A 57,101-nucleotide genomic window follows, 5' to 3' on the forward strand; every position below is an offset into this window, starting at 1 on the left:
AAAATCGTGGCTCCAGCCGTTTTCCGTCCTATCCGGACAGCGCAAAAGTGGTGTTTGCGGGTTGAAACTCGGCGAATGAGGATCATTTGCCCCCTTACGCGGATCAAATCGCCCGGAACCTAAAGCAGCTCTTTCGTGTTCTCGTTCGTGTAGAGGAAAAGGAGAAAGACATGGCTGCCACCACCGACGACATCAGAGCGTCCGTCAGCAAGGACATCGCGGCACTTCAGCAAGAGGTATCCCGCCTGCAGAAAATGATCTCGGCGCAGGGTGCGGAAGCCTATTACGAGGTGCGCGACCGTGCCGGCAGGGTCTATGAAGACGCCCTCCCCCGCGCAAAGGGCGCCGTTGCCCAGATCCGGGCCGAAGGTGTGGCCGCCGCAGGCGCCGCCCGCGAGCATCCGGCGGCGACGACGACCGCGCTGGCGCTCGCCGGTGCCGTCGGCTTTCTAGCCGGCTATCTCCTGAGCGGCAGCCAGCAGCCGCCACACCACTGGTGGCGCTGATACCGCGCCAGCGCAGAACCTGCGCCTTTATCCGGGCCGCATTGATCTGAAGGTCAATGCGGCTCGTAATACTTTGGTCTTAGAAAAACCAAGTTTCGTCGTTACTACCGCGGCTAAAATAGAGGGAGGACTATTGATGGAGAGCAAGAGAGCACATTTTATAGTCGAAGTCAGCGTTGATGGCGTCAACGGCCGCAAGGCCGTCGGCATCATGAATATGCGGCAAGCCCTTGAACTGCCCGAACTGCCTCGCCTGTCCTACACGCATCCCGACCCGATCAAAGCAGCGGCGGGTGTCGTTATCAGCCGGCAGGAACTCGCCGGCTTCATGGCCTGCCACTGAGGTCTTTCTCACTTCTCCCCCAAAGACGAAATGGATGGCGCCTGCAGCGCCATCTTTTCTTTGGGCCTCTCGACACTTTAAACTTCTTATCGTTCCTTGTTGTCCCCGCGTTTTCTTCGCGCCTTGCTGGCTTCGTAAACCCGTTCGTGTCAGAACCTGATCAACGGAACTGACGGGAAGAAACGGAGTGAGGCAGCGGCGCTCACCTCAAAAGTCGCGCGAACGCGCAAGACCGAACGGCGAGGAGCCCGGCAAGCGGGTGACCTTGCCGCGCGCGCTTTCCAAGCTTGGCCACTGCTCGCGGACGCAGGCTGAACGGCTGATCCTGGATGGCCGCGTATCGGTCGATGGACGTAAAGTCACCGACATCTCCGCCTGGGTCGACCTGGCATCGGCGAAGATCCGGGTCGACGGAACCGATGTGGTCGCCGAAGCGAAGATCTATCTGATGTTGAACAAGCCGCGTGGACTGGTAACGACGCGCGACGATCCCGAGGGCCGGCCGACCGTCTATGACTGCCTCAAGGATTTCGAAGCTCCGCATCTCTCGCCCGTCGGCAGGTTGGACAAGGCGAGCGAAGGCTTGCTGCTCTTTACCAACGATACGGTCTTCGCCCAGACGCTGCTCGATCCCCTCACCCACATCACGAAGACCTACCATGTCCAGGTCAACCGGATCATGGACAGCGAAATGCTGGCTGCGATGACTTATGGCGTCCGCCACGACGGCGAAGTTTTGAAGGCAACGTCCGCGACGCTGTTGAGGAGCGGCGACAAGAACGCCTGGATCGAGGTCGAACTCGATGAGGGCCGCAACCGCCAGATCCGCCGCATGCTGGAAGCCCTGGATGTCGAATGCCTTCGCCTCGTGCGGGTTGCGATTGGAGGTTTAGCGCTCGGCGAGTTGCCGAGGGGTGCAGTGCGCGTGTTGACGGATGCAGAACTGAAAGAGCTGCGCAAGCGCGCAGGCATGGAAATGGCAAGACGGAATTGAGTGCATGACGGAATTGGCGGCGCACGAGTTTTGGCAGAAGATCCACAGCCCGGGCACCTTCAGGAGCGACGGCGATTTCTCCACATCCTATATCGCCGAGCTTGAAGACGGGCGCCAGCTTCGATTGCCGGTACGCGTGCTGGCAGACGGCCAACATGCGCTGGCCTCCCTGATCATCAATCAGGCAAGCTTCGAAATTCTCGATGTACTGGCGCAATCGCTTGCCGAGAAGCTCAAGTCTTTTGAGGTCGACGTTGTTGCCGGCCTACCGACACTTGGTCTGACGCTCGCAGCGGCCGTGGCTCAGAGGTTGGGGCATACGCGATATGCGCCGCTCGGGACCTCTCGGAAGTTCTGGTACCGCGATGACCTGTCGGTGGCGCTCTCGTCGATTACCACCCCCACCCAACAGAAGCGTCTTTATATAGATCCGCGTATGCTGCCGCTGCTGGAGGGGCGACGTGTGGCGCTGGTCGATGACGTCATCTCCAGCGGAACCTCGATCGTTTCGGGCCTGCGGCTTCTTGCCGGGTGCGGGGTCGAGCCTGTTGCGATCGGTGCGGCGATGCTACAGTCACGCCGCTGGTGCGAGACCCTCGATGCTGCCGGTTCGCAATGGCGGGAAAGAACAGTTGGTGTGCTCTCCACCCCGATGCTGGAGATCACCGAGACCGGCACCTGGCGCCGGCCTGCTGTCTGAGCGCATCATCAGCGTGGAGCGCGGAATGCGATATTTCGCTCTGTACAGCGCAGGCCGAACCGCTACATTCTCGCCGTGGATTGAGGTTCGGGGCAAACCATGACGTTCGATCAAGCATCCTTGCTGATCCTCCTGCTCGCGATGCTCGTTCTGTTTTCGTTGGAGCGCTTCCGCATCGAGGTGGTCGCGATTTCAGGCCTGCTCGCCGGTTATGCTCTCCATCTTTATTCCGCAGAGCAGGTTTTCTCCGGCTTTGCCAGTCCAGTGGTCGTCACCGTCGTCGAGATCCTGCTCATCGTGCAGGTCCTTGCGCGGGCGCAACTTTTCGGTCAGCTCGCGGATTTTTTCGTACGGGCCAGATTTTCAAATACTGCGGTCATCGCCACCTTGTCGGCAGCGGCCGGCTTCATCTCCATCTTCATGAATGACATCGGCGCCTTTTCGATCGCCCTACCGGCAACGCTGCGCGTGAGTGCCGCGCTCGCGATACCAAAACGGCAATTGATCATGCCCATCTCCTTTGCTGCCCTCTTGGGTGGGATCGTATCGCTGATCGGCACGCCCGCGAACATGCTTGTCAGCAATGCCTGGAAGGAGGCAAGCGGCACCGGCTTTCGCCTTTTCGATTTTGCCTATGTCGGCCTTCCGGTCGCCACCGTCGGCATCGTGCTGACGGCATGGTTCGCACCGCGCCTGTTTCCGAACGAAATCGACGAGGCGCTTTCGGCAGAACTTGCCTCGCCGCCGAGACGCAGGATCACGGAACGACGTATCCCTGCGGGCTCCTCGCTGATCGGTGCGCGCCTCTCGGATCTGCCCGATCGGTTCTCGCTGCAGCCGCATACGCTCGTTCGCAATGACAAGTTCGTGTTCGGTATGCCGGAGAAATTGGTCGTCGAGGCGGGCGACCTGCTGTTAGCCGAAGCGGACGATACGGTGTTTGATGGGCTTCAAACGTCCGGAACGCTGCTTCCGCAGCGACGTCCGAGGGCAGCCATGGCCGATCTCGACTCCGTCGAGGCGGTCGTGATGCCGGAGAGCACGCTGGTCGGCTCGCGACTGCATTCTCTGGAGGTATTCAGCAGCCGCGACGTCACGGTTTCTGCCCTCTCGATGCGCTCACCGCGGATCGAGGGGCGCTTTGCCGATCTGCAGTTGTCGATCGGCGACATTCTGGTGTTGGAGGGCGAGCAAAAGGCGATCGCCGAAGCGCTCGAGGAGTGCGAGTGTCTCCCGCTGGCGTCGCAACCGCCGTCCCGAATGTCGGTATCGTCCTGGCAGCCCTTTGCCATTTTCGCCGCAGGCGTCGCGGCGACGGCCTTCGAACTCGTCACGCCTGATCTTGCGTTTGCGGGCGTCGTGCTTGCCCTGGCACTCCTTAATTACCTGAACATTCGCCAGGCGATGGCCGACCTCAACTGGCCAATTATCATCATGCTTGGCGCGATGATCCCGATAGGTTCCGCCGTCGCTACAACCGGCACCGCCCAAGTCATCGCGGCGGCGCTCGGTTCCATGGTGTCGCTGGCCGAACCGACCACGGGGGTGGCGCTCGTTCTCTTTCTGTCAATGCTCCTGACGCCCTTTGTCAACAACGCGACCGTCGCGATCGTCATGAGCCCCATCGCCGTCGCCTTCGCAGCAACCGGGCATCAGTCTCCATCCGCCTATCTGATTGCCGTCGCCGCAGGCGCCTCGCTGGATTTTCTGACGCCGTTCGGCCACCATAACAATACGCTGGCGATGGGCGTCGGGAGCTACCGCTTCAGCGACTTCCTGAAGGCCGGCGCACCGCTGACGGTGGTGAGCTATGGTCTTACACTACTTCTCATCTATCTCTTCTGGCTTTAGTAGCGGGTTTGCTTGACATCCCCGGCGATGGAACTAGAGCAGGGGAAAGTTCACGATCAATGCAGAAGGATGGTCGAGCCCGTGCGAATCCTCTCCGAAGCCCATTTCCCAGAGCTCCCCAATTACTATCGCGGTAAGGTTCGCGAGAATTACGACCTTCCGGACGGGCGGCGCATCATCATCAGCACCGACAGACTGAGCGCCTTCGACCGCATTCTTACCTGCATTCCCTACAAGGGTCAGGTGCTGACGCAGACGGCTCGCTACTGGTTCGAGGCGACGAAGGACATCTGCCCCAATCACATTCTCGACTATCCGGATCCGAACGTTGTCATCGGCAAGCGTCTCGATATCCTGCCGGTCGAAATCGTCGTCCGCAGCTATCTCGCCGGCACGACGGGGACATCGATCCTCACTCTTTATAAGAAGGGCGAGCGCGAGATGTACGGCATGCGACTGCCGGACGGCATGCGCGACAATCAGAAGCTTCCGACGCCGGTTATCACGCCGACGAGCAAGGAATTCGATGGTGGCCACGACGAACCGCTGACGCCGGCAGAGATCGTCGAGCGAAGACTCTTGACCAAGGAGCAATGGGATACGCTGTCGCGTTACGCGCTGGCTCTCTTCGAGCGCGGCCAGGAACTTGCGGCCAAGCGGGGACTCATCCTCGTCGACACCAAATACGAGTTCGGCACGGACGAGAGTGGCAACATCATTCTCGCGGATGAAATTCATACACCAGACAGCAGCCGCTACTGGCACGCCGACAGCTATCAGGCAAGCTTCGAGGCAGGAACGCGCCCGACAAGCTTCGACAAGGACTTTGTTCGCGCCTGGGTTGCGGAGCGCTGCGACCCCTACAAGGACGAGATCCCGGAGATCCCGGTCGAGCTGATCCAGCAGACCTCCGACGTCTACATCAAGGCCTACGAAAGCATCACGGCGCAACGCTTTGTTCCCGACAACAGCGGCGCAACCCCGGTCGAGCGCATCCGTAAAAATCTGTCAGCCTACTTCTCTTAATGTCGCCGGGCAGGAAGCCTGCAACATGGGCTTGCAGGCTTTCAGTCGTCGGCGCTAGCATCTGCAAAACTGGGTGCCGACCTCGAGCCGGCGGGGGAATGGATGGCACGCAGGCCAAGACGCAAGGCCGAAGAGACCCGTGAAGACATTCTGTCTATGGCAGAATTGTTGTTCCGCCAACGCGGTTTCGTCGCCGTTTCCATCGCCGACATTGCCGCCTCGCTCGGTATGTCGCCGGCCAACGTCTTCAAGCATTTCCGTTCCAAAACCGCGCTTGTCGACGCCATTGCGGAACGCCACCTCGGCGACGTCGCAGATCGCTTTGCCACCTTTGACGACGAACTGCCGCCAAACGAGCAGCTGCTGCGCTTTGTGTTGCGCCTGCTCGACAGCCATCTGCAGGACATCCAGCAGAACCCATATATCTTCGAAATGGTCCTGATGACGGTGCAAGCCAAACTCGAGGCCGGCAATCGATATAGAGAGCGCATCGTTCAGAAGCTCGACGAAATCATACGGGACGGTATCGCCAAGGGACGCTATCATTGCAGCAGCCCGGAAGATGCCGCCAACACCGTCGCCGATGTCCTGGCGAGCGTCCTGCACCCGGTTCTGATCGCCCGTGATGATAAGGACACACTTGTCCACCGCGCAAGGCAGATCGTCATTTTCGTAGATGCCGCACTGCAAAATTGCGCTTGCTAAGTGACGATTCATAACTTACGTCACTTCGTAAAGTCTTTCTTAAATTCGGATCAGTGGCATTCGATTCTGGATCGATGATCGGCCTTCATCGTTGATGAAGGTCATTGGTTCGGACGCCACCGCACAAGGAATTCATTATGATACGGCGCATTTTCCTCGTTTCGTCCGCACTTGCTATCGGCGGCTTGCTCGTCGCATGCAGCGATAGCGGTAACAAGCAGGGCGCAGCCGGCACCGCTGGCGCAGCCGCTCAACAGGCCGCCCCGGTTGGCGTCATATCCCTGGCGAAGGGCACCTTCCCCGTCACCACGATCCTGCCCGGCCGCGCCGAAGCTTCGCAGATCGCCGACATTCGCCCACAGGTTAGCGGCATCATTCGCGAGATCCCCTTCAAGGAAGGTGGCGAAGTCAAGAAGGGCGACGTTCTTTATCAGATCGAAGACGCGCCTTATCTGGCAACTGCTGCGCAGGCGCGCGCCGCCATTGCCAAGGCAGAAGCAAGCGTTCCAAGCGCGCAAAGCAATTTCGATCGTTATCAGCGCCTTGTCGGTTCCGGCGCAACGCAGATCGAGCTTGAGACGGCGCGCACCAATCTTCTGCAGGCGCAGGCCGAGGTCGAATCCGCAAAGGCGGCCCTGACCGCCGCCGAAATCGATGTCGACCACACGAAGATCACTGCGCCCTTCGACGGCGTGATCGACCAGACGGCATACAATGTCGGCAACGTCGTCGCGGCCAACCAGACGACGGCGCTCACCACCGTGCGCCAGCTCGATCCCGTCTATATCCTCCTGACGGAATCGAGCACCAACTTGCTGCGGCTTCGCGACGCGATCCGCCGTGGCGAAGTCAAGGGCAATGCCGGCAACGCCGCCTTTCGCCTGATCCTGGAAAACGGCAAGGAATATGATCAGAAGGGCACCCTCGACATGTCGAAGTCCGTCGTCAGCGAGACGACCGGCACCTTCATCATCCGCGTCCGCTTTCCGAATCCTGATCACGTCATCCTGCCCGGCATGTATGTCCGCGCCACGCTAGAACTCGGTGCAGAGGTCGGCTATGCGCTGCCGCAGCTTGCCACCAGCCGGAATGCAAATGGTGAGTTGACCGCGCAGTTCGTCTCGGCCGACGGCAAGGTCGAAACCCGCATCTTCGAGAATGCATCGCCCTCCAACAATGCTTGGCTCGTTGCCGAGGATATCAAGGACGGCGACCAGTTGATCGTCAGCGGCCTGCAGTCGATTGCGGCAGGCATGCCCGTCAAGCCAATGCCGATGAAAATCAATGAAAAGGGCATCGTTGTGCCCGCTGATCAGGCCGCATCCGGTGAAGCGCAAAAGCCCGCCGCGAAGTAATCGCGACGAACCGTGATCAGAGCCGCACAGGAACAGTAAGCCAATGGCCAAGTTTTTCATCCGACGCCCGATCTTTGCTTGGGTCATCGCGATCACGATCATGCTCGCGGGCTTGCTCGCAATCTTCACGTTGTCGATTTCGCAATATCCTGACATCGCACCGACCACGGTGCGCATCAATGCGACCTATCGCGGCGCGAGCGCCGAAACCGTCGAAAAATCGGTGACGACCATCATCGAAGATGGCATGACCGGCCTCGACGACCTGACCTATATGACGTCGACCTCGTCGACCGGGTCTGCCAGCATTTCGCTGACGTTTGGCACCAGCGTCGACCCCGACATCGCGCAGGTGCAGGTCCAGAACAAGCTCCAGCTGGTCCAGTCCAAGCTGCCCGGTGACGTCATCGACGCCGGCATCAGCGTCACCCGCTCGACCTCGAGCATTCTGCTCGTCGGTTCGCTGGTTTCGACCGACGGCAAGCGCAACTCGGTTGACCTCGGCAACATCATGTCGACGTCCATTGAAGATCAGATGCAGCGCCTGGAAGGCGTCGGCAGCATCAATATCTTCGGCTCCGGCTACGCCATGCGCGTCTGGCTCGATCCCTACAAGCTGTTGAAATACCAGCTGACGACCGGCGACGTTACATCCGCAATCGAGGCGCAGAACACTCAGGTTTCGGTCGGCTCGCTCGGCGCCCAGCCGGCCGTCGACGGCCAGCAGCTCAACGTCACTATCACCGCGCAGAGCCAGTTGACCACCGTTTCCGACTTCGAGCACATCATCCTGAAGGTCGAGAAGGACGGCTCCACCGTCCGCCTCAGCGACGTCGCGCGCATCGAGATCGGCCAGGAAAGCTACGGCGGCTCGTCGCGCTACAACAGCCAGCCGTCAAGCGGCTTTGCCGTCAACCTCGCCATCGGCGCCAACGCAATCGATACAGCCGCCCGCGTCCGCTCTGCCCTCGACACCATCAGTCGTGGCCTGCCTGAGGGCGTGGAGATCACCTATCCCTACGACACGACGCCGTTCGTCGAGCTGTCGATCGAAAAGGTCGTTCACACGCTGATCGAAGCCATTGTCCTCGTCTTCATTGTTCTGCTGGTCTTCCTGCAGAACCTCCGGGCAACGCTCATTCCGACGATTGCCGTGCCGGTGGTTCTGCTCGGCACTTTCGGCATCCTCGCGCTAGCCGGGTATTCGATCAACACACTGACGATGTTTGCCATGGTGCTCGCAATCGGTCTTCTCGTCGACGATGCGATCGTGGTCGTCGAAAACGTCGAGCGCATCATGACGGAAGAGAAGCTCTCACCGCTCGAAGCGACCGAGAAGTCGATGGGCGAAATCACCGGCGCAATCGTCGGCATTGCACTCGTGCTGACCGCCGTTTTCATCCCGATGGCGTTCTTCGGCGGCTCGACCGGCATCATCTACCGCCAGTTCTCCGTGACGATCGTGTCTGCGATGCTGCTCTCGGCCGTGGTTGCGATCGTGCTGACCCCCGCGCTCTGCGCGACCATGCTGAAGCCCGTTGCCGAACACCGGAAGCACCGGATCGGCGATTGGTTCAACCGCAACTTCACGCGTTCCACCAACGGCTATGTCAGAACCATCGGCTACCTGCTCAAACGGCCGATCCGCGTCATGCTCGTCTTTCTTCTCATCGGCGTCGGTTGCGCTTATCTGTTCAACCGCCTGCCGAGCTCCTTCCTGCCGCAGGAAGATCAGGGCGTTCTGCTGACCATCGTCACCACGCCTCCCGGGTCGACCACACAGCAGACCCAGGCCGTCGTCGAGAAGGTGGAGAAATACTACCGCGAGAACGAGAAGGATGCCGTCGATTCCGTCTTTGGTGCCCTTGGCTTCGGCTTCAACGGCTCCGGTCAGAACAGCGCGATCGTCTTCACGAAACTCAAGGACTTCTCGCTCCGCACGGCCCCCAACCTGCATGCGCAAGCCGTCGTAACGCGCGCCCTTAAAACCTTCTTCACCTTCCGTGAAGCGCAAGTTTTCGCGTTGTTGCCACCGGCCATCCAGGGTCTCGGCGTCTCGAGCGGCTTCTCCATGTATCTCGTCGATACTGGCGGTCATGGCACCGACGCTCTGGACGCTGCCTCGAAGCGCTTGATTCAGGCTGCAAACTCCAGCGGCAAGGTCGTGGCGCTGCGCAGCAATAACAAGGACGTCGAGCCGCAGATGAAGATTGTCATCGACCAGGAGAAGATCGGCGCGATGGGCGTCGATATCGCCGCGGTCAACTCGATGCTCTCGGTCATCTTTACAGGCCGCGACGTCAACGACTTCACGTTAAACGGCGAGATCAAGCCGGTCTATGTGCAGGGCGATGCCCCCTTCCGCATGCAGCCGAACGATCTGGACCATTGGTACGCGCGCAACGCGAGCGGCGAGATGGTTCCGTTCTCGGCCTTCACCCGCACTGAATGGGTCAAGGGCGCCCCGACCCTGGCGCGCTTCAACGCGGTGAGCGCCATCCCGCTCGAGGGTGCATCGGCGCCGGGCGTGAGCTCCGGCGACGCCATGAACGAAATGGAAGCTTTGACGGCACAGCTTGGTGGCGGCTACACCGTGGCCTGGCAGGGTATCTCTTATCAGGAGCGCTTGTCCGGTTCGCAGGCACCGATGCTCTATGCGATCTCCGTGCTTGTCGTCTTCCTCTGCCTGGCGGCGCTTTACGAAAGCTGGTCGATCCCGTTCTCGGTCATCATGGCCGTGCCGGTCGGCGTACTCGGCGCCCTTGCCGCAGCAACGCTCTTTGGTCAGGCAAACGACGTCTACTTCAAGGTCGGCTTGCTGACGACCATAGGTCTGGCGGCGAAGAACGCGATCCTGATCGTGGAGTTTGCAAAGGACCGGATGGAAACAGGAATGGGACTGCTCGAGGCGACCCTCGAGGCAGCGCGCTTGCGCCTGCGCCCGATTATTATGACCTCGCTTGCCTTCATTCTGGGTGTCGTGCCGCTGGCGATTGCAACCGGGGCGGGCTCCGCGGCGCAGAACGCAATTGGCATCGGCGTGCTCGGCGGCATGCTGGCAGCAACCGCGCTCGGCATCTTCTTCGTCCCCTCATTCTTCGTTGTCATCCGCCGGATCTTCTCGCGGACGCAAAAAAATGAAGCGTGAGTGTGATATAAATGCACTGTGAGAAGATGAGACTCGTTGATACATTGCCGCCAACTGCTTCGGGATGGTGTTTCTCGTATGAGCGAAGCGCGGCCGATAGCGAAGCATGAAGGCTTCTGACAAGAATAGATTTGGTCGAGTTACAGGAAGATTTTTAATGGCATCTTTTCGCTTCGCCTCTCCGGCGCTTCTGCTTTTGCTCGCGGGCTGTGTGAGCGGCCCGGACCATGTTCCCCCGGAGATGCCGCTTCCGGCGAAGTTCAGCGAGGGCGGCGCCAAGAACATCGGCGACGTGTCGACGGCGGCCTGGTGGACGGCCTATCGCGACACCCGGCTGAACGGTCTGGTGGTTGACGGGCTGAACGAGAACCTTACGGTTCAGCAGGCGCTGGAGCGCATCAATGCGGCTGCCGGCGGCGTCACCGTTGCCGGGGCCGGCTCGCTGCCGAGCCTGTTGGTCGGCGCCAGCCACACCACCAGCGGCAGCATGGGCGAGCGCCGCACGGCGAGCGGCGCCACCAACATCAGCGGCGGCGAAGCCAACGTCTCCTGGCTGCTCGACCTGTTCGGCCAGTACCGGCGCTCGAAGGAAAGCGCCCAGGCGAGCCTCGATGCCGCCTATTCCAGCGCCGACGTCGCCAAGCTCACCTATCTGCAGGACCTGGTGAACTCCTACATCGACCTGCGCTTCTTCCAGGAGCGCCTGGCGCTGTCGCGCGCCAACCTGAAGTCGCGCAAGGAAACCTACCAGCTGACCCAGTTCCAGCTCGAAGCCGGTGCCGCCTCGCGCCTCGACGTCGTCCAGGCCGAAGGTCTGGTGCAGTCGACGCAGGCCGAAATCCCCGGGCTGGAGACCAATATCCGCGTCGCCGCCCACCACATTGCCACGCTGCTCGGCCAGCCGGCCGGCTCGCTGCTCGGCGAGCTGTTGAAGGCCGCGCCGCAGCCGATCTTCCGCGGCGGCATCGCCTCCGGCATCCCGGCCGACCTGATCCGCAACCGGCCCGACATTCGCGTTGCCGAGCGCAATCTGGCGGCGGCTACCGCCAATATCGGCGTCGCCATCTCGCAGCTCTACCCGACGATCACCCTGTCGGGCTCGATCTCGCCGACCTATGTCAAGCCGGCCGGCTTCTCCGGCGGCAGCCTGACCACCTGGTCGTTCGGCCCGACCCTGACGCTGCCGATCTTCGACGGCGGTCAACTGCGCGCCAATGTCGACATCGCCAAGTCCGATGCCAAGACGCAGTATCTGGCCTGGAAGCAGACGGTGCTGACTGCTGTCGAAGAGGTCGAGAACGCCCTGTCGGCGGTGCGCCGCGACGCCCAGACGGTGGAAGCGCTGCGCGCCCAGGTCAAGACGACCCAGGAAACCCTGGAACTGTCGACCGCCAGCTACAAGGACGGCGCCTCCTCGCTGCTCGACGTGCTCGATGCGCAGCGCCAGGTATCGCTGGCCCAGGCGAGCCTGGCCGCCTCCATCCAGCAGATGGCCAAGGACTATGTCTCCCTCAACGTCGCCATCGGCGGCGGCTACAATCCGGGCGCACCCAGAACCACCGCGCCGCCAAAGGCAAGCTGAGCAACAGCAGACAAAAAGCCCGCTTCGGCGGGCTTTTTTATTGCCGCCATCCGCATCCCAATGCAGGATAAAGCAGGGCGGCGGCGATTTTGGATTCGACAATACCCATGGCCTGATGTACGCAATGATTAAACGATTAATCTACGCATGTCGGAAACCATGCCTCCAACGCGACCTGGACCGAACCTGAGCAGGATTGCAACGTCGCTTGGTGTCTCCGTCGCGACGGTTTCCAATGCGCTCTCCGGCAAGGGCCGTGTTTCCGAACAACTGGCAGAGAGGATCAAGGAACATGCCGCCGAACTCGGCTATGTTCCGAGCCAGGCTGGACGGGCGCTTCGCACCGGCCGCAGCGGCGTCATCGGCCTTGTTTTGCCTGACATCGCCAACCCGCTTTTCCCCAAGCTTGCGCAGGCCATCGAATTCGCCGCCAGCGCCGCCGGCTACGGCGTGCTTATCGCCGACTCCCGGGGAGACGTCGCTACCCAGACCGAGGCGATCAACCGGCTGATCGAGCGCGGCGTCGAGGGCCTGGTGATCGTGCCCCGCCGGGCGACCCGAATTTCTGCTGCAGCCTGTCCGGTCGCCGTCATCGATACGGGCTCCACGCCTGGCAACACCGTCGCCGCCGATCACATGCAAGGCGGCTGGGCGATCGCCAACCATTTGGCCGAGCTCGGACACCGGCGTGTCCTCATCATCGGCAACAATCCTGGTTCGAACGTCCAGAACGACCGTGCAGGCGGTGTCCGTTCCGGTCTGCGTCCGGGGATGAGTTCGGCAACTCTCTGGATCGAGACGCTCGAACGGCAAGGCGGCAGCGGATGCAGCCTCGGCCTCGCTGAAAAGGTGCGCGAGGGCTATACGGCATTTGCTGCGCTCTCGGACCTGCAGGCGCTGCGAGCTCTCACCGAGTTGCAGCGCGACGGCATCGACGTGCCCAGCATGGCAAGCGTTACCGGCTTCGACGACCTCATCTGGTCGCCAGTCATTACCCCATCCCTGACGACCGTGGCGATGGACATGCACACCATTGCGGAAATCGCCATCTCGTCCTTGCTGCAAACGATAAAGACGCGCGGCAGCCGCGAAGGCGTGCTTGTGACGTCCGAAACCGACCGCGTTCCGATGCAACTGATTGTTCGCCAATCCTCCGGGCCGGCGGACCCGACAAGAATATCCTGACAGACGGAGAACAGCTGACATGAAGACTGCCCTCATCGCTTCCGCCGCGCTACTGGCGCTGTCGCCCCTCGCCGCGAAAGCGCAGGAAAAGACGCTGACGATTTCCGTCTATGCCTTTGCTCAGGACGATTTCAAGACGATCGTCTACGATCCCTTCGAGCAGAAGTGCAGCTGCAAGATCGTGGTCGAGACCGGCAACAGTGTCGAGCGTCTCGCCAAGATGGAAGCCAATAAGGCGAACCCCGCTATCGACATGGCAGTCGTCTCCATGGCCGATGCCCTGTCGGCCACGCGCAAGGATCTGATCGACAAGGTCGATACCTCGAAGCTCTCCAATTTCGGCAAACTCTATGATCTCGCCAAGGATCCAAACGGCGACGGCATGAGCGTCGGCTACACCTTCTATGCCACTTCGATCGCCTACCGCTCCGACAAGATGAAGGTCGAGTCCTGGGCAGACTTGCTGAAGCCGGAATATGTCGGCCACGTCGCCTTCCCGAACGTCACCACCAACCAGGGGCCACCGGCGCTCTACATGCTCGGTCAGGCGCTCGGCAACGACAGCCCGGACCTGAAGGCGCCGATTGCGGCGCTGGGCGAGAAGAAGGACGAGATCGTCACCTTCTATGAAAAATCCTCGCAACTCGTGCAGCTTATGCAGCAGGAGGAAATCTGGGCGGCGCCGATCGGTCGCTTCTCCTGGGCAGGCTTTACCAAGCTCGATGTTCCCGTTGCATGGGCAACCCCCAAGGAAGGCCAGACCGGCGGCATGAACGTCATGGTCGTTACCAAGGGTTCCAAGAACCGCGATCTGGCGCTCCAGTTCATGGATTTCTGGCTCTCCACTGAGATCCAGACGAAGCTCGCCGAAAAGCTGGTCGACAGCCCGGCCAACAAAGACGTCAAGCTCTCCGAGGAAGCCGCCAACAACCTGACCTATGGCGAAGACACCACCAAGAGCCTGAAGCTAATCCCCTCTGCAGCTGCACTCGATAACCGTGCCGGCTGGCTGAAGGAATGGAACGAGAAGGTCGGTCAGTAACTCTCCAGGCCGGCTCTGGCCCTTGCCCGAGCCGGCTCTTCATCCGTCGAAAGTCACTTCATGTTTCAAAACCGCGCAGAAGCCCTGGCGCTTGCCCTGCCCGCAGCAGTTTTTGCCGCGCTGGTCTTCCTGCTGCCCGTCGTCGTGCTGCTCTCCGAGGGCTTCCGCATCGACGGCAGCTGGACGCTCGGCGCCTATACCGGCTTCTTTTCGGAGTCCCTGAACCGCACCGTCTTCCTGCGCACGTTTCGGCTCGGGCTTGAGGTGACCGCGCTCTCAGCCGTGATCGGCTATGCGGCGGCCTTTGCCATCGTCAACCTGCCGCCCAAGGGCAAGGGCAGGATGATCGGCCTCGTCACCTTACCGCTGATGATCTCGCCGGTCGCCCGCACCTATGCCTGGATCGTCATTCTCGGCCGCACCGGCATCGTCAACGAGACCATCACCGGCCTGGGTCTGAGCGACACGCCTCTGCGCCTGCTGTTCACAGAAACGGCCGTTTTCATCGGCCTGTTGCAGCTTTTCCTGCCGCTGATGATCCTGTCGCTGATCAGCGCGCTTGAAAACATGCCGAAGGATGCCATCCCCGCCGCCCGCGTGCTAGGCGCCAACTGGTTTCAGGTCTTCTGGAAGGTGATCCTGCCGCTTACCCGGGAGGGCCTCGTCGTCGGCGGTACGCTCGTCTTCACCGGGTCGCTGACAGCCTACATCACCCCCGCCGTCCTCGGCGGCTCGAAGGTGCTCATGCTGGAAACGCTGCTCTATCAGCAGGTGTCCGTTGCCAACAATTTCGTCGCAGCCAGTGTCATCGCCTTCATGCTGATCGTCATGAGCTTTGCCGCCAACATCCTACTCAAGCGCCTTGCCACGGCGAGGAACAAGCGATGACCGCCCGCGTTCTCTCTCCGGTCGTTCTCGGTCTGCTGCTGATCTTCCTGATCGGCCCGTTCCTGATCATCATTGCCGCATCGCTCTCGGCCGGCGACACCCTGGCCTTCCCGCCACAGGGCCTTTCCCTGAAATGGGCCACCAAGGTCTTCACCATCGACAGCTTCCGCGAAAGCTTCGCCATGTCGATGTTCCTTGCCATCGTTGGCACGCTTTCGGCGCTCATTCTCGGCATCCCGGCTGCCTACGCGCTCTCGCGCTACAAGCTGCCCTTCGGAGAGACGGTGCGCACCATCGTCTCGCTGCCGATCATCGTTCCAGGCATCGTCGTTGGTCTGGCGTTGCTGCGCTATCTCGTCGTGCCCTTCGGCTTCAACATCACGCTCGCATTGTTCATGGCGCATACAGCGCTTGTTCTGCCCTATGCCGTGCGTGTTGTTTCCGCCAGCCTAAACAACCTGCGCTCGGATATGGAAGAGGCGGCCGTCCTGCTCGGCTCCTCGCGCGTTGGCGCCTTCTTCCGCGTCGTGATGCCCAATATCCGCGGCGGCATCCTGGCCGCCTTCATTCTCGGCTTCGTGACGAGTTTCAACCAGGTTCCCGTTTCGCTCTTCCTGTCCGGCCCGGGCGTGCGCACCTTGCCGATCGACATGCTGGGCTACATGGAAACCACCTACGATCCGTCGATTGCTGCGCTCTCCTCGCTGCTCGCCTTCCTCTCCATCGGCATCGTCTTCCTTGCCGAACGCTTCCTGGGGTTCTCTCGCTATGTCTGACCGTTATCTTCAACTCGACAAGCTGACGCTTGCCTACGGCGACACGGTCGCAGTGAAGGATCTCGATCTCGCGATCGCCAAGGGCGAACTCGTCGCCCTCCTCGGCCCGTCGGGCTGCGGTAAGACGACCACGATGCGATCGATCGCCGGCTTGCTCGGACCGGCCTCCGGCCGCATCACACTCGACGGCGACGACATCACACGCGTTTCGGCCAACAAGCGCAACGTCGGCCTCGTTTTCCAGTCCTACGCCCTCTTTCCGCATCTGACGGTCTACGAGAACGTCGCCTTCGGCCTGCGCCTGAAAGGCATCGGCGGCAAGGATCTCGACGCCAAGGTCAGCGCCGGCATCAGGTCCGTCGACCTTTCCAAGTTCGTCGATCGCAAGCCTGCGGAGCTGTCGGGCGGCCAACAGCAGCGCGTGGCGCTCGCCCGCTCCATGGTGATGGAGCCGAAGGTGCTGCTGCTCGACGAGCCGCTTTCCAACCTCGATGCGCGCCTGCGCCTGGAAATGCGCGCCGAACTCCAGCGCGTCCAGAAGGAAACAGGCGTCACCATGATCTTCGTCACCCACGATCAGATCGAGGCGCTGGCGCTTGCCGACCGGATCGTGGTGATGCTGAACGGCGGCATCGAGCAGATCGGCACGCCTGAGGAAATCTACAACAAGCCGGTCTCGGCCTTCGTCGCCGATTTCGTCGGCTTCGAAAACGTCTTTGCGTTGGAGAATGGGAAGCTTGCGACATCCAACAGCCTCGTCGACCTTTCAGGTCCAGCGCCGCAGGCCGCAAAGGGCCTGGCCTGGCGTCCGCGCATGGTGATCCTTGGTTCAGGTCCTTTCCAAGGCACCGTGCGCGGCACGTCGTTTGCTGGAGACACCCGCGAATACCTTCTCGACACACCGCTTGGCGCGATCAAAGCCGAGGTCGATGCCGAGCTGCCGGCCCATGCGATCGGCGCCACGCTCGCATTCGACCTGCCGCTTGCCGCAGCAGCGCCCCTCTCACGCTACAGGTAACATCATGGGCGTCTGGATCGACACCGACATGGGCTTTGACGATATCGCCGCGATCCTTGTGGTGACCCACGTGAAGCTCGACGTATCAGGCATCTCGCTCGTCTTCGGCAACACGCCGCTGCCCCAGGTCCGCGTCAACGCCGCCGGCGCTGCCAAGGCCTTCGGCTGGACCTTCCCCGTTCACACCGGCCGGGCCATGCCCGTTCTCGGTGCCCTGGAGACGGCACAGGCGATCCTCGGCAAGACCGGCATCCCGACCAAGGGCAAGGGCCTGCCTGCCGCCCCGCCCTTGGACGACAGCGATGCGTTTACCGCGCTTTGCCGCTGGCTGGAGGCGGACGGCCCGCACCGCATCCTCGCGCTCGGACCGCTGACCAATATCGCCACCGTGGCCTTGGCACGCCCCGCCCTTGCCGCCCGGATCACGGAACTCACCTGGATGGGCGGTGCCGTCACGTCCGGCAATCACACCGCATCGGCCGAGTTCAACGCCTTGGCCGACCCTGAAGCGCTCGCCATCGTTCTCGCCCACGGCCTGCCGCTGCGCATGGTCGATCTGGATCTCTGCCGCAAGGTCGTCGCAACACCCGACGACGTCGCGCCGGTGCGCGCCGCAGGCGACCGCAATGCGACGCTGCTCGCTGACATGCTCGACGGTTACATCGGCATCGGCACGAGCCGTGGCAGGCATGGAATGGCGATCTATGACCCCTCCGCCGCTGTCGCCTTTGCCGCACCCGAGATCGCCAGCTTCCGTCCTGCCCGGATCGAGGCTGAACTGCAGGGCCAGCATAGCCGCGGCCGCACCGTTGTTGAGACGCGGGCGACGCACGCCACATTCAATGCGGAATACGCAATTGACATCGATGTCGAGAAGGCGCGCGCCCTCATCCTCGGCGCATTGATTGATGAGGCCAGCCGATGAGCGCCGCGGAACCGAGGGACCTCAACGATCCCACGCTTCGCGAGCGCGCCGTTGCCGCCGCACGCGGCGACGCGCCTTTCGACATCCTGATATCAGGCGGACGCCTGCTGGATGCCGTCACCGGCCTTACCCGCGAAGCCGACATCGGCATCGTGGGGCCGCTGATTGCAAGCGTCCATGCGCCTGCCAGGCGTACAGACGCAACAGAAACGATCGACGCCACAGGCAGCATCATTTCGCCCGGCCTGATCGATACGCACATGCATATCGAAAGCTCGATGGTGACACCGGCCGAGTATGCTGCAGCCGTCGTTCCGCGGGGTGTCACAACGATCGTCTGGGATCCGCACGAGTTTGGCAATGTGCATGGGCTGGACGGCGTGCGCTGGGCGATCGAAGCCTCCCTCGGCCTGCCGCTCCGCACGATCGTGCTCGCACCTTCATGCGTTCCCTCCGCCCCGGGGCTTGAAGTCGCCGGCGCCGATTTCGACGCCGCGGTCATTGCCGAAATGCTCCGCTGGCCTGACGTCGGCGGTGTTGCCGAGGTGATGAACATGCGCGGCGTCATCGACGGCGATACCCGCATGACCGCAATCGTCAATGCCGGTCTCGCCGCCGGAAAACTGGTCTGCGGACACGCGCGTGGGCTCGAAGGCGCCGATCTGAACGCCTTCATGGCGGCTGGCGTCACCTCCGATCATGAGCTGACCTCCAGCGCTGATCTGCTGCAGAAACTGGCGGCCGGCCTGACCATTGAGCTGCGCGGTTCGCACGACCACTTGCTGCAGGAATTCGTGAGTGCCCTCAACGCCATCGGCCATCTGCCGTCAACGATCACGCTCTGCACCGACGACGTCTTCCCGGACGAACTGAAGGACGGAGGCGGCCTCGATGACGTGATTCGCCGGCTCGTCCGGTATGGAATGAAGCCGGAATGGGCGCTGAGGGCAGCAACGCTTAACGCAGCGCAGCGATTGAAGCGTTCGGATCTTGGCCTGATCGCTGCCGGCCGGCGGGCCGACATCGTCCTGTTCGAAGATCTGGTTGACTTCGCCACGAAGATTGTCATCGCCAATGGCGAGATCGTATCGACGGCCGGCGAGATGAATGTCCGCATGCCCTCCTTCGAGATTGCAGCCCTGCAAAACTCGGTCAAGCTGTCACCGTTGACGGAGAACGACTTCAGGGTTCCAGCCGAAGGAAGGCGGGTTCGCGTCGCGACGATCGATCGCCCGCGGTTTACGCAATGGGGCGAAGCCGAGACCGTCGTCAAAGACGGTTTCGTCGTGCCTCCCGCCGGCAGCACGATGATTGCGGTCGCGCATCGGCACGGAAAAGCCGATGGGCGTCCGCGCGTCGGCTTCCTCACGGGTTGGGGAACATGGCGTGGGGCCTTCTGCACAACGGTTTCCCACGACAGCCACAACCTTACGGTTTTCGGCGGCAATGCACGTGACATGGCGGTCGCTGCCAACGCTGTGATTGCCGCGGGCGGCGGGATGGCCGTGGCCAGGGATGGTCAGGTTGAAACCCTTCTGCCTCTGCCAGTATCCGGCCTTGTCACCGAGGCGCCATTGGAGGAGACGGCCGCCTCCTTCAGGGCGGTGCGAAAGGCGATGGAAACGATCGTCGACTGGAAACCGCCTTACCTCGTTTTCAAGGCCTGCTTCGGCGCAACGCTTGCCTGCAACATTGGCCCGCATCAGACGGATCGCGGCATCGCTGACGTCCTGACCGGCAAGGTTCTCGAGAGCCCTGTGATCGAGGTTCTCTAGCGCGAGGAATAGCCGCATCCGGGCGTTTTGCCCCCGGGTGCGCCCGGCGGCCGGCCATGGCAACACGTGCCTCATCGGCCAAACGACCTAAAGCTCGGCCTTCAGCTCGCGCTCGACCAGCGTCGTCCAAAAGGCCACGCCGTAGCCGATTGCACTGTCATTGAAGTCATACGCGGTGTTGTGATGCAGGGCGCCATCAACAGCCGGCCCGTTGCCGAGCCAGACGTAGCATCCCGGCGCATTCTGACCGAAAAAAGCGAAATCGTCGCCGGCGGTCGAGGGCGGAAAATCCGTACGCACGTTTTCCCCGAACACCGCGACGGCTGCACCGAGCGCACGCTCGGTGGCGTTCCTGTCGTTGACGACAGGCGGGATGCGCCGTTCGAACTGATAATCGACCGCAATGCCGAACATCGCTGCCGTACCAGTCGCAAGCCGGCCGATTTCTTCGTCGAGCTGATCGCGAACGTCAGGCGAATAGGCCCGAGCCGTACCGCCGATTTCAACAGTATCGGGTATCACGTTAAGCGCCTTCGGGTCGCCGGCCTGCAACGAACATGCACTGATCACGGCCGGCTGCAGCGGATCGACGACACGCCCGACGATCGTCTGCAAAGACGCAAGGAACGTCCCGGCCGCCGTGATCGGATCCTTGCCGAGGTGTGGCTTGGCGCCGTGCGTACCTGTGCCGCGAAACGTTACGCGCCAGCTGTCGGACGATGCCAGTCGCGGCCCCTCGACGACGGCGATTTCGTCGACGGCAAGGCCCGGCATGTTGTGCAGGCCGTAGACGGCATCGCACGGGAACAGCTCGAACAGGCCGTCCTCGACCATCTTGCGTGCGCCGCCCCTGCCCTCCTCGGCCGGCTGGAAGATGAAATGCACGGTTCCGGAAAAGTCGCGTGTTGCCGCCAGATGTCGTGCCGCGCCGAGCAGCATCGCCGTATGTCCATCATGCCCGCAAGCATGCATTTTCCCCGCAAATTTGGATTTGTAGGGACGATCCGCCACCTCCGGCATCGCAAGCGCGTCCATATCCGCCCGCAATCCGATCGTCCGCGTACCGTTGCCGACCTGCAGCGTGCCGACCACGCCCGTGCCGCCAAGCCCCCGATGGACCTTGATGCCGGCCTCTTCCAGAAGCTTCGCCACGATGGCGCTCGTGCGCTCCTCCTCGAAGCCGAGCTCGGGATGTGCGTGCAGATCGCGACGCAATTCGGTGAGGAAGGGCAGATCGGTCTCGATCCGGGCGGGAATGGGCATGGGCCTGGATGTCCTGTAAATGCAAGCGGGCGCCAGAACAGCGCCCGTCGCAATCCATTCCTTATTCAGCAACCAGCCCGGAAATTCAACCTTTTCGAACGGCTTATACCACGGTCTCCCGCCGTCGAGCGTGCGGACGCGGCATCGCGGCAAGGGTTGGCCGGCACGGGAGATATCACCGTCCCGCAGATGCACCCATCCTATCGGCGCACGCTTGACACTGTCGAAAACCGGATGGCCTAATCGCCGCAACGCGAAAGGGCTACCGATGAGCGATGATCACACTTCGAGCGACAGCAAGCTCACCACATCGAAGCGCCGCTGGGCCGCGGAGGGAAAATTTCTCACCGGCCGCATCAGTCGGCCGGAAACCGAACGCTTGCCGCCCGGACAACACCTCGTCAAGACTTGGCCGGTCCTGGATCTCGGCCAGCAGCCGCTCATCTCGACCGAGACCTGGCGCCTGGAAGTCCGCGGACTTGTCGAAACTCCGCTTGATCTCACTTGGGCCGCCTTCCAGGCGCTCGAGCAGAGCACCAAGGTCACCGACATTCATTGCGTCACCACATGGTCGCGCTACGACAACAAATGGAAGGGTGTGTCGACCCGCGACCTGCTCGATCATGCGATGCCGAAACCCGAGGCCCTGTGTGTGATGCTGACGAGCTACGACGGCTACACCACGAACCTGCCGCTCTCCGACTTCGCCGCCGAGGATGCGATCCTCGCAACCTCCTGGGAGGGCCTGCCGCTGACGCGCGACCACGGCGGGCCCATGCGGCTCGTCGTCCCAAATCTCTATTTCTGGAAAAGCGCGAAATGGCTGCGGCGTATCGATCTGCTGCCGGCCGACGCAGCGGGCTTCTGGGAGAAGAACGGCTATCACATGCATGGCGATCCCTGGCGTGAACAGCGCTACTCCGGGGATTGATACCAGTAGCGATGACTGCCGGTGCCAGATGACCGAGCCGTTACCGCAATCTGCGCGCTATAGTTTGCCAGATACCCTGCCGCTGCCTCTCGTTACCCCGCGACCATAAACCCGTTTAACGGGTAGTTCGCGTGAGTGCGAATTCGCCTCAGAATAGATGCAGAAAGCAATATATTTTTTAAATTAATGCCTTACGACGATTTGAACGCTGTCCACTATTGACCTCTACCCATTTTGGGTTGTTGTTGTAGGCCGATTCCAGATATCGCGTATGGGTTGATGAACAAGGATACTTCATTTCACACTGTCACGCAGAAGCTGCTGGATGCGTGGTTGCATACCACCCCCCAGCTGCCTGCCGCGCCGGAAGATATCTACCGCGACGTCCTCGACCTTCTGACGATCAGGATGAGGATGACGCTCGTCGTTCTCGACGGCGAGGATCCGCTGCAATGGCATCTGAAGGTCGTGCGCCCCTCTGGCTTCAGTTCGCGTCTCCTGAACATCAACAAGCTCTTTGCCGATCAACGCATCGGCGAGTTCAAGGATCGTGCCTACATGGAAACGGCCGTTATCCCGCGCTATCGCGAGGTGATCGCCACGCGGAAACCTTCGATGGAACTGGTCAAGACGAGGGTGCTTGGCGTCAACCTCGGATACGAGCGGTTGATCCTTCCGCAAAAGACAGCGGCGCGGCGCCCATCCTGGTTGCTGACGGTCTCGAATGGCCGCTTCATGTTCAACCCGCCGCAGCAGCAAGCCCGCATGGATGCGACGGACGAAGCGGTGATCCAGCTTTTGACGGAAGGCGCGACGGCCAAGGAGATCGCAGCCGATCTCGGAATCTCGCATCGGACGGTCGAGCACCGCTTGGAGCGCATGAAGGAGCGTTGCGGCGCGAAGAATACTGTGCACCTCGCAGCCATGCTGGTTGCAACGCACTTCGACCGCGATGTGGAAAAGAGCTAGGGCGTGATCCGCCGAAGCAGGCGCCGCCCGCAATAGAACACAGCCAGGATCGCCGCCGCGAGCGCCGTCAACGTCGCCATACTTGCAGGATGCAGCGGAACGTCCCTCCACGCCGGGCGAACGACATCGGCAGTATTGAACGCCTCACCGCTAAACTGGCAAGTGATCAGCGCCAAGCCGCGCAGCACCATGCCGGCATCGATCGCCGAGACGATGGCCTCGGCCTCGACAGCCTCACCGCCCATGCCCCGCATCGATAGCAGCACGGCCTTCGTTGCAGCAAGATATGCATGCGAGCACTCATTGAATGGACTGGCCTCGTCCGTCACGCCACCGGGCATTTTTCCCCAGAGGCAGTAGGCGTGCTGGATTTGCGCATAGTTGAGTACGCGTCGGAACGGCTCGTTCGTGTCCGTGGCACGCGCCGCGAGATCGATGATCCGATCGCGATACTCTGCGATCATGATCATTTCGCCATGTGAGATTTCAGCGATTGCGATGCCGGTGTGGGGACCACTGCTGCTCCGCTGGTGCGCGCTTGCCGCAACAGACCACAGCTGCAGCACTGCTATCATTGCCACGATGAAAATCGAACGCCGGTTGGTCATCGCCTGGTTCAGGCTCCGGATCGCTCCGGAGCCTTCTCCGATCAACGAAAAGCCGGCGCGCGTCAGCGCGAGCTGGCAGCGACACCAAGCTTGCGTTCGGCGAGTGCGCCGAAGGCCAGGCCAAGGACGCCCCAGAGGATCACGTGCATGCCGATCGAAGTCGTACGGAAACGCCAGAGGACCATCGCCGAATAATTCTCCGGCACCTCGTTGATCGGTGGCAGCAGATACTGCACGAGCCCGATGAAGACGACATAGGCGAGACCTGCTGCAATCGCCGCGTTCCAAACCCCAAACCGAGGCGCCAGGCGGCGTGCAAGCGCAATTGCCGCAACGAGCGCGGCGATCGAAACGACGATCATCAGGAAGAACAGCTCGGTCCTGACGCCGATTGTGTCAGGGTTGCCGACTGCCGGCGGGTTGGCCGGATATTTGATGTTGGGTACGATGACAACGGCGACAAAGGCCGCAATCGCAATGACAGCAGACGTTCCGCGCGCTCCAAGCGTGCTTAACCGGCCTTGGACGAAAGCAAAGACGAGCGCAAACAGGCCACCGACGGCGATACTGTAAGCCATCACGCCGGTGAACAGACCAAAGCCCGCCTGCGTGGCACGGCTGACGATTTCGGGTTCGCCAGCTTCGCCTGCCGCCTGGGCAGCGGCTTCCTCGAACGCAATCGCCTGGTCGACAAGCGGCTCACCAAAGGTATGGGCAAAGGCGAAAACGAGGACGCCAGCGATCAGGCCCGCGAGCATCCCGCGAAGCAAGAGATTTCCAACCATGTCCGGAACTCCCTAGTGGCAGGGGAAGCCGAGCAGATGCCGGCCGTCATGCACGAACTCGTGCACGTACATACCGTTGAAAAGCGCCATCGCGCCCTCTTCGGTGCCGACGAAATAGATGGCGATGAGCATCAGCAGACCGCCGAAGATCGCCCAGGGCAAAAGCTCGCCAACCGGAATCGGGGTCGGTACGGCGACGGGCGCAAAAGTAGAGTCAGACATGTATTCCTCCTGGAATGACGCGTTCAGTCGAGAATTGTTGCGTGGTAGGGTCTGACTTCCAGTCTGAGGTATCCTCATCCTGATCACAGTGGCGCGACCGCACCGGAATTTCACCGGTTTCCAAACCCACAACAACACCGTTATATCTGCGGCTTCGAACCTGTCAACGAAAGTTCATGCAGTGACAGGCCACCCCTCCTTGTTATCCGGAGACGACCAACGTGATGACGCGCCTCACCTGGATCTGCCATGGCTCGACCGCCGCCAACCGCGAGGCGCGCTTCCCCTTGGACGAGCCCTTGAATGAGAAGGCAGTCATTGCCACGCAGGCAATTGCGCCCCGCCTTCGGCACGCCGATAACGTCTTCGCTAGCCCGACTTTGCGCACGCGTCAGACGGCCGATGCGCTCGGCCTGCAGCCCGCATTCTCGGACGCGCTCGCCGATTGCGATTTTGGCCGCTGGGCGGGACGTTCGATCGCCGAAATCCAGCAACTGGAGCCGGAAAACCTTGCGGCCTGGATGGCGCGGCCGGAGGAGGCTCCGCATGGTGGTGAGGCAATCGCTGCCGTGTGCACGCGTGTAAACGCCTGGCTGAGCCAGCGCTTGCAGGCCGGCGGCCACATCGTCGCCATTACCCATGCCGCGGTGATTAGGGCGGCCATCATCAGCACGCTGAACGCACCCGTCGCGTCATTCTGGATCGCCGACATCGAACCACTCGCAATCGTCCACATGACGAGCAATGGAAGCCGCTGGTCACTGCGTGTCGAAGGCGCAACGGCCTAATTTTCAAGCCGATGTTTTAGGCCAGCCTTACGCAAGCACGCCATGCCATAGCTTTTGCGACCCGACACCGTCGGGCCGTCAATCCTTGCCCCAAGGAGGATCAAGCATGCCCTATGATTGGAGCGGCGCGCAGATGCGGCGCACGCGCCTGCTACGCATGACCGCCGTTGTGATGCTTCTCCTGCTTGTCATCGGCGCATCCCTACTGATCAGGCCCTGAGAACGACAGGCGGGCGCCTGCACCGTTCGCCTTTCGAGCCCCCTCACCCTTCCGCCGTAGTGCAGATACCAAGAATTCGCCCTTTGGCTTCAACATACCCTTCAGACTTCAATGATACACCGGCGCCCGGGTGGAGATGGAGTGAAGCATGCCGGTATTCTTCCAGAGCAGGGCCGGGAGGCAATGCCTGTTGGTCCTGGCGTCGGGGTTAACGCTGTGGCTCGTCGGTGCGATCCTCGAATTGGACAACTGGCTGGTCGCTTTCGTCGGCGCCTACGAGAACTATGGTGCAGACAAGCTCGTCCTCGCGCTTGGCATCGGCGGCGCCATGAGCTTCGTCTATTCGATCTTGCGCATCGTCGACCTGCGCAAAGAGATGGAATTGCGAGCCAGCGCCCAGGCTAGGGCCGACTGGACGGCAACCCACGATCACCTTACCAAACTTCCCAACCGTTACGCATTCGAGCGCAAAGTTCTTCCGCAAAGGACAAAGACCGACGTCGAAGACGACGAGTGGGACCGGAATGTTACGATTTTCTCGGTCGACCTCGACGGCTTCAAGAAGGTCAATGATCTCGTCGGCCATAACGGCGGTGACGCCCTGCTGATCGAGGTGGCAAAGCGCATCTGTGCGATCGGAAATGCTGATTGCGTCTATCGTTTTGGCGGCGACGAGTTTGTCGTCGTTGCGCTCGGCCTCTCCCCTCGGCACGAGGAACGCTTCGCGCGGCTGCTCATCCAGGCCGTAACACGTCCCATCCATATCAATGGGTTTGCCGTCGAAGTCGGCGCGAGCGTCGGTTACGATCGCTGGGACCAGGGTCGGGAACCGCTCGAAGACGCCGCCCATCGTGCCGACCTGGCCATGTACGAGGCCAAGTCACGCGGACCCAACCACCATATGGCGTTTGAAGCCTCGATGCAGGACAAGGTGGCAAAGCGCGCAACGCTGGAATCCAAGCTGCGTGTCGCAATCCAGAACAAGGCGATCCGACCGTTTTATCAGCCGTTGATCGATCTCAAGAGCGGCAAGGTCTGCGGCTTCGAGGCGCTCGCCCGCTGGACGGATGAAGAGGGCGCCGCCATTCCGCCGCCCGTCTTCATCGGGATTGCCGAAGAAACCGGAATGATTACCGAGCTCTTCGAAGATCTACTGGCGCAGGCCTGCAGGGATGCCCTGGCCTGGGACGACCACGTCACCCTGTCTTTCAACGTCTCTCCGGTGCAGATGGAGGACAAGCTGCTGGCCTCGCGCATCTTCAAGGTGCTTTCGGCAAATGGCCTGCCACCGCCCCGCCTGGAGATCGAGATCACCGAGAATGCGCTGATTCAGGATCCGGCAGTTGCCGCCATCATTCTGGACGAGCTCCACGATGCCGGCGTGCAGATCGCCCTCGACGATTTCGGCACGGGTTACTCAAGCCTCGCCCAACTCGCCCGATATCGCTTCGACAAGATCAAGATCGACAAGAGCTTCATCGCGACCTACCGCGATGATGAGCGCCAGGAAAAGATCATCCGCGCAATGCTTGGGCTCGGCCGCAGTCTCAACATCCAGACCACTGCAGAAGGCATCGAGGAGCATCGCCAACTCGGGCACCTGCTTCAGCTCGGATGCGATGTCGGACAGGGCTATCTGTTCGGTAAAGCCATGCCTGCCGAAGAGACGCGCTCTTTTCTCGATCGTGACGAAGCATTGGCCAGCGGATAAGCGCCGCGAAATACGCGCCGCTCACCACGTCGCACATCAGAAATTCGTGATGGAACCCTTTCAAGCAGGGCAACGTTCGCTCGTTGGTCCTGTGGGCGGACACTTCCACTGAAAGTGTATCTGCATGCCGCATGGGCCGCGATCATTGATCGAGCCCGGCTCGGTTGGTGTGCGAACGGAGTGGACCCTTGTCATAGGAGAGGGATTTATCATGGATTTTCGTATAATTGCTGCCTCGGCGGCCTTTATTGGTCTTGCGGGGGCTGCATCCGCCGCTGACCTTGTGAGCGAGCCACCGGCAGCCCCGGTTGCACAAGCCGCACCGGTTTTCACTTGGAATGGCTTCTATGTCGGCCTGCAAGGTGGCGGCGCCTGGGGCAACGGTGACTTCTCCGGCATCGGCGACGCCAACCTCAACGGCGGCCTCATCAACGGCTTCACCGGATACAACTGGCAACTCGACAACAATATAGTGCTCGGCGTCGAAGGTGACGTTTCCTATAATTGGAACGAGGAAACTGTTGGCGGCAATGAATACAAGTTCGATACGACAGGCTCCGTCCGCGCCCGCGTCGGTTACGCTCTCGATCACGCGCTGTTCTATGGAGCCGCCGGCTGGACGGGTGCAAGAGGCCATGTAAACACACCCGTCGGCGATGACGACGCCACGTTCTCGGGCTGGACCGTTGGAGCCGGCTTGGACTACGCCTTCACCGACAACATCTTCGGGCGAGTCGAATATCGCTACAACGATTACGGCAGCAAGGACCTGCTCGGTGTAGACACCGACTTCAATCAGAACGTTGTCACCCTCGGCGTCGGCTTCAAGTTCTGAGATCCCCTGCCGACGAACGGGCAGGAAATGACAAAGCCCGGACAAATACCCGGGCTTCGTTCATTTGATCTGACGGTGGCCGCCGTGAAAGGTGATCCGTTCGCTTTCTAGTGGTTTCCGCCGTGGCCGCCACCCTGGTTGCCGCCGCCCTGGCTGCCACCACCTTCGTTGCCGCCACCCTGATTGCCGCCGCCTTCGTTGCCGCCGCCACCTTCGTTGCCACCACCCTGGTTGCCGCCGCCCTGGCTGCCGCCACCTTCGTTGCCGCCACCCTGATTGCCGCCGCCCTGGCTACCGCCACCTTCGTTGCCGCCACCCTGATTGCCGCCGCCCTGGTTGCCGCCACCTTCGTTGCCGCCACCCTGATTGCCGCCGCCCTGGTTGCCGCCACCTTCGTTGCCGCCACCCTGATTGCCGCCGCCCTGATTGCCGCCACCTTGGTTGCCGCCGCCCTGGTTGCCGCCACCTTGGTTGCCGCCACCCTGATTGCCGCCACCCTGATTGCCGCCACCTTGGTTGCCGCCGCCCTGGTTGCCGCCACCTTCGTTGCCGCCACCCTGATTGCCGCCACCCTGATTGCCGCCGCCCTGGTTGCCGCCACCTTCGTTGCCGCCACCCTGATTGCCGCCACCCTGGTTGCCGCCGCCTTCGTTGCCGCCATCCTGGTTGCCGCCGCCCCGGCTGCTGCCATCCTGGTTGCCGCCGCCTCGGTTCTCGCCACCTTGGTTGCCGCCGCCGTGGTTACGACCGCCACGCGGACCGTCACCCTTGGAGGCGTGCTGGTCTTTTTGGCCATCGCCCCGGGGGCCGTCGCCCTTGGAGCCGTGATGATCCCTGGGACCGTCACCGCGAGGGTCATCACCCTTCGGACCGTGGTGATCTCTCGGGCCATCTCCGCGAGGGCCGTCGCCCTTGGGACCGTGATGATCCTTCGGACCATCGCCGCGAGGGCCGTGATCTCTCGGACCGTGATGGTCTTTCGGGCCATCGCCGCCAGGGCCATGATCTTTGGGGCCGTGGTCGTCTTTCGGACCATGGTGATGGTGGTCGCCGCCATGATGACCACCGCCGCCACCGCCACTGCTGCTGCCATCGCCGCCGTCACCATCCCCATTGCCACCGCCGCCATTGCCATCGCCGGTGCCACCAGAACCTTCTCCCGTGTTGCCGCTGCCGCCGCGTCCATTGCTATCACCGCGGCCAGCGCTATCACCGCGGCGAGCGTCGGAGCCGCCGGCATTCCCTCCTCCGGAAGAATTGCCTGCGGTCTGCCTGCCTCCCAGCAATCGGCCACCGTGATGATCAGGATCGGCAAAAGGATTAAGATTGATCGATGCTACCGGCCCGCACAATCTCTCCTCAATCGTGCCTGGCCGCACCGCCTGACAATTGAGCCGCTGGCTCTGTGCACTTGCGAGGCTGGTTCCGGCAAGAAGAAAAGCGATGCCAGCAGGAATTGCCAGTAAATTTGTACGCATAATTACTCACTCCCAAAGTTAACAGAGCGTTAACGAGGAGGTTTATACAGTATTAATAAAGTAAAAAGAAGAATAACTATCGTAAACAAACCCTAGAACGTTAGTACATGGTTAACCTTTAAAATATAAAATTCTAATTAAAGATGGCAGCTTAAAGTGTATAATTGGCAGGTCAGCACTCAGCCGAAGGGATGTTTTCGATGCGAGCCATTGTAGCTTTCGCGGCGTTCACTCTTGTTTTCGTAGCGTTTGCGGGTGAGAGCTACGCAGGGTCCGCCCTTCGCCCATCACGCTCGATCGGAGCCCCGATAGGCTTTCCCTCCGCATGCACGCGCTACGCTTGGCTCTGCCACCGCACCGGCGGTCGCGAGATGAGTGACCAAGAGGCGATGCCCCTGCTCCAGAAGGTGAATAGGCAGGTCAACGCCGGCGTTGCAGCAGCAACGGACGCACAGACTTCAGGAAAATCGGAATACTGGTCGCTGCCCATTAACAACAAAGGCGACTGCGAAGACTATGCGCTGCTGAAGCTGAAGACGCTGCTCGGCGCAGGCTTTGCATCAAACAAACTGGCGCTGTCGGTCGTCATCGATCGAGGCGGCAACAACCATGTCGTCCTGCTGGCGCGATTGAAGTCAGGCGACTATGTGCTCGACAATCTTGTCGGTAAAGTAAAACCCTGGGAAAGCACAGGATATACTTTCTTGGCAAGCCAGAACTTCAGCAACAAGAGTGACTGGCAAGTAACGCTGGCAGGCCCGAGAGCCGCCCAATTCTCCGGAACGTGAGGAAACGGGATACCGCAAGTCTCCAATTGCCCGATCCAGCACCTTCATGCGACCGAGCAAGGGTTAGTGGACCGACGGGTCCTCTTCTTCCAAAAATGTTCTGATCCCTTCTCGCGCGACCGTCGCCAGAAACTCGTCAAACGCCTCGCGATCGGTCGCAAAGGGCGCCTCCCATTCGATGAGGTCCTCGTGCTGGGTCACCACTTCCATCTTCCAGTCGCCATTCGTGCCCGCAGGGCGGAAGATGTCGACGAGCACCGTTACGCCGTCATCGGTGAACTCACCAGCAAGGTCGGAATGCTCCAGTTTCGGCTCCTTCGCCATTCTCAAATCCGATCCGTGATTTCGTCGAGCAGTCTAAGTTGCAATGATGACACGCCTGCAGACCCACCATCGTGCATAGCGTACGAAAAGGAGAAAGGCCCGAGGCCAAAGTTTATTGAAAATTCCACAGAAGAAAATGCGTGATTTGGCTGGTAGTGGAGGCGCCTTTCAACGCATCTCGGGATCATCGTTGGCCGTGTCGATGCTGCGTGAACTGAATGCATCGCATCCAGGATCGGAAAGCGAAAGGATAATAACATCAATATGTTTAGAGACGGGTTGGATGCCTAACGCTGCCGCGCAATCATCCTGTTTTCTGAATAGTGCCCAGCCGATTTGGCAACCTTGCGCGAAGAGCTGTTGTGGCCCGCCGCGTTTGACGGTGGGCTTTCTGCGGAGGAGCGGAAGACTACTTCCGCCCCGCTTGGGCGAGATTTTCCGCCCGCTCCACCTGCGGTCTTGCCGTCGGGCATGGCCAAAATTTGGTTCCCCCTAAGTGCCCTCCACTGCTCGTATTTGCAACTTGGCGCTCTGATTTACGCTGGATCTCAGCCGCATCAGTTTTGCTCATTCTAGATTCCTCTTCGTTGCAAGAGTGATCACTGCCCGACGTAGCCCTGCAGATGAAACCAGATTTTGAGAGAAAAGGTCTGCTTGACGCCAACGGGCGCGAAACGAAGCTCGACTAGCAAACTCGATCAGGCAGGCCGCCATTGTGTTTAAACCACGCTCTAGACCGGAGGATCAGCCAACAAAAAAGGCCGGGGCGAAATCGCACCGACCTTCCTCACATCGCTACTCACACCAGTGCCAGTACATCCGTGGTCAAAAGCAGAAAAGCAATTGCGGCGATTGCGAGCGACAGATACCTTCCAGCGCTCATCAGCAATGCCGATAGCAGGGATATAGGCACTCCCCGTATGAAACGCAACCTCAATTTTTGGTTTTGTTACCGAAACCTTATAAAAACGAAAATTGTAGGAATCACGTTGCATGCGGAGCCGCGCTCAGGCATGGTGGCTCCGTCAGCAGCCAATGTTACGGGCGCTGCTGCATCAGGGCTACCGGCCCTTGCCCCAAATGGAAGGAGGACCGAAATGTCTTCCGAACTTAGCTTTGTCTTGAAGTCAAAAGACCTCACGATGCTGCAAGGCGTCTTGGATGCGGCTGGATACTGTTCGGCCAGTAGCGTTGCTCATCCCGAACGATACAACGTCGCGGCGAAACTGCTTATCGAACGTTTCCGGCACGGGATGACCTCCGCCGACGACCTATCCAGGGAACTGGAAAGGCATTTTGGCACTGTGGTTTCGGCAATATCTCCGCCAAGCTTCGAGCGAACGCGCGCTGCCATTCAGGGACGCCCTCTCCAGTAGAAGCTTCCAGGAACTGCAGGGCGGGCTCCCAAAGGCGTCCGCCGGTCATTGCCTTCTGCTCTTGGGCTGTGCAGAACATCGAACCTGACGGCCTTTCTCTTCGCCCCACGGTCCTTTCAGATTCTCCCTCAATTCAATCGACGACGGTCCAGCTACTCGCGATCTGGAATTGCAGCCGCTGCGCGGAAAGCGTTGCAAAATGCAAGGGGAATAGTGGTAGCGGAGGACCGTAGCGGCCTCTATCACCGACTGCATTCCTCGGGCGGCGGCAGTCGTGCCACCAGGCCATTTAGAGCGCCGTGCGTTCGAATGGGCGCACAAGGGACGCTCTAACTCTTTGAGCCTACGCATCGTGCTTTCCGAAAATCGATTCCGATTTTCGGGTCGATGCTGTAGGCTGATTGGCGCAATCGGTCTGATATTGTCCTGCATGGTACTCCCTCATTTTTAATGAAGGAGACACTGAGCGTTTCCGCCGCCAAGCTGATAATCGACTCTGCAGCGACCGTTTCCCGCGTCTTAACTCCACAGCTATGCGCTCTGTTTCGGCACATCCTATGGAAAGCCAGGTCGACCTTGACGCGGATGACGGCTAGCGCCATCTGATGATCATCTTCGGGGCGGGAGCACCGATCAATCCCTCGACAACATGACCGCATGGTCTGAACTAATCGGCCAGATCGGCCCCCGCCGTCTCCTGCTCCCATTGGCGCCGCCGACCTATATGACGGGCTAGTTCACTTCAGATGCACCCCTAGGAGCTTATTGCAAACCATGACCCCGGATCGATTTAGCGAATGTCTGCTCCATATCCGATGGACCCCGATCAATATCGCGTCGGCGCTGCAGTGCGAGCTCTCTTGGATCGAAGCGCTAGAAGCCGGGAACGAGGAAGTTCCGGCCGAACGTGCTGCGTGGTTGGAGACGCTGCCGAAAGCACACGAAGCGTCACCAGCGCCAGCGACTTACCGTGGCAGGGGTTCAAAGCACTGAGCGAGGCTTTTGTAGATCGCGACCAATGCCTCGACCGCAGGCTGCCGGCCTTAGCTGCGCTCGGGATGTTGGTGACGCTGAGCTTCGGAAGACGATTTTGAGCCTTGCCGGGCAGTTTCTCATCTGGAACGTGCTTGTAATGCTTATTGGCGACACCCCCGTGTAGGAGCGGCGGCAGATGCCGGTGACGCCATCGACCTGCCCCTGAGATAGAGACGTGCCGACAATACCGGATGCGTGACGGCGCACCGCGGCGAAGAAAATCTTGCGGTCCATAGGATGATCAAGATTTGTCTGAAGGGGAGTGTTGCAGTTCCGCACTCGACTCGCCGCTGAAGCGATGCTTCAAGTAGCGAAGCCTAAAGTTGGGAGTTGGCGATGTACTACGAGTGGTATAGCGCGACGATCAGGATGAGACGCGAGCGACAATCTGGATGAGATTCTTATGTCGCGGTTGGAGCGAAGTTATCATGTTGATTGTCGCTGGCAAGAGTTTCATCGTGTTCTGATTGCCGCTCCGCGACAAGCTGGGAAGAGCTTTTGATTGTCGCGAATGAGGCGGGTCTGCCGCGCTGGCGTTTGGCTTCCATGGCCGAACGCCGCCGGTAGCTTTCGACATTCATCTCGAAGATTGTTGCGTGATGGACAAGTCGGTCCACCGCGGCAAGCGTCATGGCCGGGTCTGGAAAGACGCGGTTCCATTCTCCGAAGGGCTGATTGGCGGTGATCATGATGGAACGCCGCTCATATCTTGCGGAGATGAGTTCGAAGAGCACGCTCGTTTCGGCCTGGTCCTTGGTGACGTAGGCCAGGTCGTCGAGGATGAGAAGATCGAACTTGTCGAGCTTTGCGATGGCGGCTTCGAGCTGAAGCTCCCTCCGCGCGACCTGAAGCTTCTGGACGAGATCGGTCGTGCGGGTGAAGAGCACGCGCCAGCCGTTCTCGATTAGCGCGAGGCCGACGGCTGCGGCGAGATGGCTCTTTCCGCCGCCGGGCGGACCGAACATCAGGATATTGGCGCCTTTGGCGAGCCAGCTATCGCCGGCTGCAATCGCCATGACCTGGGCCTTGGAGACCATGGGAACAGCGTCGAAGGCGAAGCTGTCGAGCGTCTTTCCGGGTGGCAGGTGGGCCTCGGCGAGGTGTCTTTCGATCCTGCGATGGGCGCGTTCGGCCAATTCATGCTCGGCGATGGCCGAGAGGAAACGGGCAGCAGGCCATCCTTCCCGATCGGCCTGCTCGGCAAATTGGTGCCAGAACGTCTTGATCGTCGGCAGCCTCAGTTCGTTGAGCATGATGCCGAGGCGGGCTTCATCGACTGTGTGGATGTTGCTCTTCATGCGACCTCTCCCGCATAGGCCGTGCCGATCAGGGCTTCATAACCATTGAGCGACGCGAGTTGCACATGAACGATCGGCAACTGATCCGGGTCCGGGCTGAAGACCGCTCTCAAAGCCGCCAGATCAGGCAGTTTGTGGGCGTCGAGCGTTTTGGCAAGCTCCTCGGCCAGTTCACGCTCGCAACTGCGATCGTGAGCCAAGGCAAGCAGTTCCACGGTGATCTTGCAAGCCTGCCGCTCGGGCAGTTGCTCGATGAGCGCGTCGAAAGTCCTGCGATATTCCGGCCTGGGGAAGAGCTTGTCGCGATAGACGAGCCCCAAAAGCGCCATCGGCTTTTTGCGCAGGGAATGAATGACGTGATGATAGTTGACGACTTGATCGTGCTTGCCACTCGCATGGGCGCGGCCTCGGGGTAATGTCAGCAGATGCGTGCCGCCGATGAAGACGTCGAGGCGATCGTCGAACAGACGCACCCGCAGCCGGTGGCCAATCAGACGGGAAGGCACGGTGTAGAAGACCTTGCGCAAGGCGAAGCCGCCGGTGCTCGATACGGTGACGATGACCTCTTCGAAGTCGGTGGTGCGACGATCGGGAAGAGCTTGCAGATGCGTGCGCTCGGCATCGATGCGCTTGCCATGTGCGGCATTGCGGCGGCTGACGATCTCATCGATGAAGGCGCGATAGGATCCGAGGTCGCCAAAGTCCCTGGTTCCGCGCATCAGCAGAGCATCGCGGATCGCATTCTTGAGATGGCCGTGGGAACTTTCGATCGAGCCGTTCTCGTGCGCGACGCCCTTGTTGTTGCGCGTCGGCGTCATGCGATAATGGGCGCACAGTTCGTCGTAGCGATGCGTCAGATCGACCTTGGCGTCGGCATCGAGGTTGCGGAAGGCGGCCGATAAGCTGTCGCTGCGATGATAGAGCGGCGAACCGCCAACCGACCACAGGGCGTTCTGCAGCCCCTCGGCCAGAGCGACGAAGCTCTCTCCACCCAGGATGACATGGGCATGCTCGAAGCCCGACCAGACCAGCCGGAAGTGATAAAGCAGATGATCGAGCGATTGGCCGGCGATCGTCACGCCGAGGCTGCCCATGTCGGTAAAATCCGACAGTCCTAACCGACCGGGTTCGTGCATCTGACGGAAGATCACTTCCTGCTCCTGACCGTGAACAGCCCGCCATGATCGGATACGACGCTCAATCGTACGGCGAACACCTTCTGACAGCTCTGGATGACGCCGCAGCATCTCGTTGTAAACGGCGACCGCTCGGATGCCGGGCGCGGCCTTGAGGAGCGGAACAACCTCGGCGTCGAAGATGTGCTCAAGGGGATCGGGGCGACGCCGGTCGCGCGGCGGCTTGGTCTGCGATGGAAGACGCGCATCCTTCTCGATGCGGTAAGCCGTCGCCCGGCTGATCGACGCCTTGGCGGCAGCGACCTCAATGGGGTTGTTTTGTCGGTACTTCATAAAAAGCCTCGTCTGATGATCGGTTACATGGCGACCCGGCACAAAGGTGATTCTCCATTCTCAGAAAATCACCGACGCTACCGGGCCAACCGCGATCATGAGACGCCGAAAAATTGCGCCGCGGCGGGGGTGTAACTCCAGTCGGGCTACGCCCTCCCTTCGTCACACCCCCGCCGCCGAGTCTCATCCTGATTGACGCTGAGTCTCACCTTGTTTGTCGCCGCGCAGAGTGGGACGAAGCGAAAGCGAGACGGCAGTATCTGGTCAAGTTCGCCTCGGTTTGGCTAGCAGCGATTGCGCTGGCATTTCTTCCTGTGTGGTGGCTGGTACAGGAAACCACTTTTTAGCCCGTCACGGGGCGGACCAGCGATATTGCCATCAGTATTACAGCCAGAAACTTATTTTGAGACGACATCGCTCGTAGGTCCGGTAGGCTCAATATCCATGTGGGGAGGAGCTAGGATGACCTCGGAGGCTTATAAACATCACGCCGACTGGCAAAGTATCGCCATGGTGCTAACAATGCCATTGGCGATTGCCATTGTTTCAATTGGATGCCAATTCTTTCTTTAAATTGCGCGGCTACACCGGCCATGAAATAACCCGCAACTCGGCCAAAAAGGCCGTACACGGTTGGTTGCGAGGCCGCTGACCCAGGCGTCGACCTGACCAAGAGGCCGGCAGCAACGAGCTGAGCTGCAGCTTGAACTGCCTAACTGACACACTGGTGACACGAGGCGGCGGCGGATTCGCCAGTCCCAACGGCCTTTACAATCTGTCGAAGCTGTCCGTCTGGTTGGCTGCGGCTCGGCATTGGGCTCGAGCGCACCAGGCCGGGCTACGCGCAGGAGAACGGCCGCCATGGCCGGCCAACGGCTCGGCATCAAGGAAGTCGACGACGGCATTTGGCTCGTCAGCTTCATGCACTATGATCTGGGATATATCGACCTGGAGCAGAGGACGTTGCAAACCATCGGCAACCCGTTCGGCACGAGACTTTTACCCATGTCTTAGGGACGATCTGTTACCTATGTGTCCGAGCTAGACAATAATAAAGATGGTAGCGGAGGACCGTTTTCACCCATCCCTCCAGTTCTGTATAGGGCGGTTTACAGCATGAATGGTCCGCTTTCGGCCTTTTTCGTTGTTAATGTGCGACTTGGGACGCTACCGACATCAATTCCTCGGAATTCGGTGCCTTGAATGTATGGAGCCCAGCCTCCAGAACTTCAGTGAAGCTCCAGCGTACGATGCCCTCCCGGTCGATTAGGAACTGACCGACAAGCTGCCCCTCGTCGGCAGTCATCATCTGCTGATCGGCTTCCGTAATCTGATATCCTTCCTTCTTGTTGAGAAATTCGTCCATTGCCATCACGCCCATAGGCTCGGGCAACTCGCCCGGAAGATCGATCCGTATCGCCATGACCGTGTCGATCCCGACCTCGCGTAAGCCGAAGACTTGGTGCGAAGCCCGTGCCGGGTCGGAAGCAGCAAGAAGACCGGGTATCGGATGGTAACGGAAATAGAGCCGCGCGCGTTCAACCGGGGTGTTTACCACCGCCAGGGATTGGACGCCTTTCTCACGCAGCATCGGGTTGAGATGTGCCATGGCCGCGACATGGCGCCGGCAGAACGGACAATGCAGGCCTCGAAACAAACCGATCAACACTGGGCTGCGGCCACGAAAATCATCAAGTGCGATCTTCCCCTCGCGCGAGATCGCATCAAACACAACGTTCGGGGCCCGGTCGCCCGGTTGTAGCGGATGGTCGACATAGCGCGTGGACATGGACAACCTCCTCACTCAGGGATCAGTCGAGAAAAGGCGCCACGGCAAGTGCTTCGAGGTCGAGATTGAGCGTTGCAAGGCCTGACCTCTCGTCTTACCGCACAGCCAGGATCCGATCTGAGAATGGCCTCAAATTGGCCCGCGGGCAAGCTGTAAACAGCCAATCGTGATCCATGCCATGGGACGACACGGCGGCGAGGCCGAATGGACGGGCCGACTAGCTGTCTCGTTGATCGCTAGTCCGTGATGAGTTGAAAATCTTCTGTGCACTCAACCGAAAGATTGACAAATCATTAAAAAACTTTCAACAGAACTGTGGACTTCCACACAACTGTTAAGGGCACTAAGTTACGAATGCGGCCGAGCTGAAAAAGCTTCTAGCCAAAAATGGCTGCAAATTCGAGAACCAACGCGGTGGCAGTGGCCACCAGACTGTTCGCCGGGGAACCGAAAGACCGTTATGCCCGTTCATGGAAGTAGCAAGGAATTGGGCAAGGGCTTGGTGGCGAAAATTCTGAAAGACCTAGGGATCAAATAATGTCCAGATTTTACGAACTCAACTTCACAATGGACGAAGCGGAAGACGGAACCCACTCGTGGCTCGTCACCGCGCCTGCATGCCGATTCCGATGAAGCCGCCCCTTTGTTCCGAGATGATTGCGCCCCCGGTTTCCGGGATGATCTCGCCCCCTGTTTAGTGGGGTCTGCAGGCGATGATTGTTGTCAGTTCATTCAAGTAATGTGTCAAGCTTTGCGCGACAGATTTCGGTGCAGACTATCTCCGCTTAGTTCGATGCGATGGGCATTGTGGACCAACCTGTCGAGTATGGCATCGGCATAGGTTGGATCACCGATGACGCCGTGCCAGGCGGATACGGGGAGTTGGCTGGTAATGATCGTTGATCGACGGCCGTAGCGGTCTTCGAGGATTTCGAGCAGGTCATGACGGGCCTGTTCGTTGAGCGGTTCGAGGCCCCAATCGTCCAGTATCAAAAGCTGAACATGGCCCAAGGTCCGTTGCAGCCGGGCATACCTGCCGTCACCACGCGCGAGCGCAAGCTGGGAGAACAATCGTGGGACACGTTGATAGAGAACTGATCGATCGTCTCGGCAAGCCTTATGGCCGAGAGCGCACGCCAACCAACTCTTTCCGACGCCCGAGGGCCCGCAGATTGCCAGATTGTCATGCGCGTTGATCCAGTCGCCACCGAGCAGCTTCATGAAGAGAGCGCGGTCAAGGCCGCGCTCGCTGCGATAATCGACATCTTCCGGAGTGGCCTGGTGGCGCAGCTTGGCAAACCTGAGACGTGCTGCAAGCTTGCGATCGTAACGGGAACTCCACTCCCGTTCGAGCAGCAATCCGAGCCATTCGGCGTGTGAGAGATGTTCGGTTTCGCCGTTGGCAACGAGTTCGTTAAAGGCCTTTGCCATGCCGGTCAGGCCCATGGCGTTCAATTTATCCAGAGTTGGATGAGCAAGCATCTTTCGTTCTCCTTAGTGGTAATAGCGGGGTCCGCGGATGTTGGCGTGGTGGATCGGTTCATGCGACGTCGCTCCATTTGAGGCAGCCGTTCGGTCGAGGTGATTGTCGAGGATGGAGCGCACCGAGCCATAGGTCCGGGCCCCGATCTCCAGCGCACGGCCGCAAGCGGCATTGACCCTGTCGCGGCCAAAGCTCTTGTTGAGGCGGATGATCCCGAGGCAGGCTCGAAAGCCCTGCTCGGGATGCGGTCTATCTGCAAGGATGCGCTCGCACAGCAGCGCAACATCCGGCCCCATGGCAGAGGCTTCGCGTTGAATGCGTTCGATCGTCCAGTCAGCAAAGCGGCGATGCGCCGAGGGCATATGATCGGGGATCGTCGTGTGCTTGCCGTTGCCGCTGGAGCGGCGATGCGCGGCAATGCGCTCGCCCTTGTGGAAGATCTCGATCGTATTGGCGGTGATACGAGCCTCGACCTGCTCGCGGGCGAAGCGATAAGGAACGGAATAGTAGTGCCGCTCGATCTCGACGTGATAATCCAGCCCGGCACGCCGGATGCGCCATTCAGCAAAGACATAGCGTTCGACAGGCAGTGGTCGCAAAGCCGGACGATCAAGGTCTTCGAACAGTTGGCGGCGCGTGACGCCGACGCGACGCAGGACCCGTTTGTCGTTGAGGTCATGAAGCAATTCGCCGATCGCCGCATTGACCTCAGCCAGGCTGTAGAAGGTGCGGTGGCGCAGGCGGCCCAATAGCCAGCGTTCGACGATGCGAACCGCGGCTTCCACTTTCGCCTTGTCGCGCGGGCGTCGCGGCCGCGTCGGTAAAACGGCGCTCGCATAGTGAGCCGCCATCCCGGAATACGTCCGGTTGACCTGGGGATCGAAGTGGCAGGCCTTGATGATCGCCACCTTGGCATTGTCGGGAACCAGCAAGGCTGGCGCACCGCCAAAAAACTCCAGCGCCAGGACATGGCATTCGATCCAGTCAGGAAGTGTCTCACTCCAGCGTGCCTGCGCATACGAAAGGCTCGATGCTCCCAGAACAGCCACGAACAGGTGCGCCTGCCGTGTCTTGCCGGACAGCCGATCCACGATCACTGTGACCGTGTCGCCGGCATAATCGACGAACAGCTTGTCGCCGGCCGCATGATCCTGTCGCATCGTCACAGGCAGCTTCATCGCCCAGCCGCGGTAAAGGTCACAGTACCGGCTATAGCGATAACCCTCTGGATAACGGCTGATGTATTCGTCCCAAAGGATTTGCAGCGTCATGTGCTTGCGCTTCAGCTCCCGGTGGACCTGCGCCCAGTCCGGCTCGGGGCTACGACGGTGACCGGTCTTCGTCCCGGCCGCCTTGTAAAGCGCCGCTTCCAGGACTGCATCGCTGACCTCGTCACTCAACGGCCAGGAAAGTTCCGCAATCGCCGCACGCCGCAACGTCTCGCGCACCGTCGATGGCGCAGCGCCAACGCGGACCGCAATCGACTTGTGGCCAAGTCCTTGCTCGAAGCGATATCTCAATATCTCGCGGACACGCCGCATCTCCAGTCTCTCCGCAGGCATCCCGTTCCTTCCTCATCAAAGTCGAAGGAAGAAACTTCACACCAGCAGAACACCCACGCCAGATGCCGTCCAACGGGGGCGCATCATCTCGGAATCAGGGGGCGACTATTTCTCGGAATTGGGGGGCGAGATCATTTCGGAATCAGGGGGCGGATTGCCTCGGAATTTGCAGCCTGCATTCCCAGAAGTAACAACCTTTGGCGACACGCAGCCAGAGGCAGCACTTGAAGGTCTAAAAGCGATTGAGGAGGCTATGGCTGCGCGCATTTCTGACGGGGAAGATATTCCACTGCCGTTGGATGAAACCTCTGGCGTCGGACGCTATGTGGAGGTTTCCGCCCTGACCTTCCTGAAATGCGGGCTCTATATGATCTGCAAGTCTACGGACGTGTCGCGCGCTGAACTCACGCGGAGACTCGGTTGGCACCGAGAGCAGGTTGATAGATTGTTCCGCATTGATCACAAATCGCAGCTTGACCAAATCGAGCAGGCGTACAAGGCACTGGGAGTACCTCTCGATGTCGGGTTTCAACTTCCCGCGGCTGCCTAAGAGATAAGACCCCGCCTGACGGTGGGGTCTTCCTTTTCAGCCAAGGTCATAGACCGCGGCGTTATCCTGAACCTCTCGCAGCCCCTTATACGACGCATGCCGCAGCTTGCCGTCGCGCGTCCAGGCGCGATACTCGATCTCTGCGATGAGCGTCGGCTGAACCCAAACGAGGTTCTTGCGCCGGCCGGAATATTTGATGGAAGGCGTCTTTCGCTTGATCCGATCGAGCGTCTTTCGAAGATACTCGGCGCTGCTTTCGTTGGAGCCTGTCCCGACGCTGCCGACATACATCCAGTCGTTCCCTTTGCGGGCCGCTAACAATAGGCTGCCGATCCCTGCTCTCGCCGAAAGCGAATGCTCGTAACCGACGATCATGAAGCTGTCGCTCTGGACGCATTTGACCTTCACCCATTCGCCCAGCCTGCCTGATCGATAAGGGCTATCCTTGTATTTGGCGATGATGCCTTCGAGGCCGTGCTCGCAGGCAGCGGCGAAGATTTCGCGGCCGTCGCCTTCAATGCCTTCGGAGAGGCGGATAGCGCCCTGCTCGTTTTTCAAGAGCGACCGCAGGAAATATCGCTGGGCCGTAAGTTCAAGACTGCGGATGTCGTGACCGTCGAAATACAGGAGATCGAAAGCGGCGCCAGAGTTGAGTTTTCCGCCTCGTCCGCCGAGCGATTGCTGAAGTTGGCCGAAGTCCGGACGGCCCTGCTCGTCGAGCACGACGGCTTCGCCGTCGAGAATGGGACTGCCGACGCCGAGCCGTTTAGCGTCAGCCTCAATCGCGGGGAAGCGATGCGTCCAGTCATGGCCACCGCGCGTGAGAATGCGCACGTTCCCATTGTTGAGACGGACGGCGATCCGATATCCATCCCATTTTGACCTCGTAAATCCAATCAGGGCCGATCGGCGGGCGCGGCTTGAGGAGCGCAAGGCACTCTTCTATGCGCGCCGGCATAGGATCGAGTGGGAGGCGGGGTTGCGCGGATCGCGCGGTTTGCGCGCTCGACTGCGAAGCGGCTTTTCGTCTGCAACAAGCGGTTTGGAATGCGGAGACTTTGCCATCCGATAACTACAGCAGGCCAAGCTCAAAATGACAACTAGTACCGCGCCACAGAGATTATGACGGGTTGGGTTATCGTAGAATGGGCAAGTCTTCTGGTGGGATGAGAAGTTGGATGCTGCGTGCTGCGCCTGGCACGCGGGATATAAATCCTGCCTTCTCGAGGGTCAGCACCATCTGGTGAACAGACGGAGCCGTAACGGCGAAGTGGCGACGCATGTCGGCTTCGGCCGGAGGCTGTTTGAAGATGCGGCTGTAGGCGTAGATGAAGGCCAGGTACTGGCCTTGGACTTGCGTAAGGCCATGTCTTGCCGTTGCGGCTTGCGGGTCAAGTGAGGGACTCATTTTCGGATTCATCTGCGTCTCCGCGCTGAAGGAGGTGTCGATGAATATAAAGTTTCACGTAGAGCTTAGCCAATCGGAACGTGATCAACTGGCCGTTTTGTTGAGCGGGGGACGCCATGCGTCGCGCAAGATCAAGCGCGCCCAGATCCTGGTGGCGGCGGACGAAGGCTTCAGCGACGAGGTGATCGCGGCAACCTTGAACGTCAGCGGATCGACGATTTACCGGACCAAGCGCCGGTTTGTGGAAGCCAATCTGGAAGGCGCGCTCAGTGAAGAACCGCGCCCGGGTGTTGAGCGCAAGCTATCGAGCAAGGAGGAGGCGCTGTTGGTGGCGACCGCCTGCTCAAAGCCGCCGCCCGGGCGAGCCCGCTGGACCCTGGAGCTTCTGGCCGATGAGATGGTCCGACTCACCGATCATGACGAGTTGTCCTCGGAGACCGTACGTCGCCGGCTGGCTGAGAATCATCTCAAACCTTGGCGCAAAGACATGTGGTGCATCCCAAAGCTCGATGGGGAATACGTCGCGCGCATGGAGGATGTTCTCGACCTCTACGCAGAGACGCCTGATCCACAAAGGCCCGTGGTCTGCTTCGACGAGAGCCCGACCCAACTCATCGGCGAAGTGCGCGAGCCCATTGCGGCCAAGCCTGGCCAGCTTGAACGCTACGACTGCGAGTATCGCCGAAACGGCACGGTCAATCTGTTTGTCTTCATGGACGCCCACCAGCCCTGGCGCAGGGTGAAGGTCACCGATCGGCGAACCAACCAAGACTTCGCCCAGTGCATGCGCGAACTGGTCGACGTCGATTATCCCGACGCCCCGATCATCCGCGTGGTGATGGACAACCTCTCCACCCATTCCGCCGGGGCGCTTTACGACGCATTTCCAGCCCCGGAGGCTCGAAGGGTGCTGAAGCGACTGGAGTTCCACCACACGCCCAAGCACGCCAGTTGGCTCAACATGGTCGAGATCGAGATCGGTGTCCTGCGCAGCCAATGCCTCGACCGTCGTATCGACAATAAAGACACCATAATCGCCGAAGTCGCAGCCTGGGAGCAGCAACGCAACGCTAATGGCGCAAAGATCCAATGGATGTTCACAACCGAAAAAGCCCGCCAAAAGCTCCGCAAAGCTTACCCCGTCAAAGAGTCATAATCTCTGTGGCGCGGCACTAGTTCGATGTGATGGCGAGTAACGGAACAAAGTTTGACGCGAAGGGTTAGCATTTCGCCCGCAACCGCGACTGCGGGGTTTCCTTTATGGCTGTGTTGGATGCGCTGCAAATCCGCGCAGGTGTCGTGAAAGACTCGGCGCAATCCTGTAGGTATCGCTGAACGGCGATTCTTGCAGGAGAGAGGTCGAAGTCACTTGGACTGATGACAGCTTGCCTGAGGGCCAAGGAATTGCGGGCCATACGGTCAGGGTGAAAACCCGAGTGCTTGGCGATATTACTTTTTCATTCAAAGATGTCGAAGAGAAGCTCAAAGCGAGCGCCATCGACCTTCTTTCGAAATCTGCGAAGCTATCCGCGCACATTGAGGTGGAACAAAAGCCGATGCCGCCAGCGCGCTAGTCGCAAATGGTCCTGTATCGCACCACCCGGTGGCCATACCGGTATCTGTAGTATTTCTGTGTCCAGCACCGTTGGCCGTAACGATCCGGGTCGCCATCGTAGTCATCGTATGCGTAGCGTTGCGGGTAACGATAGTACCGTGGTGCTGGCCGGTCATCGTAGTAGCGAGGTCCAGCTCCGTACTCAAAGTAGATCTGAGAGAATGCCGGCGACGCTGACAACGCAGTCGCAAACGCCAGCGCTGCGATAGCGAACTTTTTCATGTCTTATTCCCATTCCGATTTGCACACTCGTCTGCAAGGCTGTGTCTCACGCCTCGAATATTGATACCATTGGCGTTGCTTCTGAACATTGGACCTAAGTCCGATCAATCAGCGACTTCGGCTCTGGTGCCTTCAGGACTTTGGTCCAACTTCCCAATCCGGCCGGGACTGAATAACCATGTGCTGTCCAAACCCCATCGGACACCAGAATGCTCCGGGCGCGCCCCTCGCCGGGTCCGTCCATGTCGGTGGCGATGAGGAAGCGCTTTACCTCCAGCAGCAGTTCCCAGTGTGTACCGAACGGCTCGTAGCGCTTCTCGCTCGTTTCCGGTCCCGACGGCGCGCCATTCGGCAGGGATACGACGTGGTGGAGGCCTGCCTCGATCATCGCCATGACGTCGATCTCGCCTTCGCAGATAATCAGATCCTCGCCGGCGCCGATGCTGTCGGCGTTGAAGAAAACCGGCGGGTCCTTCTCTTGGCGGAACAGCTTGTTCGCCGTCCGGTATTTGACGTTCCGCAGCTCGCCGTCCCACTCGTATGGGAACGCGATGCAATCCTCTTCCTTTTCTGTTTGCGGGAACCACTCGCGGGTTTACCGGTCGACGACCCCCCGAGAGATGCCGCGCTTGTCGAACCAGGCGTGAAGGCTGTCCGGACGCTGCGGGGAAGCCTCGCGCTGCGGCTTGCGGTAGACACGACGCTCGCGCACGGGACGATATTCGCTTCCCCCGGCGGCGCCGCTGAATGAGCAATGGTGGCAATTCCAGACCGCGCTGCCATCGGGCTTAACTGTGACAGACAGGCAGGGATCGTTCTTCTTGCGGCGCGATGACGAACATGCGGGGCATGTGGTCTTGTGGTTTCCGACGCTCGTGCTGCGGATGCGGATGTTGTGTGTCCATCATCACATCCTGAGCTTTGGTCGTCGGGGTCTTTGGCTTCGCGTCGAGCTTGTCGCTGTACCAGTTCCGCCAAGTTGCCAGCCAGTCGAGCTTTGCCCCTTTCGGATTTGACAACGACCAGTTTTTCATGCGCTCGGCTTTGCGCGTATCATTGACCAGGTATCACGGGGAACGATCGACGAAGAAGACGTCGCGGACGTGCTGCCCGGCCTGAAGGCGGAAAGGACCCGTCTAAAAGCGGATCTGGCGGCTGAGGAGCCGGCCAGCAACGTGATCGAGATCAAGCCGAAGGCGGTGACGAAGTTTAGGGAGCATATCGAAAGCCTAGCTGAGATCCTAAAGGACAGGGGAGAGGAGCCGACGATCGAGCTGGCAAAGGCATTCAGGGAAGTGGTGTCCGGCGTGGTGGTCTATCCACGAAAGGCCAGGGAGCAATATCAGTATGAGATCAAGGGCTGGCTATCAGGAATCGCCGGACCGGAATTGTCAGCTGTTTTAATGGTAGCGGAGGAGGGATTTGAACCCCCGACACAAGGATTATGATTCCTCTGCTCTGACCTACTGAGCTACTCCGCCACTGGTCAACGGTGCCATTCGCGATGCGGCGGCCCGTGGGATGAGCGGCTTATAAGGTGCGCTTTGGCTTTGTGTCAAGCGCATGATCGAGAAAATACCACAGGCTTTTTCAAGCTGCGACCGGGCTCGCTAGCAGCGCCTTCAGCGAGGCTTCCGCCGCCGGTCCGCGCTCGGAACGCTCGATGAAACCACCGCCATAAACGCGGGCGTCGTCGCCAGGCGCCGAATAGAGTGCGCAGGCCTGTCCCGGCGCAACGCCAGCTTCCCCGATCGCGAGATCGACGTAGATGCCACTCGCATCGGTATGCAGGACAGCGGGTGTCGGGGCCCGCGTCGAGCGGACCTTGGCAAAGCATGCGAAGCCTTCTCCCGCGGCAGCCTCGGCAAGCGGCTCGTCGCCGAGCCAGTTGACATCCCGCAGATAGACGCGGTGCGTCTCCAGCGCCTCCTTCGGCCCGACGATGACCCGGCGAGACCGGGCATCGAGATAGACGACATAGAGCGGTTCGCCGGCGGCAATGCCGATGCCGCGGCGCTGGCCGATGGTGTAGTGCAGGATGCCTTCATGCTGACCCAGCACGCGGCCGTCGAGGTGGACGATCTCGCCTGCGAGCGCCGCATTCGGCTTCAGCTTGTTGATGATGTCGGAGTATTTGCCCTGCGGGACGAAACAGATGTCCTGGCTGTCAGCCTTTTTGGCGACGACAAGGCCCATCTCTTCGGCAAGCTTGCGCGTTTCGGCCTTGGGTAGACCGCCAAGCGGAAAGCGCAGGTAGTCGATCTGCTCCTGCGTCGTCGCAAACAGGAAGTAGCTTTGGTCGCGATCGGCATCGGCGGGACGATAAAGCGCGCGGCGACCGGGATTGCCAGGTGCCGGATTGGACCGCGAGCGAATGTAGTGGCCGGTTGCCAACGCGTCGGCACCAAGCTCCTTGGCCGTTGCCAGGAGGTCCGCGAACTTGACGGTCTGATTGCAAGAAACGCAGGGGATGGGCGTCTCGCCAGCCACATAGCTTTCCATGAAGGGATTGATCACAGTGTCGCGGAACCGCTTCTCGTAGTCCAACACATAATGGGGAATACCAAGCGTCTCGCAAACACGACGGGCATCGTCGATATCCTGGCCGGCACAGCAGGAGCCGGCGCGGTGAACGGCCGCGCCATGATCATAGAGCTGCAGCGTGATGCCGAGCACGTCATAGCCCTGGTGTTTGAGAATGCCTGCGACCACCGAGCTGTCAACGCCGCCCGACATGGCGACGACAACGCGGGTATCTTCCGGCTTCTTGTCAAAATCCAGTGTGTTCACGGGTGGCTGCCAATTCTAAGCTTGTTGCGATCCGCCCCTCAGAGCCAGCGGATTTCGTGTGTCCGCGCGGGATCGGCCGCCGGACTTTCGTTGCCGAGGATATAGAAAGGATTGGGTTCCTGCGCAAGAGGCGGGGGATTTGCGGGCGTCTCGGAGCAGATTTCAACCCTTACGCAATCGCTTCAGAGTATCCCGAACAGCCTCCAAGCCATCCCAGCCACCGCACATCCGAACAGTGTGGGAATAACCGACATCCTGAACCGGAAGATCGCAACAGCGGCGGCAATGCTGAGAACGAGCGATGGCAGTGCCAGCGACGACCACACGGGCAGCTCGATCCATATAGGACCGAACCGGTGGATGCGCGCCTCGGTGAACAGGAAATGCAGACCGAACCAGATCGCGAGGTTCAGAATAACGCCGACCACGGCAGCGGTGATGGCCGACATCGCGCTCGCGAGCGCCGCATTGCCCCTAAGCTTTTCAATGAAAGGCGCACCGAGAAAAATCCAGAGGAAGCACGGCACGAACGTCACCCAGGTCGTAAGCATCGCAGCCAGCGTCGCGGCCGTGATCGGATCGAGGGTTCCTGGGTCGCGATAAGCGCCCATGAACCCCACGAATTGGAGAACCATGATCAGCGGGCCTGGCGTCGTCTCGGCCATGCCGAGCCCGTCGAGCATCTCCGTCGGCCGCAGCCAGCCATAGTGCTGCACCGCCTCCTGCGCGACATAGGCGAGCACGGCGTATGCGCCACCGAAGGTCACCACGGCCATCTTGCTGAAAAAGACGCCAATCTGCGTGAACACATCATCTCCGCCGCGGAAGACATAGAGCAGCAGAAGCGGCCCGAGCCAAAGGGCAAGCATGACAGCCGAAATCTTCAGCGACCACACTAGGTTCGGCCGCGCATGGACCGGCGTTTCCTCGCCAAGCGCGGAGTCTGCATCGGCAAGAACACGACCGGTCGTGGCCTTGTGGCCATTGCCTGTCTGGAAGAGCCTCGAGCCGGACTTTGCCCCCGCTAGACCTATGATCGCCGCGACCAGAATGATCAGCGGGAACGGGACATGAAGAACAAAGATCCCCAGGAAGGCCGCGGCCGCGATGGCCACCATGGCCGGGTTCCGGAGCGCCCTACCCCCGATCCGAATGACGGCTTGCACAACGACCGCAAGCACGGCGGCCTTGAGGCCGAAGAACATGCCTTCGACGGCGTCGACGTTTCCAAACACCACGTAGACGTAGCTGAGGGCAAGGATGGACAGGAAGCCGGGCAAAACGAAAAGGATGCCGGCCACAAGCCCTCCGGCCGTCCTGTGCATAAGCCAGCCGATGTAGATGGCGAGTTGTTGCGCCTCGGGCCCAGGCAACAGCATGCAATAGTTGAGAGCGTGCAGAAAACGCTGTTCGCCGATCCACTTCTTTTCGTCGACGACGATCCTGTGCATGACGGCGATCTGCCCGGCCGGGCCGCCGAAACTGAGAGCCGCCACGCGCAACCAGACGCGAAACGCCTCGCCGAAGGAGATGCCGTGGCTCGCCCCGCCCGCCATATCCTCGGCGGGCGTATCTGTGACAAGGTTGGCCATCTCAGCTTCCCTTCTTCGCGGAGGGCCAATTGTGGGTTTCCTCGGTCGCGTCCCGGCACCATCGGTAGAAAACATCATACAGGGTCATGCCTGCCTCCAATTGCTCGAGGTCGTCGGCAAACATCCGCGAGAGCCCGAGCGAGGCGGCCAGCAATCCCGCCGCTTCGGGCGCGAGATCAAGCCTTGCGGTATCTGCAGCCCTGACGATTGTAGCAAGCCTAAGGAGCGGCCCGGATTGAAGCGCGAATTCCTCCACCATGATATCGAACGAGCATCGATCGCCGCGATGGCTCCAGAAGACATCCTCGATGTCGAAGGGTGTTGCCCCGAAACGGTCGGCGACCATAAGCACGTCCGCGGCAGGAACGAACAGAAAGACCGCCGACGGATCCACGAAGCGGCGGATCAACCAGGGGCACGCTATACGGTCGATCTTCGGGCGGGCACGAGTGACCCAAACCGTCCGCCCCTTGGCGTCGCGAGGCGGCAGCTTATCCTCGGGCACGGCGAGGCCGCCTGCCTTGATCCATGCCTCGAACCCGCCCTCGAGCGTTTCGGCCTGTACGCCCATGACACGAAGATGCGCGGCAACGCCGTGGCTGAGCTTGGCGCCATGGTGGCAGACGATGACCGCCGGGCTGTGGATTTCAGCACCCCATTGGTCCACATCCCTGAATGGTTTGCGGATAGATCCGGGGATGAGACGAGCGTCGGCGGAAAAGTCCTCGTCATTGCGCACATCGATCAAAACCGGTGCACCCGGCGTGCCGATGAGGCGGTTCAGTTTATCGGTTGAGATTTCGGTGAATGACGGCATCGCGCGTCCTCCGTTTTAGCGGCTTCGTTGGACGCGACTCTTCGGCTGGCGCCTCGTGGGGTGATCGCGACCCCATGAACCATATGATCCACGGTGGATCGGGTATGTCAACACCTTCCACCGCCTGCGCTGCCGGACAATTGAGATGTAACGACTGAACCACAGGGCGATGCCGCAGCAGCCAAGCTGAAGGGTCTTCAGGTCGCCGTCAGATTTCAGAAGCACAAGACCCATGGCGGGTTGGTTTGTGAAAGGTAGTTCGAATGGTCTACGTCGCCGGCTCAAGACCCGTGGCCCTGCGGGCGATCCCGAAAGGCGTCTGGGCTCTTGGCTTCGTCTCCCTGTTCATGGACATCTCCTCCGAGATGATCCACGCGCTGCTTCCGGTCTACATGGTTGCCGTCCTCGGCACCTCGGCATTTGCGGTTGGCCTGATCGAAGGCATTGCCGAGGCGACCGCCGCCATCACCAAGGTGTTTTCCGGAGCACTGAGCGATTGGCTTGGCAAGCGAAAGCTGCTTGTGGCCCTGGGCTACGGCATCGCTGCGTTGACCAAGCCCGTCTTTCCCTTGGCGCCATCGCTTGGCTGGCTGGTGGCAGCACGTTTCATAGACCGCGTCGGCAAGGGCATCAGGGGCGCGCCACGCGACGCCCTGATCGCCGATATCAGTCCGAAGGAAATCCGTGGCGCAAGTTTCGGTCTGCGCCAATCGCTCGACACGGTCGGCGCATTCCTTGGGCCGGCGCTGGCTCTTGTTTTGATGTGGTGGACCGCCGACCACTATTCGACAGTCTTCTGGATCGCGGTCATCCCGGCGTTCTGCTCCGTCGCGATTATCCTCTTTGTCGTCAAGGAAGCGCAGCGGAACGAGCAGCGCCGCATTCGGGTGCCGTTCCGCCGCTCGGAGCTCGTCCGGCTGCCTGCGATCTACTGGCTGGTCGTTGCCGTTTCGGCAGTATTCACCCTTGCGCGGTTCAGCGAGGCCTTCCTCATTCTCGACGCTCAACAGATGCGGCTTCCCGTCATGTTCGTGCCGGTCGTGCTGATCGTCATGAACATTGCCTATGGGTTGTCGGCCTATCCGGCAGGCGTCATGGCGGACCGCGTTGACCGGATAACTCTGCTGATTGTCGGCCTGGTGCTTCTCGTTCTCGCCGACGTCGGCCTGGCGCTTCTTCCCGGATTGGCAGGCCTCGGGATTGGGGTACTGCTGTGGGGTCTCCACATGGGATTTACGCAAGGGTTGTTGGCCGCCCTTGTTGCGGATGCCGCACCCGCCGAACTGCGCGGAACCGCCTTCGGCATCTTCAACCTGATTGCGGGTATCGCGCTTCTCGCAGCGAGCGTGCTTGCCGGTGCCCTTTGGGATTGGGGCGGACACCAGATGACCTTCCTCGCCGGCGCGGCCTTCGCTTTGCTCGCCGGCCTTTCGCTTCTGCCGCTGAAAAAGCGCCTAAGGAGTGCGTCGTGAAGCCAGACCTGGCGATCCGGCGCATTGGAGAAATGGCGAACTCACAATGAAAATCCACGTGCCCGATAGCGAGCACGCGGACGCCCTCATCGACTGCCGGCTATCCGGCCGGCGATCTTGAAGGAAAGCTTGCCCACGAAAATCGTCCATTCGTGCAGGCATTCAGCTGTCCGCCCGAGCTTCAGGAAACTGAACAGTCCCGTCATGCAGAAGGCCATCAGCAGGGTCTTGGTATCGGTCATTGTCGTTCTCCACGCGGAGGCGGACTGCGCCAGAAGCATTTTCCAAAGACACAGGCACCACCTCTCAACAAGGTTAGGTGCCGTGGGTTCGCCTTTGGCGACTAATTCTCGCTGGTGCGAGGGCCGGAATAACCAACCGGCCGATCACTTTTCGGCCCGCTCTGGTTATTGCGGCATGTCGGTTCTGTCATTCGACCGGGCCAAAGGAACAGCGAGCCGTCGCCTGACGCGCTCGCTCGCTTCGCAGCCCGATCCTAGTCGAACTTCTCAGTCGTATCTGCCTTCCCCTTCACCCAATAGCCAGACGCCTTGATCCAGTGCAGCGGATAGCCTCTTTCGGCGACCAGATAGTCGCGGACGGCGCGCGTGACCGAAGCCTCCGCCGCGACCCAAACGAAGGTCCCGGGCTCGATGTCCATGTTGCGCAAGATCGTCAGCAGCGGCCCGGCGTCCGTCGCATCCGAAAGAGGACGGTCCGCCCAATGCAAATGCAGGTCCGCCTTGGTTTCGAAGATCTGTCTCTCCGCCGGACCGGCCACCGCAGTGATCGCGGTGATCACTGTACCGGTGTCGCATTCTTCGATCCGACGTCCCATCGCCGGCAAGGCAGTCTCATCGCCGATCAGCAGCCAGCGGGTCACGCTGGCGGAGACCACCGCCGAGCCGCGCGGCCCACCGATAGCTAGCGTATCGCCCCGGGACGCATCGATCGCCCATTGGGTCACCGGACCCGCCTCATGCAACGCAAAGTCGATCGTCAATGTGCGGGCATCGTTGTTGTACCGCCGAGGCGTGTAGTCGCGGCGCGCTTCGCCCTTTGCCGCGGGAACGAAAATCTTCAAGTGATCGTCGGGCGCTAGGCTGACGAAGTCCGCGAGATCGTCACCCGTGAGGACGATGCGGCGCATGCCCGGTGTGATATCGGTGACTTCGGCGACGGTCAGGGCGCGGCGACGCAAGTCGTGGCGAACCCGTTCGATCTGTGGAGCCGGCAGGCTGTGAGTTGGGTTTTGATTGTTATCCATCGTGTCCTTCGGAGGCTCGTTACCCCGATCCGCAGGACACAGTCGCGCAGATCGGAGCCGCAGAGCGGTTCGATCATACGCGTTGAGTGACGTTAACGCTTACGTGACCGAGGTGCTCGGCCATTGACGAACGCGATGTAATCGACATCTCAGGGCTGTGCAACAACCGCCGGCGGTAAATGTCGATTGTTGCGAAAGTTTAACTTTGATGCTGGCGTCATCCGGTCAAGACTTCCCGGGCGACGACCGCTCAAGTGGGTGGCGTGGCCCTGAAAACGCGCGCACCGCGAGGGACTGACAATGGACCGCAAGATCCACGACGTACTTGAAGCCTACCATGTCATGATCCGAAAGGAGCAAAGCAGTCCGCGCGAGCTTCCTCCCGGCGGCCGCGATGGAGGGCAGGACATGCGCTTGCGTGCGGTCGGTCGCGAAACCGGACAGCTTATCAACATCCTCGCCAAGAGCCTCAAAGAGCCGGTCATTCTCGAGCTCGGCACATCCTTCGGCTATTCCAGCATCTGGCTGGCGGAGGCTGCCCGGGCCGCGGGCGGAAAGCTGATCACGATGGAACTGCACGAGTACAAGTCGGCACATGCCAAGGAGATGGCGACAAAGGCGGGACTTGCCGATTGGATCGATTTCAGGATCGGTGACGCGGTGCAGATGATCAGCGAGCTCACGGATGGCATCGACTTTGTCCTGGTGGATCTCTGGAAGGACTTGTACCTGCCATGCCTGGAGGCCTTTTACCCTAAGCTCAATCCCGGCGCGATCGTCGTTGCCGACAACATGCTGCGTCCGGGCGACGAGAACCTCAGGCGGTATGGCGCAGATATCCGGGCCAAGCCGGGCATTACCAGTGTGCTTCTGCCGGTCGGTAGCGGCATCGAGGTCAGCCGCTTTGGTGGGTGAAATCAAAACCGGCAGCGCGGGCCATTCAAGCCTGATCGGCCAGGCTTGGATCGGCAAAAAGCGTGCCGTCAGCAGCCCCGAAACAGGTTCTGATGGCAACCACGATCCAGATCCCCGATAGCGCGACGACCAGAACTCCGCCAAAGATGGCGATCGCCGGGAGATGAACCACCGCCGCCAGGCGCAGCGTGGCAACCGCATAGACTCCGATCGGGAAGGTATATCCCCACCAGCCGAGATTGAACGGGGGGCCGTTCAGCAGGTAGCGCGCAGTCGTGGCGAGCGCTATGCCCAGCCACCACAAGCCATAGGCCCAGAGCAGGATTGCACCGAGGAGGGCGGCACCGGACATTGCACCGGCGAAGACGCCGAGACCGTTGGCGATAAGCACCGCGTTCCCGTTCAGGGTAAAAAGGATCAGTCCGAGCGCGCCGGTCCCGATCGGACCGAGCGACAGGAAAGCGGTCGACGCCATGTGAGCCGGAGGCAGCTTGTGGAGGACCATGCGCAGGAAGAGGATGGTGAGCAGCCCCAGCGCCAGCGGCACCGAACAGGCCCAGAGCACGTAGCTCGCAAACAGCACCGTCATCTGGCCACTCGCGCCGGGAATATGCGGAAGAAGCAGGCCGCCGCTTGCCGCGGTCACTTCGCAGGCAACGATCGGCAACAGCCAGACCGCACTCATCTCTTCGAAGACATGGTTCTGCCGAGTGAACATGGCAAATGGGATGGCCAGTCCGGCAAGCACGGCGAGCGCGGCATCAAGCCACCAGAGGCCGATGGCGACGGGAACGGCCGCTTCGCCAAACCACGTCAAGCCGAAGATGACCGTTCCGTTGACGATCGTCGCAAGCCCCATGGGAATGCACCCGAAGAACATCGATACGACGGGGTGTGAGAAAGCGCGCAAGGCCTCGCGCGGGTGTCGGATCCATTTGCCGGCATAAAGGATCGAAAGACAGGCAAACAGGACGATATTCGAGAGCCATAGAACCTCCCCGGCCGCAACCAATGCCGGTGCATTCGGGAACTGTGCGAGGCAGACGGCAAGAATGCCTGTGCCCATCGTCGCCGCGAACCAGTTCGGCGTAAAATGCAGGACGCACCGGCGTCCTTCAGATTGCGTGGGTCGAATGCCCAGGTCGGTGAATGCGGTCATGGATATCCTTAAAAGCGTCGTCCATCGATACGCCCACAGATCAATCGATTCTAACGAATTGTAATTCTAGTTACGTTCGATAAAATCGAATGATCGATTCACAGCGAATGATCCCTTGACCCTCGAACAGCTTCGAATTTTCGTGGAGGTCGCCACCCGCCAGCACATCACCCAGGCAGCGGCCCACCTCAACATGACGCAATCGGCCGTCAGCGCCGCAATCACTGCGCTTGAACGCAGGCATCACGTTGCGCTGTTTGATCGCGTCGGACGCTCGATCGTGCTGAACCAGACCGGACGCGTGTTCCTCAAGGAGGCGCAAGCCGTCCTTGCGAGCGCGCGCGCTGCCGAAGCCGCCTTGATGGATCTGTCGGGCCTCATGCACGGTGAACTGTCGATCATGGCGAGCCAAACCGTCGCCGGCTATTGGCTGGCCCCACGTCTCGCGGACTATCGCAACCTCTACCCCGGCATCGCGCTCAAGGTTCTCATCGGCAATACGGAGGAAGTCACCGACGCCGTAGCGCAGGGAAGGGCAGAGATCGGCCTCATCGAATGGCCGCAGGAACGCCGGAGCCTGTCGGCCAGAAGGATTGCCACTGACGAGATGATCGTGATCGTCGCGCCTCGACACCCCTGGGCCGACGGCAAACCGCTAACCGTCGACGACTTCCCGAAGACGGCTTGGATCCTGCGCGAGACCGGTTCGGGAACCCGCCGCGCATTCGAGAGCCTACTGGAAACAGCCGGGTTGACGGCCGCCGCGCTGGATATTCCAATGTCGCTGCCGGGCAACGAAACGGTGATCGGCATCGTTGAGACTGGACTAGGGGCAACGCTGATGTCACGAAGCATCGCGGCCCCTTTCCTGCGGGCTGGAACTCTCAAGGAGGCGAACATCCCGCCCCTACCCCGCCCGTTCTTTCTGCTGCGCCATCAGGAACGCTATCGCAGCAAGGCTGCCGACACCTTCGATGCGATGATTTCAGCCACGGGCTCCGACAAGCAAGGGTGAGGCGCCGCCCTCGATCAGAGCCTGCGCCTCGGCCTGCAGCATCGGCCTGCCAAGCAGGAAGCCTTGCACCTCGCTGAAGCCTTCGGCGCGCAATTTCTGCAACTGCTCCTCGGTCTCGATCCCTTCCGCAAGCGTCGTTGCATTGAAGCCGGAGCCGATACCGACGACCGCACGTACGATCGCCAGATTACCCGGATCCGTTTCGATGCCTGAGACGAAGCTGCGGTCGAGCTTGATCTTGTCGAAGGCAAAGGCCCGCAAGTAGCTCAAGGACGAATAGCCGGTGCCGAAATCGTCAATGGCGATGCGGATGCGAAGTTCCTTCAATGCCCGCAGCAGCGGCAGGCTTTGCTCGACGTCGGCCAGGAAGACGGATTCTGTAATCTCGATCTCGAGGCGTTCCGGAAAAAGGCCGGTCTCGTCGAGTGCGGAGACGACCGTCGCAAGCAGGCTATTGTGCCGGAACTGGCACACGGAGAGATTGACCGCGATCTTCAAATGATTGGGCCAGGCGGCCGCCGCCCGGCAGGCTTCGCGCAACACCCACTCGCCGATCTGAATGATGAGGCCTGTTTCCTCTGCGATAGGGATGAGTTCCATCGGCGGAACCAGCCCTCGGACGGGATGGCGCCAGCGGATCAAGGCCTCGAAGCCCGCCAAGCCATCGTCATCGAGTTGCACGATCGGCTGGTAGTGAAGTTCGAACTGGCCTTTTAGCAGCGCCTCGTGAAGTTCGGCCGTGAGCATGTGCCGGCGCTCTGCTTCCAGACGCATTTCCGGCACATAGAAGCGGTAGGTCGAGCGGCCGCTCTCCTTGGCTGCATAGAGCGCAAGGTCCGCGTTGCGCATCAGGACATCGTCGTCCTCGGTATGTTCAGGCGCAAGCGCAATGCCGATGCTACAGGTGACGTGCTCGTTGACGCCGTCGAGATCAAACGGGGTCGATAGCGATCTAAGCAGACGTTCGGCAAAGCGTTCGATGCTCTCGCGTCGCTGCAAGCGCAAAAGCAGCGCGAATTCATCGCCGCCGAGGCGAGCGACGAGATCGCCGTCTGCCACCAGTTGCATCAGACGTGCGGCGACCTGGCAGAGCAACGCATCGCCTGCCGCGTGGCCCTTGCTGTCATTGATGTGCTTGAAATGGTCGACATCGAGGTAAAGCAACGCCAGCGGGTTTTGCGCCGTGGCGATCGGTGCTTCCCGCTGGATATGATCGGCAAAGAATGCCCGGTTCGGCAGGCCGGTCAGTGCATCATGCATTGCCATGTAGGCGAGACGTGCCTCGACCGACCGCTCCTCGGTCACGTCCTGGGAAATGCCGAGCACATAGCGCGGCGCTCCGCCATCCGGTGCGGGAAGTGCACGCTTGATCGTCCGCAGGATCCGCGGCGCCCCATCGGCGCGCTCAATCGTCTCCTCGAAGCTGATGGTTGCTCCGGCCCCAAGAGCCCTAGAGTCCTGCTCGCGAAAAATGGCCGTTTGCCTGTCGTCGAATAGGATGCAATCGCTCTGGCCGACAATGTCTT

At 60.5% G+C, this 57,101-nt stretch carries 53 protein-coding genes, 1 tRNA gene, 2 pseudogenes and 1 riboswitch (1 of these 57 only partly in view); of the genes and pseudogenes, 33 read left to right on the plus strand and 23 right to left on the minus strand.

Annotated elements, in window-relative coordinates:
• Positions 1-170: 170 nt before the first annotated feature.
• From WGT02_RS17880 to WGT02_RS17960, 17 genes are all read left to right on the plus strand, one after another.
• Positions 171-506, plus strand: coding sequence for a hypothetical protein (locus tag WGT02_RS17880; protein WP_024318819.1), 336 nt, complete (start codon positions 171-173; stop codon positions 504-506).
• A gap of 136 nt (positions 507-642) precedes the next feature.
• Positions 643-849 (plus strand): hypothetical protein, encoded by a 207-nt coding sequence (locus WGT02_RS17885; RefSeq protein ID WP_024318820.1) that lies wholly within the window; start codon positions 643-645, stop codon positions 847-849.
• Between the two features lie 187 nt (positions 850-1,036).
• On the plus strand, positions 1,037-1,843 hold the full coding sequence (locus WGT02_RS17890) for a pseudouridine synthase (RefSeq protein ID WP_208249771.1): 807 nt from the start codon (positions 1,037-1,039) through the stop codon (positions 1,841-1,843).
• Positions 1,844-1,847: 4 nt separating this feature from the next.
• Complete coding sequence (locus tag WGT02_RS17895; protein WP_024318822.1) at positions 1,848-2,543, plus strand: phosphoribosyltransferase; 696 nt, start codon at positions 1,848-1,850, stop codon at positions 2,541-2,543.
• 99 nt (positions 2,544-2,642) lie between these two features.
• The gene (locus tag WGT02_RS17900) at positions 2,643-4,394 is read left to right on the plus strand and encodes an SLC13 family permease (RefSeq protein WP_208249770.1); all 1,752 of its coding nucleotides are present in this window, start codon (positions 2,643-2,645) and stop codon (positions 4,392-4,394) included.
• Positions 4,395-4,475: 81 nt separating this feature from the next.
• Positions 4,476-5,420, plus strand: a complete 945-nt coding sequence (locus WGT02_RS17905) for a phosphoribosylaminoimidazolesuccinocarboxamide synthase (protein WP_208249768.1) — start codon at positions 4,476-4,478, stop codon at positions 5,418-5,420.
• Between the two features lie 102 nt (positions 5,421-5,522).
• Positions 5,523-6,125, plus strand: coding sequence for a TetR family transcriptional regulator (locus WGT02_RS17910; protein ID WP_024318825.1), 603 nt, complete (start codon positions 5,523-5,525; stop codon positions 6,123-6,125).
• Between the two features lie 137 nt (positions 6,126-6,262).
• Positions 6,263-7,480: an efflux RND transporter periplasmic adaptor subunit gene (locus WGT02_RS17915; RefSeq protein WP_024318826.1), complete on the plus strand. Its 1,218-nt coding sequence runs from the start codon at positions 6,263-6,265 to the stop codon at positions 7,478-7,480.
• Positions 7,481-7,523: 43 nt separating this feature from the next.
• Positions 7,524-10,628 (plus strand): efflux RND transporter permease subunit, encoded by a 3,105-nt coding sequence (locus WGT02_RS17920; RefSeq protein ID WP_208249765.1) that lies wholly within the window; start codon positions 7,524-7,526, stop codon positions 10,626-10,628.
• Between the two features lie 157 nt (positions 10,629-10,785).
• Positions 10,786-12,210: an efflux transporter outer membrane subunit gene (locus WGT02_RS17925; protein ID WP_024318828.1), complete on the plus strand. Its 1,425-nt coding sequence runs from the start codon at positions 10,786-10,788 to the stop codon at positions 12,208-12,210.
• A gap of 159 nt (positions 12,211-12,369) precedes the next feature.
• Positions 12,370-13,395, plus strand: a complete 1,026-nt coding sequence (locus tag WGT02_RS17930) for a LacI family DNA-binding transcriptional regulator (protein WP_024315468.1) — start codon at positions 12,370-12,372, stop codon at positions 13,393-13,395.
• Positions 13,396-13,414: 19 nt separating this feature from the next.
• Entirely contained in the window at positions 13,415-14,437 is a 1,023-nt protein-coding gene (locus WGT02_RS17935; RefSeq protein ID WP_208249764.1) for an ABC transporter substrate-binding protein, read from the plus strand.
• 60 nt (positions 14,438-14,497) lie between these two features.
• Positions 14,498-15,325: an ABC transporter permease gene (locus WGT02_RS17940; protein ID WP_208249763.1), complete on the plus strand. Its 828-nt coding sequence runs from the start codon at positions 14,498-14,500 to the stop codon at positions 15,323-15,325.
• Complete coding sequence (locus WGT02_RS17945; protein WP_024315465.1) at positions 15,322-16,101, plus strand: ABC transporter permease; 780 nt, start codon at positions 15,322-15,324, stop codon at positions 16,099-16,101. The genes WGT02_RS17940 and WGT02_RS17945 overlap by 4 nt, the downstream gene beginning before the upstream one ends.
• Complete coding sequence (locus WGT02_RS17950; protein ID WP_024315464.1) at positions 16,094-17,119, plus strand: ABC transporter ATP-binding protein; 1,026 nt, start codon at positions 16,094-16,096, stop codon at positions 17,117-17,119. The genes WGT02_RS17945 and WGT02_RS17950 overlap by 8 nt, the downstream gene beginning before the upstream one ends.
• A 4-nt stretch (positions 17,120-17,123) precedes the next feature.
• On the plus strand, positions 17,124-18,044 hold the full coding sequence (locus WGT02_RS17955; RefSeq protein ID WP_208249762.1) for a nucleoside hydrolase: 921 nt from the start codon (positions 17,124-17,126) through the stop codon (positions 18,042-18,044).
• Positions 18,041-19,819 carry an adenine deaminase gene (locus WGT02_RS17960; RefSeq protein ID WP_024315462.1) on the plus strand — a complete coding sequence of 593 codons (1,779 nt, stop codon included), beginning with the start codon at positions 18,041-18,043 and terminating at the stop codon, positions 19,817-19,819. The genes WGT02_RS17955 and WGT02_RS17960 overlap by 4 nt, the downstream gene beginning before the upstream one ends.
• An 87-nt stretch (positions 19,820-19,906) precedes the next feature.
• Here WGT02_RS17960 and WGT02_RS17965 read toward each other — a convergent pair whose 3' ends face one another.
• Positions 19,907-21,082: a M20 aminoacylase family protein gene (locus tag WGT02_RS17965; protein ID WP_024315461.1), complete on the minus strand. Its 1,176-nt coding sequence runs from the start codon at positions 21,080-21,082 to the stop codon at positions 19,907-19,909.
• A gap of 268 nt (positions 21,083-21,350) precedes the next feature.
• Here WGT02_RS17965 and WGT02_RS17970 point away from each other — a divergent pair, with 268 nt between their 5' ends.
• Positions 21,351-22,013: a sulfite oxidase-like oxidoreductase gene (locus WGT02_RS17970; RefSeq protein WP_024315460.1), complete on the plus strand. Its 663-nt coding sequence runs from the start codon at positions 21,351-21,353 to the stop codon at positions 22,011-22,013.
• Positions 22,014-22,346: 333 nt separating this feature from the next.
• Positions 22,347-22,982: a helix-turn-helix transcriptional regulator gene (locus tag WGT02_RS17975; protein ID WP_225039732.1), complete on the plus strand. Its 636-nt coding sequence runs from the start codon at positions 22,347-22,349 to the stop codon at positions 22,980-22,982.
• Here WGT02_RS17975 and WGT02_RS17980 read toward each other — a convergent pair.
• The 3 genes from WGT02_RS17980 to WGT02_RS17990 all read right to left on the minus strand — a co-directional run bounded on the left by WGT02_RS17980 (position 22,979) and on the right by WGT02_RS17990 (position 24,597).
• Positions 22,979-23,590: a hypothetical protein gene (locus tag WGT02_RS17980; protein WP_024315458.1), complete on the minus strand. Its 612-nt coding sequence runs from the start codon at positions 23,588-23,590 to the stop codon at positions 22,979-22,981. The genes WGT02_RS17975 and WGT02_RS17980 overlap by 4 nt on opposite strands.
• A gap of 62 nt (positions 23,591-23,652) precedes the next feature.
• Positions 23,653-24,375, minus strand: a complete 723-nt coding sequence (locus tag WGT02_RS17985; protein WP_208249760.1) for a CbtA family protein — start codon at positions 24,373-24,375, stop codon at positions 23,653-23,655.
• Between the two features lie 12 nt (positions 24,376-24,387).
• Positions 24,388-24,597, minus strand: a complete 210-nt coding sequence (locus WGT02_RS17990; protein ID WP_024315456.1) for a CbtB domain-containing protein — start codon at positions 24,595-24,597, stop codon at positions 24,388-24,390.
• Between the two features lie 49 nt (positions 24,598-24,646).
• Positions 24,647-24,719: riboswitch (cobalamin riboswitch) on the minus strand.
• A 102-nt stretch (positions 24,720-24,821) separates the two neighbouring features.
• Here WGT02_RS17990 and WGT02_RS17995 point away from each other — a divergent pair.
• From WGT02_RS17995 to WGT02_RS18015, 5 genes are all read left to right on the plus strand, one after another.
• Positions 24,822-25,385: a histidine phosphatase family protein gene (locus WGT02_RS17995; RefSeq protein WP_037070032.1), complete on the plus strand. Its 564-nt coding sequence runs from the start codon at positions 24,822-24,824 to the stop codon at positions 25,383-25,385.
• 368 nt (positions 25,386-25,753) lie between these two features.
• Positions 25,754-27,316 carry a bifunctional diguanylate cyclase/phosphodiesterase gene (locus WGT02_RS18000; protein WP_024315454.1) on the plus strand — a complete coding sequence of 521 codons (1,563 nt, stop codon included), beginning with the start codon at positions 25,754-25,756 and terminating at the stop codon, positions 27,314-27,316.
• A gap of 211 nt (positions 27,317-27,527) precedes the next feature.
• The gene (locus WGT02_RS18005) at positions 27,528-28,151 is read left to right on the plus strand and encodes an outer membrane protein (protein WP_024315453.1); all 624 of its coding nucleotides are present in this window, start codon (positions 27,528-27,530) and stop codon (positions 28,149-28,151) included.
• Between the two features lie 122 nt (positions 28,152-28,273).
• Positions 28,274-29,617, plus strand: coding sequence for a hypothetical protein (locus tag WGT02_RS18010; protein ID WP_208250606.1), 1,344 nt, complete (start codon positions 28,274-28,276; stop codon positions 29,615-29,617).
• Between the two features lie 212 nt (positions 29,618-29,829).
• Complete coding sequence (locus tag WGT02_RS18015) at positions 29,830-30,417, plus strand: transglutaminase-like cysteine peptidase (protein ID WP_024315451.1); 588 nt, start codon at positions 29,830-29,832, stop codon at positions 30,415-30,417.
• A gap of 63 nt (positions 30,418-30,480) precedes the next feature.
• On the opposite strand, the gene WGT02_RS18020 is transcribed toward WGT02_RS18015, so the two are convergent.
• Together WGT02_RS18020 and WGT02_RS18025 are read right to left on the minus strand one after the other, a co-directional pair.
• The gene (locus tag WGT02_RS18020; protein WP_072378131.1) at positions 30,481-30,741 is read right to left on the minus strand and encodes a hypothetical protein; all 261 of its coding nucleotides are present in this window, start codon (positions 30,739-30,741) and stop codon (positions 30,481-30,483) included.
• Positions 30,742-31,472: 731 nt separating this feature from the next.
• Positions 31,473-31,736, minus strand: coding sequence for a hypothetical protein (locus tag WGT02_RS18025; RefSeq protein ID WP_157997365.1), 264 nt, complete (start codon positions 31,734-31,736; stop codon positions 31,473-31,475).
• A gap of 1,155 nt (positions 31,737-32,891) precedes the next feature.
• Between WGT02_RS18025 and WGT02_RS18030 the strand changes: the two genes are divergently transcribed.
• Entirely contained in the window at positions 32,892-33,110 is a 219-nt protein-coding gene (locus tag WGT02_RS18030; protein ID WP_082321234.1) for a hypothetical protein, read from the plus strand.
• A gap of 443 nt (positions 33,111-33,553) precedes the next feature.
• Here the strand turns inward: WGT02_RS18030 and istB (WGT02_RS18035) are convergent, their stop codons facing one another.
• A complete protein-coding gene (gene istB / locus WGT02_RS18035) occupies positions 33,554-34,450 on the minus strand; it encodes an IS21-like element helper ATPase IstB (RefSeq protein WP_208245168.1) in 897 nt (298 codons plus the stop codon).
• Positions 34,447-35,919 carry an IS21 family transposase gene (istA, locus tag WGT02_RS18040; protein ID WP_208245170.1) on the minus strand — a complete coding sequence of 491 codons (1,473 nt, stop codon included), beginning with the start codon at positions 35,917-35,919 and terminating at the stop codon, positions 34,447-34,449. The genes istB (WGT02_RS18035) and istA (WGT02_RS18040) overlap by 4 nt, the downstream gene beginning before the upstream one ends.
• 739 nt (positions 35,920-36,658) lie before the next feature.
• Between istA (WGT02_RS18040) and WGT02_RS18045 the strand changes: the two are divergent.
• A pseudogene (locus WGT02_RS18045) lies at positions 36,659-36,933 on the plus strand (hypothetical protein); the annotation flags it as partial.
• Positions 36,934-37,066: 133 nt separating this feature from the next.
• Here the strand turns inward: WGT02_RS18045 and WGT02_RS18050 are convergent.
• The 3 genes from WGT02_RS18050 to istA (WGT02_RS18060) all read right to left on the minus strand — a co-directional run bounded on the left by WGT02_RS18050 (position 37,067) and on the right by istA (WGT02_RS18060) (position 40,732).
• On the minus strand, positions 37,067-37,708 hold the full coding sequence (locus WGT02_RS18050) for a peroxiredoxin-like family protein (RefSeq protein ID WP_024315447.1): 642 nt from the start codon (positions 37,706-37,708) through the stop codon (positions 37,067-37,069).
• Between the two features lie 744 nt (positions 37,709-38,452).
• Complete coding sequence (gene istB, locus WGT02_RS18055) at positions 38,453-39,190, minus strand: IS21-like element helper ATPase IstB (RefSeq protein ID WP_208245804.1); 738 nt, start codon at positions 39,188-39,190, stop codon at positions 38,453-38,455.
• Between the two features lie 12 nt (positions 39,191-39,202).
• Positions 39,203-40,732 (minus strand): IS21 family transposase, encoded by a 1,530-nt coding sequence (gene istA / locus WGT02_RS18060; RefSeq protein WP_208245803.1) that lies wholly within the window; start codon positions 40,730-40,732, stop codon positions 39,203-39,205.
• 187 nt (positions 40,733-40,919) lie between these two features.
• On the opposite strand from istA (WGT02_RS18060), the gene WGT02_RS18065 reads away from it, so the two are divergent.
• Positions 40,920-41,303 (plus strand): type II toxin-antitoxin system HicB family antitoxin, encoded by a 384-nt coding sequence (locus WGT02_RS18065; protein ID WP_225039734.1) that lies wholly within the window; start codon positions 40,920-40,922, stop codon positions 41,301-41,303.
• 36 nt (positions 41,304-41,339) lie between these two features.
• Here WGT02_RS18065 and ligD read toward each other — a convergent pair.
• Positions 41,340-42,368 (minus strand): annotated as a pseudogene (gene ligD, locus WGT02_RS18070) (non-homologous end-joining DNA ligase).
• Positions 42,369-42,438: 70 nt separating this feature from the next.
• A complete protein-coding gene (locus WGT02_RS18075; RefSeq protein WP_225039569.1) occupies positions 42,439-42,723 on the minus strand; it encodes a LexA family transcriptional regulator in 285 nt (94 codons plus the stop codon).
• Positions 42,724-42,751: 28 nt separating this feature from the next.
• On the opposite strand from WGT02_RS18075, the gene WGT02_RS18080 reads away from it, so the two are divergent.
• The gene (locus WGT02_RS18080) at positions 42,752-43,867 is read left to right on the plus strand and encodes an IS630 family transposase (RefSeq protein ID WP_208245192.1); all 1,116 of its coding nucleotides are present in this window, start codon (positions 42,752-42,754) and stop codon (positions 43,865-43,867) included.
• 280 nt (positions 43,868-44,147) lie between these two features.
• A complete protein-coding gene (locus WGT02_RS18085) occupies positions 44,148-44,285 on the plus strand; it encodes a hypothetical protein (protein ID WP_157997366.1) in 138 nt (45 codons plus the stop codon).
• Here WGT02_RS18085 and WGT02_RS18090 read toward each other — a convergent pair.
• Positions 44,282-44,548, minus strand: coding sequence for a hypothetical protein (locus WGT02_RS18090; protein ID WP_208249758.1), 267 nt, complete (start codon positions 44,546-44,548; stop codon positions 44,282-44,284). The genes WGT02_RS18085 and WGT02_RS18090 overlap by 4 nt on opposite strands.
• A gap of 94 nt (positions 44,549-44,642) precedes the next feature.
• Positions 44,643-44,942 (minus strand): hypothetical protein, encoded by a 300-nt coding sequence (locus WGT02_RS18095; RefSeq protein ID WP_208249756.1) that lies wholly within the window; start codon positions 44,940-44,942, stop codon positions 44,643-44,645.
• Between WGT02_RS18095 and WGT02_RS18100 the strand changes: the two genes are divergently transcribed.
• Complete coding sequence (locus WGT02_RS18100; protein ID WP_024315443.1) at positions 44,916-45,299, plus strand: hypothetical protein; 384 nt, start codon at positions 44,916-44,918, stop codon at positions 45,297-45,299. The two genes, WGT02_RS18095 and WGT02_RS18100, sit on opposite strands and share 27 nt — an antisense overlap.
• 653 nt (positions 45,300-45,952) lie before the next feature.
• Here WGT02_RS18100 and WGT02_RS18105 read toward each other — a convergent pair.
• The 4 genes from WGT02_RS18105 to WGT02_RS18120 form a co-directional block, all read right to left on the minus strand.
• A tRNA-Met gene (locus tag WGT02_RS18105) sits at positions 45,953-46,029 on the minus strand.
• 109 nt (positions 46,030-46,138) lie between these two features.
• A complete protein-coding gene (gene mnmA / locus WGT02_RS18110) occupies positions 46,139-47,338 on the minus strand; it encodes a tRNA 2-thiouridine(34) synthase MnmA (protein WP_208249754.1) in 1,200 nt (399 codons plus the stop codon).
• Positions 47,339-47,520: 182 nt separating this feature from the next.
• On the minus strand, positions 47,521-48,930 hold the full coding sequence (gene chrA, locus WGT02_RS18115) for a chromate efflux transporter (protein WP_024315440.1): 1,410 nt from the start codon (positions 48,928-48,930) through the stop codon (positions 47,521-47,523).
• A 1-nt stretch (position 48,931) separates the two neighbouring features.
• Positions 48,932-49,747 (minus strand): sulfurtransferase/chromate resistance protein, encoded by an 816-nt coding sequence (locus WGT02_RS18120; RefSeq protein ID WP_024315439.1) that lies wholly within the window; start codon positions 49,745-49,747, stop codon positions 48,932-48,934.
• 263 nt (positions 49,748-50,010) lie between these two features.
• Here WGT02_RS18120 and WGT02_RS18125 point away from each other — a divergent pair, with 263 nt between their 5' ends.
• Positions 50,011-51,219: an MFS transporter gene (locus tag WGT02_RS18125; protein ID WP_208249752.1), complete on the plus strand. Its 1,209-nt coding sequence runs from the start codon at positions 50,011-50,013 to the stop codon at positions 51,217-51,219.
• Positions 51,220-51,305: 86 nt separating this feature from the next.
• Here the strand turns inward: WGT02_RS18125 and WGT02_RS18130 are convergent, their stop codons facing one another.
• Positions 51,306-51,461, minus strand: a complete 156-nt coding sequence (locus WGT02_RS18130; RefSeq protein WP_037070035.1) for a hypothetical protein — start codon at positions 51,459-51,461, stop codon at positions 51,306-51,308.
• A gap of 254 nt (positions 51,462-51,715) precedes the next feature.
• Positions 51,716-52,486, minus strand: a complete 771-nt coding sequence (locus WGT02_RS18135; protein ID WP_024315437.1) for a siderophore-interacting protein — start codon at positions 52,484-52,486, stop codon at positions 51,716-51,718.
• A 300-nt stretch (positions 52,487-52,786) separates the two neighbouring features.
• Here WGT02_RS18135 and WGT02_RS18140 point away from each other — a divergent pair, with 300 nt between their 5' ends.
• Positions 52,787-53,401: an O-methyltransferase gene (locus WGT02_RS18140; RefSeq protein WP_208249750.1), complete on the plus strand. Its 615-nt coding sequence runs from the start codon at positions 52,787-52,789 to the stop codon at positions 53,399-53,401.
• A gap of 25 nt (positions 53,402-53,426) precedes the next feature.
• Here WGT02_RS18140 and WGT02_RS18145 read toward each other — a convergent pair whose 3' ends face one another.
• Positions 53,427-54,560: a TDT family transporter gene (locus tag WGT02_RS18145; protein WP_024315435.1), complete on the minus strand. Its 1,134-nt coding sequence runs from the start codon at positions 54,558-54,560 to the stop codon at positions 53,427-53,429.
• A gap of 115 nt (positions 54,561-54,675) precedes the next feature.
• Here WGT02_RS18145 and WGT02_RS18150 point away from each other — a divergent pair, with 115 nt between their 5' ends.
• Entirely contained in the window at positions 54,676-55,575 is a 900-nt protein-coding gene (locus WGT02_RS18150; protein WP_024315434.1) for a LysR family transcriptional regulator, read from the plus strand.
• Here the strand turns inward: WGT02_RS18150 and WGT02_RS18155 are convergent.
• On the minus strand, positions 55,546-57,101 hold the 3' portion of the coding sequence (locus WGT02_RS18155; RefSeq protein WP_208249749.1) for a bifunctional diguanylate cyclase/phosphodiesterase. Its footprint extends 535 nt past the window's final position; only the last 1,556 of its 2,091 coding nucleotides appear in the window; its start codon lies off the right edge, out of view; its stop codon occupies positions 55,546-55,548. The genes WGT02_RS18150 and WGT02_RS18155 overlap by 30 nt on opposite strands.

Origin of the sequence: Rhizobium sp. T1470 (assembly GCF_042140505.1) — a bacterium.
Lineage (GTDB): Bacteria > Pseudomonadota > Alphaproteobacteria > Rhizobiales > Rhizobiaceae > Rhizobium > Rhizobium favelukesii.

Bases quoted from the DNA above. Each gene is read 5' to 3' on its own strand.
- WGT02_RS17880 (WP_024318819.1), top strand. From the start codon at position 171: ATGGCTGCCACCACCGACGACATCAGAGCGTCCGTCAGCAAGGACATC.
- WGT02_RS17885 (WP_024318820.1), top strand. From the start codon at position 643: ATGGAGAGCAAGAGAGCACATTTTATAGTCGAAGTCAGCGTTGATGGC.
- WGT02_RS17895 (WP_024318822.1), top strand. From the start codon at position 1,848: ATGACGGAATTGGCGGCGCACGAGTTTTGGCAGAAGATCCACAGCCCG.
- WGT02_RS17900 (WP_208249770.1), top strand. From the start codon at position 2,643: ATGACGTTCGATCAAGCATCCTTGCTGATCCTCCTGCTCGCGATGCTC.
- WGT02_RS17910 (WP_024318825.1), top strand. From the start codon at position 5,523: ATGGCACGCAGGCCAAGACGCAAGGCCGAAGAGACCCGTGAAGACATT.
- WGT02_RS17915 (WP_024318826.1), top strand. From the start codon at position 6,263: ATGATACGGCGCATTTTCCTCGTTTCGTCCGCACTTGCTATCGGCGGC.
- WGT02_RS17920 (WP_208249765.1), top strand. From the start codon at position 7,524: ATGGCCAAGTTTTTCATCCGACGCCCGATCTTTGCTTGGGTCATCGCG.
- WGT02_RS17925 (WP_024318828.1), top strand. From the start codon at position 10,786: ATGGCATCTTTTCGCTTCGCCTCTCCGGCGCTTCTGCTTTTGCTCGCG.
- WGT02_RS17930 (WP_024315468.1), top strand. From the start codon at position 12,370: ATGCCTCCAACGCGACCTGGACCGAACCTGAGCAGGATTGCAACGTCG.
- WGT02_RS17935 (WP_208249764.1), top strand. From the start codon at position 13,415: ATGAAGACTGCCCTCATCGCTTCCGCCGCGCTACTGGCGCTGTCGCCC.
- WGT02_RS17940 (WP_208249763.1), top strand. From the start codon at position 14,498: ATGTTTCAAAACCGCGCAGAAGCCCTGGCGCTTGCCCTGCCCGCAGCA.
- WGT02_RS17945 (WP_024315465.1), top strand. From the start codon at position 15,322: ATGACCGCCCGCGTTCTCTCTCCGGTCGTTCTCGGTCTGCTGCTGATC.
- WGT02_RS17950 (WP_024315464.1), top strand. From the start codon at position 16,094: ATGTCTGACCGTTATCTTCAACTCGACAAGCTGACGCTTGCCTACGGC.
- WGT02_RS17955 (WP_208249762.1), top strand. From the start codon at position 17,124: ATGGGCGTCTGGATCGACACCGACATGGGCTTTGACGATATCGCCGCG.
- WGT02_RS17960 (WP_024315462.1), top strand. From the start codon at position 18,041: ATGAGCGCCGCGGAACCGAGGGACCTCAACGATCCCACGCTTCGCGAG.
- WGT02_RS17965 (WP_024315461.1), bottom strand. From the start codon at position 21,082: ATGCCCATTCCCGCCCGGATCGAGACCGATCTGCCCTTCCTCACCGAA.
- WGT02_RS17970 (WP_024315460.1), top strand. From the start codon at position 21,351: ATGAGCGATGATCACACTTCGAGCGACAGCAAGCTCACCACATCGAAG.
- WGT02_RS17980 (WP_024315458.1), bottom strand. From the start codon at position 23,590: ATGACCAACCGGCGTTCGATTTTCATCGTGGCAATGATAGCAGTGCTG.
- WGT02_RS17985 (WP_208249760.1), bottom strand. From the start codon at position 24,375: ATGGTTGGAAATCTCTTGCTTCGCGGGATGCTCGCGGGCCTGATCGCT.
- WGT02_RS17990 (WP_024315456.1), bottom strand. From the start codon at position 24,597: ATGTCTGACTCTACTTTTGCGCCCGTCGCCGTACCGACCCCGATTCCG.
- WGT02_RS17995 (WP_037070032.1), top strand. From the start codon at position 24,822: ATGACGCGCCTCACCTGGATCTGCCATGGCTCGACCGCCGCCAACCGC.
- WGT02_RS18000 (WP_024315454.1), top strand. From the start codon at position 25,754: ATGCCGGTATTCTTCCAGAGCAGGGCCGGGAGGCAATGCCTGTTGGTC.
- WGT02_RS18005 (WP_024315453.1), top strand. From the start codon at position 27,528: ATGGATTTTCGTATAATTGCTGCCTCGGCGGCCTTTATTGGTCTTGCG.
- WGT02_RS18015 (WP_024315451.1), top strand. From the start codon at position 29,830: ATGCGAGCCATTGTAGCTTTCGCGGCGTTCACTCTTGTTTTCGTAGCG.
- WGT02_RS18020 (WP_072378131.1), bottom strand. From the start codon at position 30,741: ATGGCGAAGGAGCCGAAACTGGAGCATTCCGACCTTGCTGGTGAGTTC.
- WGT02_RS18025 (WP_157997365.1), bottom strand. From the start codon at position 31,736: ATGCAACGTGATTCCTACAATTTTCGTTTTTATAAGGTTTCGGTAACA.
- WGT02_RS18030 (WP_082321234.1), top strand. From the start codon at position 32,892: ATGACCCCGGATCGATTTAGCGAATGTCTGCTCCATATCCGATGGACC.
- istB (WP_208245168.1), bottom strand. From the start codon at position 34,450: ATGAAGAGCAACATCCACACAGTCGATGAAGCCCGCCTCGGCATCATG.
- istA (WP_208245170.1), bottom strand. From the start codon at position 35,919: ATGAAGTACCGACAAAACAACCCCATTGAGGTCGCTGCCGCCAAGGCG.
- WGT02_RS18050 (WP_024315447.1), bottom strand. From the start codon at position 37,708: ATGTCCACGCGCTATGTCGACCATCCGCTACAACCGGGCGACCGGGCC.
- istB (WP_208245804.1), bottom strand. From the start codon at position 39,190: ATGCTTGCTCATCCAACTCTGGATAAATTGAACGCCATGGGCCTGACC.
- istA (WP_208245803.1), bottom strand. From the start codon at position 40,732: ATGCGGCGTGTCCGCGAGATATTGAGATATCGCTTCGAGCAAGGACTT.
- WGT02_RS18075 (WP_225039569.1), bottom strand. From the start codon at position 42,723: ATGAATCCGAAAATGAGTCCCTCACTTGACCCGCAAGCCGCAACGGCA.
- WGT02_RS18080 (WP_208245192.1), top strand. From the start codon at position 42,752: ATGAATATAAAGTTTCACGTAGAGCTTAGCCAATCGGAACGTGATCAA.
- WGT02_RS18090 (WP_208249758.1), bottom strand. From the start codon at position 44,548: ATGAAAAAGTTCGCTATCGCAGCGCTGGCGTTTGCGACTGCGTTGTCA.
- WGT02_RS18095 (WP_208249756.1), bottom strand. From the start codon at position 44,942: ATGGCGATGATCGAGGCAGGCCTCCACCACGTCGTATCCCTGCCGAAT.
- chrA (WP_024315440.1), bottom strand. From the start codon at position 48,930: ATGGCCAACCTTGTCACAGATACGCCCGCCGAGGATATGGCGGGCGGG.
- WGT02_RS18120 (WP_024315439.1), bottom strand. From the start codon at position 49,747: ATGCCGTCATTCACCGAAATCTCAACCGATAAACTGAACCGCCTCATC.
- WGT02_RS18125 (WP_208249752.1), top strand. From the start codon at position 50,011: ATGGTCTACGTCGCCGGCTCAAGACCCGTGGCCCTGCGGGCGATCCCG.
- WGT02_RS18130 (WP_037070035.1), bottom strand. From the start codon at position 51,461: ATGACCGATACCAAGACCCTGCTGATGGCCTTCTGCATGACGGGACTG.
- WGT02_RS18135 (WP_024315437.1), bottom strand. From the start codon at position 52,486: ATGGATAACAATCAAAACCCAACTCACAGCCTGCCGGCTCCACAGATC.
- WGT02_RS18140 (WP_208249750.1), top strand. From the start codon at position 52,787: ATGGACCGCAAGATCCACGACGTACTTGAAGCCTACCATGTCATGATC.
- WGT02_RS18145 (WP_024315435.1), bottom strand. From the start codon at position 54,560: ATGACCGCATTCACCGACCTGGGCATTCGACCCACGCAATCTGAAGGA.